We start from the raw sequence: 57671 nt of genomic DNA, 5'->3' as shown, positions 1-57671 counted from the left end.
GAAGATCTTGTGGCGGCAGTGCTCGGAGTTGGCCTGGGCGAACATCATCAGTTCGATGTCGTGGGGATTACGCTTGAGGCCCTGGAAGGCGTTCATCAGGTAATCGATTTCGTCTTCGGCCAGGGCCAGGCCCAGTTCGCTGTTGGCTTTTTCCAGCGCGGCACGGCCGCCGCCGAGGATGTCGATGGCGGTCAGCGGCTTGGGTTCGGCGTGGCTGAACAGACCGGCGGCCTGCTCCAGGTTGGCCACCACGATCTGGGTCATGCGGTCATGCAGGGCATCGGCAATCGCCTGGGCGTCGGCGTCGCTGAACTCACCGGTCACGTAAAAAGCGATACCGCGCTCCAGGCGCTGGACTTTGGCCAGGCCACAGTTACGGGCGATGTCGCTGGCCTTGCTCGACCAGGGCGAGATGGTGCCGAAACGCGGCAAGACCAGGAACAGACGGCCGCTCGGCTCTTGTACCGGAACGCTGGGGCCGTACTTCAGAAGGCGCGCAAGCACCTGCTGTTCGTCGCCGGTCAGGACGCCGGTGACTTCGGCGAAGTGAGCGAATTCAGCATACAAGCCACTGACAGCTGGAACCTTCTGGCTCAGTTGTTCAAGGAGTTTGCTGTGGCGAAAGGCAGAAAGGGCAGGAGCGCCGCGCAGGATCAACATCTTCGGGACAGCCTCGGGAAGGGGGTGTGCTTTGAGGCCGTGCATTCTAACGTAAACCGTTGGCATCGGCACTCGAAACCCAACCCCGGGTGGCGCCCGGACGTCGGCCCGGCCCCGGTGCCCTATAACAAAGGCTCATCAGGGTCATTGCCGCGGGTTATTTTAATCGTCACATTGACCATCGAAGCCCCATTCCTGAGGCCTCCAGCCCAGGCCGTCGCTGGCTAGCAGACAAGCCCTTCGCTGTCGAGATATGGCGGCCGTTATCCTTTGCGTATACTGCGCCAATGTTTTCCCCTATGGCTTTACGTCCGCGCTGCGCCAAGTGGCTCATCGTAACCGGACTCTTCCTGATGCTCGGCGCCTGCGTTGAAAAACCCAGCACCCTTGAGCGTGTAAAGGAGGATGGTGTGCTGCGGGTGATCACCCGTAACAGCCCTGCCACCTACTTTCAGGACCGCAACGGCGAAACCGGCTTCGAATACGAGCTGGTGAAGCGCTTTGCCGACGATCTGGGCGTGGAGCTGAAGATCGAAACCGCCGACAACCTCGACGACCTGTACAACCAGTTGGGCCAGCCCAAAGGCCCGGTGCTGGCTGCCGCCGGCCTGGTGAGCAGCGAGCAGCGCAAGCAGCAGGTGCGGTTTTCCCATCCTTACCTGGAAGTCACCCCGCAGATCATCTATCGCAATGGCCAGTCCCGCCCTACCAGCGCGCAAAACCTGGTGGGCAAGCACATCATGGTGCTCAAGGGCAGCAGCCACGCCGAACAACTGGCACAACTCAAGCTCAAGTACCCCGGCATCGAGTACGAAGAGTCGGACGCCGTCGAGGTCGTCGACCTGCTGCGCATGGTGGACGAAGGCCAGATCGACCTGACCCTGGTGGACTCCAACGAACTGGCGATGAACCAGGTGTACTTCCCCAATGTGCGGGTCGCCTTCGACCTGGGGGACGCCCGCAGCCAGAGCTGGGCGGTAGCCGCCGGCGACGACAACAGCCTGCTCAACGAAATCAACGGCTTCCTCGACAAGGTGGAGAAGAACGGCACCCTGCAACGCCTCAAGGACCGCTATTACGGCCATGTGGACGTGCTCGGCTATGTCGGCGCCTACACCTTCGCCCAACACCTGCAGCAGCGCCTGCCCAAGTACGAGAAGCACTTCAAGAATTCGGCCAAGCAGGAGAAGCTCGACTGGCGCCTGCTGGCGGCGGTGGGCTACCAGGAGTCCATGTGGCAGGCCGAGGTCACCTCCAAGACCGGGGTGCGCGGGCTGATGATGCTGACCCAGAACACCGCCCAGGCCATGGGCGTGTCCAACCGCCTGGACCCCAAGCAGAGCATCAGTGGCGGGGCCAAGTACCTGGCCTATATCAAGGAACAGCTGGACGACAAGATCGAGGAACCGGATCGCACCTGGTTCGCCCTCGCCGCCTACAACGTCGGCACCGGCCACCTGGACGACGCCCGCAAGCTGGCGGAAAGGGAAGGCCTGAACCCGAACAAATGGCTGGATGTGAAGAAGATGCTGCCACGGCTGTCGCAGAAGCAGTGGTACAGCAAGACCCGCTATGGCTACGCCCGGGGCGGCGAGCCGGTGCACTTCGTCGCCAACATCCGGCGCTACTACGACATCCTGACCTGGGTGACCCAGCCGCAGTTGGAAGGCGATCAGGTCGCCGAGGGCAACCTGCACGTGCCCGGGGTCAACAAGACCAAGCCGCCGGAAGACAATCCGCCGCTCTAAGAGCCTTCCTTCGCCGGCAAGCCGGCTCCTACAGAGGTTGCAGGAATCAGCTTGCCGGCGAAGAGCACTCAGGCCTTGGCGGCAGCCGCCAGGATCAGCGCTTTCATCTCGGCTACCGCCCCCTTGAAACCGACGAACAGGGCATGCGCCACCAGGGCATGGCCGATGTTCAGCTCATTGATGCCCTTGATCGCTGCCACCGCTTCAACGTTGTGGTAATGCAGGCCGTGGCCGGCATTGACGATCAGTCCCTGGGCCAGGCCCACGGCAACCCCGTCGACGATGCGCTGCAGCTCGTCGGCCACTTCGCTTGGCGTCTGGGCATCGGCATAACGCCCTGTGTGCAGCTCGATGGCCGGCGCGCCAACGCGTTTGGAGGCCTCGATCTGACGCTCGTCGGCGTCGATGAACAGCGACACTTCGGAACCGATTTTCGACAAGCGCTCCACCGCCGCCTTGATCCGTGCTTCCTGCCCGGCCACGTCAAGACCGCCTTCGGTGGTCAGCTCCTGACGGGTTTCCGGCACCAGGCAGATATGCGCCGGGCGAATGCGCTCGGCAAACGCCATCATCTCTTCGGTGACGCCCATCTCGAAGTTCATGCGGGTCTGCAGCACGTCCTTGAGCAGCAGCACGTCGCGTTCCTGAATGTGCCGGCGGTCTTCGCGCAGGTGCACGGTGATGCCGTCGGCACCCGCCTCTTCCGCATCCAGAGCGGCCTTGACCGGGTCAGGGTAACGAGTGCCGCGGGCCTGACGCAGGGTGGCAACGTGATCGATGTTCACGCCGAGAAGAATGCGATTGCTGGTGGTCACGGAAGCGCTCCTGGATAAATGAAAATTCGGCGCACAGCATACGGGGAGAACAGGGTCCGTTGCCATTTGCGCGAACGCAGAATGAGCGCTGCAAGTGGCCGGTCACCGCCGACGGATGAGCGGCAAGTGCGCCTAGGGCTTGCGAAACAGCTCGCGACTGACCAGGGGCCGCCCGCCCAGGTGCACGGCCAGGGCCTGGCGCATCAGGCGCTTGGCCGCCGACAAGGCACCGGGAGCGCTCCAGTCGGCCTCGGCCATGGCCAACAGCTCGATGCCATTGAACAGGCCCGGTTGCAGCAGGAAGACCTGCTCCAGTCCGGCATCCACCTGCAGGCGATACAGACAATCGGCAACGATGGGCGCGCCATGGATATCGCGGTCCAGGGCAAAGCCATAGCCCAGGTCGTCCAGCAGCCGCCATTCGAACGCCCGCAGCAGGGGCTCCAGGGGCCGACCTTCGGCCAGGGCCAGCAACGTGGCGGCATAGTGGTCGAACACCGCCGGATGCGGATCTTCCGCCGGCAGCAGGCGGATCAGCAACTCATTCAGGTACAGGCCACTGAACAAGGCTTCGCCATTGAGCCAGGCGGCGATGCCGGCACTTTCCATGCGCCCGACGTTCTTCAACTCGCCGCGACCGCGAAACTCGACTTCCAGAGGCACGAAGGGGCGTGCCAGGGTACCGGCCTTGCCCCGGGCATTGCGCAATACGGCGCGCAGGCGGCCTTGAGGGGTGAGGAAATCCACCAGGGCGCTGCTTTCACGGTAGGCGCGGCTGTGCAGGACGTAGGCGAGCTGGCCGACTGGGGCGTTGCTGGACATGGTTGCGGGGGATCTCAGGGGCAGAGAGGGAACCGGGTCCGGAGAAGGAGGTGAAGCTGTTCGCCGGCAAGCCGGCTCCTACAGGGTGTTGCAGGAGCCGGCTTGCCGGCGAAAGGTTCAGAGGTCGCCGTAGCCCAGGGAGCGCAAGGCGCGCTCGTCGTCGGACCAGCCGCCCTTGACCTTGACCCAGAGGTTGAGCATGACCTTGGAGTCGAACAGCAGCTCCATGTCCTTGCGCGCTTCCATGCCGATGCGCTTGATCCGCTCACCCTTGTCGCCAATGATGATTTTCTTCTGCCCATCGCGCTCGACGAGGATCAAGGCATGAATGTGCAGGGTCTTGCCCTGCTGCTTGAACTCTTCGATTTCCACGGTGATCTGGTACGGCAGCTCGGCACCCAGCTGGCGCATGATCTTCTCGCGTACCAGTTCGGCAGCCAGGAAGCGACTGCTGCGATCGGTGATCTGGTCTTCCGGGAAGAAGTGGTCGTTCTCCGGCAGGTGCTTGGCGATCAGGCCTTCCAGGGCTTCGAGGTTATGCCCCTGCTGGGCGGAAACCGGCACGATCTCGGCGTTCGGCAGTTGCTCCTGCAGCCAGGTCAGGTGCGGCATCAGCTCGGCCTTGTCCTCAATGCGATCGGTCTTGTTGATCGCCAGGATCACCGGCCCCTGAACGTACTGCACACGCTCCAGCACCAGTTGGTCCTCATCGGTCCACTTGGTGCGGTCGACCACGAAGATTACCACATCGACGTCTTTCAAGGCCGCCGAAGCGGTCTTGTTCATGTAGCGGTTCAGCGCCTTCTCGTTGCTCTTGTGCATGCCGGGGGTGTCGACGTAGATCGCCTGGATGGCGCCTTCGGTCTTGATCCCGAGCATGTTGTGGCGAGTGGTCTGAGGCTTGCGCGAGGTGATCGCCAGCTTCTGGCCGAGGATGTGGTTGAGCAGCGTCGACTTGCCCACGTTGGGGCGGCCGACGATGGCGACATAGCCACAGCGTGTTGCGGTTGAATCAGTCATGGCCATTCTCCACGCCCAGGGCAATCAGTGCTGCGGCGGCCGCTACCTGTTCGGCAATGCGACGGCTCACACCCTGACCTCGGCTTTTTTCATTCAATAAGGTGACTTCACATTCAACGAAGAATGTCCGGCAGTGCGGTTCGCCCTGGATATCCACCACTTCATAGCGCGGCAGTTCGCAGGCACGGGACTGGAGGAACTCCTGCAGCCGGGTCTTGGGGTCCTTGTTGGTGTCCACCAGGGTCAGGCTCTCGAACTCCGAGGCCAGCCAGGACAGCACGCGATCGCGGGCGGTTTCCATGCCGGCGTCCAGGTAGATCGCACCAATCAGGGCTTCCAGGGCATCGGCCAGGATCGATTCGCGACGGAAACCGCCACTCTTCAATTCGCCGGAGCCCAGGCGCAGGTATTCGCCCAGGTCGAAGCCGCGAGCCAGTACCGCCAGGGTTTCACCCTTCACCAGGCGCGCGCGCAAACGCGACAGCTGGCCTTCGCGGGCCTGCGGGAAACGCTCGAACAACGCCTCGCCGGCGACGAAGTTGAGAATGGCGTCACCGAGAAACTCCAGGCGCTCGTTGTTGCGTCCGGCAAAGCTGCGGTGAGTGAGAGCCAGGAGCATCAGTTCCTGGTCCTTGAAGGAATAGCCGAGCTGACGCTCGAGACGGCTCAAAGAAACGCTCACGGTTTACCCACACTGATTTCGTTGCCGAAACTCGCCATCCTAGGGGCCGCGCACGAAGTGCGGGTGGCAATTAACGCTGTGTTCAAATCCACATCCTGAATATCGTTGACTGCATGCTTCTGGCGATAAGGCTGTTACGGATGACCCGAAGGCACGCCGTTTTATACAAGAGCCAGAAAAGCATTCGGCGCTGTGTTCAACAGCGCCGTGTGTGATTACTTGATCAGGCCAACCCGCGAGAAATTCGGCAGGTGGCTGAGTTTCGGTTCGGGCCAGCTCATCCAGACTGCGAAGGCCTTGCCGACGATATTCTTGTCGGGAACCATGCCCAGCAGGTCTTTGGGAATACTCGGATCGTCCCAGTAGCGACTGTCGTTGGAGTTGTCGCGGTTGTCGCCCATCATGAAGTAGTGCCCGGCGGGAACCACCCAACGACCGTCCGGAGTGGCCCGATAGCGGCTCATTTCCTTGCGGATCAAGTGTTCGGCGGCACCGAGTTTCTCCTTGTACAGCTCAGCACTGCCCAGGGTGCCGGGCTCAGCGCCGACCAACTGCTCTGCCACCGGCTGGCCGTTGACGAACAGATGCTTGTCGCTGGTGTAGCGCACTTCATCCCCCGGCAGGCCCACTACACGCTTGATGTAGTTGACGTTGGGGTCGCTTGGGTAGCGGAACACCATCACATCGCCGCGTTGCGGATCACCGATCTCGATGACTTTCTTGTCGATCACCGGCAAGCGGATCCCGTAGGAAAACTTGTTCACCAGGATGAAGTCGCCCACATCCAGGGTCGGCTTCATCGAGCCCGACGGAATCTGGAACGGTTCCACCAGGAACGAACGCAGCACCAGGACAATGAACAACACCGGAAAGAACGACTTGCCGTATTCAACCAGCAGCGGTTCCTTGTTCAGCTTCTCGACCACCAGCCCATCCGGCTGGCTGACGCTGCCCTGATAGTTGGCGATGGCCGCGCGTCGACGCGGTGCGAGAAACACCAGGTCGAGCAACGCCAAGAAACCGCATACGAAGACAGCGATGACCAGCAACAGCGGGAAATTTAGTGACATAGGACCTAACTATCCAACCTGAGCACGGCAAGGAAGGCTTCCTGTGGAATTTCCACGTTGCCCACTTGCTTCATGCGTTTCTTACCGGCCTTCTGCTTTTCCAACAGCTTGCGCTTACGGCTGACGTCGCCGCCGTAGCATTTGGCCAGTACGTTCTTTCTGAGGGCCTTGACGGTTGTCCGCGCCACAATCTGCCCGCCGATGGCGGCCTGGATTGCCACGTCAAACATCTGTCGAGGAATCAGATCTTTCATCTTCTCGGTCAACGCACGCCCTTTGTAGTGGGCGTTGTCACGGTGCACGATCAATGCCAGGGCATCGACCTTGTCGCCGTTGATCAATACATCCAGCTTGACCAGATTAGCTGACTGGTAGCGATCGAAGTGGTAATCCAGCGATGCATAGCCACGGCTGGTGGACTTCAGGCGATCGAAGAAATCCAGTACCACTTCGTTCATCGGCAGATCGTAGGTCACCTGGACCTGGCTGCCCAGGAACAGCATGTCATGCTGCACACCGCGTTTCTCGATGCACAGGGTTATGACGTTGCCCAGGTGCTCTTGCGGCACAAGGATATTGGCCCGCACGATCGGCTCGCGCATGTCTTCGATCGACGACAGGTCCGGAAGCTTGGACGGGTTGTCGACATAGATGGTTTCGCCGGTCTTGAGCAGCAGCTCGAAGATCACCGTCGGCGCGGTGGTGATCAGGTCCAGGTCGTATTCGCGCTCCAGGCGCTCCTGGATGATCTCCATGTGCAGCATGCCGAGGAACCCGCAACGGAAGCCGAAGCCCAGGGCGTCGGAGCTTTCCGGGGTGTACTGCAGCGACGAGTCGTTGAGGGTGAGCTTCTGCAACGCTTCGCGGAAATCCTCGAAGTCATCGGAGCTGACCGGGAACAGGCCGGCATAGACCTGCGGCTGGATGCGCTTGAAGCCCGGCAGCACTTCCACGTCCGGGGTCGAACTCAAGGTCAGGGTGTCACCCACCGGTGCCCCGTGAATGTCCTTGATACCGGCGATGATGAAGCCCACTTCACCGGCCTTGAGGTCGGCAGTGGCGGTGTGTTTCGGGTTGAATACACCGACGCTGTCCACCAGGTGGATCTTGCCGGTGGATTTCACCAGGATCTTGTCGCCTTTCTTCACCCGGCCGTGACGCACACGCACCAGGGACACGACGCCCAGGTAGTTGTCGAACCAGGAGTCGATGATCAGCGCTTGCAGCGGGTCTTCGATATTGCCGGTCGGCGCCGGAATGGTGGCCACCAGGCGCTCGAGCACCTCGTCCACGCCCAGGCCGGTCTTGGCGCTGCAGGTCACGGCGTCGGTGGCATCGATACCGATGATCTTCTCGATCTCTTCCTTGACCCGCTCCGGATCGGCCTGTGGCAGGTCGATCTTGTTCAGCACCGGCATCACTTCCAGGCCCTGTTCGATGGCGGTGTAGCAGTTGGCTACCGACTGGGCTTCAACGCCCTGGCCGGCATCCACCACCAGCAGCGCGCCTTCACAGGCCGCCAGGGAGCGACTGACTTCATAGGTGAAGTCCACGTGGCCCGGGGTATCGATGAAGTTCAGCTGGTAGGTAATGCCATCGCGGGCTTTGTAATAGAGGGTGACACTGTGGGCCTTGATGGTGATCCCGCGCTCACGTTCAAGATCCATGGAGTCCAGAACCTGGGCTTCCATTTCGCGATCGGCCAGGCCGCCGCACATCTGGATGAAGCGATCGGCCAGAGTCGACTTGCCATGGTCAATGTGGGCGATGATGGAGAAATTGCGGATATGACTCAAATCACTCACGGATGAACACTCAAAAAGGCTGCAGGCATGGCCCGCCGAAAAATAGCCGGGAATTGTACCTGATACTCGGCACGAGCGTCACGCTCGCCTGTCAGCGTTTGTCAAATGCAAAAACGCCCCGATCCAAGGACCGGGGCGTTGCGCTTGAAACCTGGCAGAACCGCGAAATCAACCGGCCCGGCGCAGCAGCCAGAAGCCGGCAATGGCGCAGATGCCTGCCGGCACCAGCACTGCAAACAGCGGCGAGAAGCCAAAAACCAGGCTCGAAGGCCCCAGCAGGTCCTGGGCGATGCGGAATGTGAACCCCACCAGCACACCGGTGAACACGCGCTGACCGAGGGTCACCGAACGCAGCGGGCCGAAGATGAAGGAAATCGCCATCAAGACCAGGGCCGCCGTCACCAGGGGCTGCAGGACCTTGACCCAGAACGCCAGCCAGTAGCGACCGTTGTTCAGCCCCTGGTCCGCCAGGTAATGGATATAGCCCCACAGACCGCTGATCGACAGCGACTCCGGCGCCATCACCACAGTGCTCAGCAGCTGTGGGCTCAGGGCCACGTCCCAACGCTCGTCGGGCACGCTGATGACTTCGGTGTGCCCTTCACGGAAATAGGTGGTGGTGACATCCGTCAACTGCCAGTAGTTCTCGTGGAAGCGCGCCTGGCGGGCGAAGCTCGACGACAGCATGTGGTGATTGTCATCGAAGTGGTAGCGAGTCACGCCATACAGCAAGCCATTGGGTTGCACGGCGTTGATGTGGATGAACTCCTCGCCCTGACGGTGCCACAGGCCGTGCTTGGAGCTCTGGGCATCGCCGGAACCCTGTGCCAGGGCGCGACTGGCCTGGGCCTGAGTCTCGGTGGCCGGCGCTACATACTCGCCCACCAGCACACCCACCAGCATCAGCACCAGCATGGGCTTCATGACCGCCCAGACGATACGACCGACGGAAACACCGGCGGCGCGCATGATGGTCAGTTCGCTGTTGCTGGCCAAAGAGCCCAGGCCGATCAGACAGCCGATCAGAGCCGCCATCGGCAGCATCTCGTAGACCCGGCGCGGAGCGGTGAGGACGACGTAGCTCATCACGTCCATCACGGTGTAGGTATCGCTGACGCTGCCCATCTCATCGATGAAGGCAAACAGCGAGGCCAGCCCGAGGATGATTCCCAGGACCGCGAGAATGGCCATGAACACACTGCTACCGATGTAGCGATCGAGCTTAACCACGAGCCATCTCCTTCATGCTGCGACGACTCGCCATTTTCAACCGCATCGGTTCCCAGTACATCAAGCCCAGGCCAATGGCCAGGAACAGCAGGTGGACCCACCACAGCCCCAGGACAGGCGAGATCTTGCCTTTCTCCAGGGCACCGCGCACCGCGATCAGGATGGTCAGGTACGCCATGTACAGCAGAATGGCCGGGATCAGCTTGAGGAAGCGGCCCTGGCGTGGATTGACCCGGGACAGCGGCACCGCCATCAGGGTCACGATAAATACCAGCAACGGCAGGGACAGGCGCCATTGCAGTTCGGCACGGGCCCGCAGGTCGTCCTTGCCGATCAGGTCGCGGGTCGGCATGGCATCGCGATCGGTGACCTCGTCACTGACATCCGGACGCTGCAGCAGCACGCCATAGGTGTCGTACTTGATCACCCGATAGTTGGCCTCGCCCGGGTTGCCGTCATAGCGGTAGCCGTTTTCCAGGATCAGGTAGCGATTGCCGTCGGGCCGGATGTCCTGATGGCCCTTCTCGGCCACCAGCACCGAGATGCCCTGGTCCTTCTTTTCCTGATTCAGGCGTTTCTCGGAGATGAACACCCCGGAAAGATTGGTCCGGTCTTCCGACAACTGCTCGGTGTAAGTCACTCGGCTGCCGTCGTTGAGCGCCTGAAAGCGTCCGGCCACCAGGGTGTCGAACTCGGTCAGGGCATCCTGTTTGTTCAGCAGCAACTGGAACTGGTTGGCCCCCTGCGGCGCCAGGCTCAGACTCAGCCACGCCACCACCAGCGCCACCAGGGCGGCCGGAATCATGGTCATGCCCAGCAGGCGCTGCTGGCTCATGCCGGTCGCGGACAACACGGTCATCTCGCTTTCGAGATAAAGCCGGCCATAAGCCAGAAGAATGCCGAGGAACAGCCCCAGAGGCAGGATCAGTTGCAGGAAGCCCGGCAGACGAAAACCCATGATCAGGAACAGCGAGCCCGGGTCCAGAGCGCCCGAGGCGGCTTGAGCGAGGAACTTGACGAAGCGCCCGCTCATGATGATGACCAGCAGCACCGCACTTACGGCACTCAGGGTCAGCAGGATTTCGCGGGATAGATAACGAAAGACGATCAAACCAGACACTCCAGGGTTGTCAGGCTAAGGCGGCCGAACAAGCAAACGTATCGAGCCGGCCCCAAAATGCAGGGCCGCCGAAAAAGATGGCGCATTATCCTGTGATTGCGCGCGCCTGTCACGGAGGATGCTCTTGCGGCGCTCTGAAGCGGCGAACTTGGCCGATACGAGGGTTGTCAGCCGCGACCGGCGAGGTTCAAACTGGCGGCTTTGTCGTCGCCAGCAGGCGACGCCTTCTTCTATATAGATAAGCCCCGCGCCGGAGTCTTTCCTGCGCTCTTAGACCATTCATTCAGGGACCCGGACATGGAACTGGTTGTAAAAAGCGTTAGCCCGGAAACGTTGAAGACCGCCACCCTGGTGGTCGCCATCGGCGAAGACCGCAAGCTCGGCAGCGTCGCCCAGCAACTCGACGAACTCAGCGGCGGCGCCATCAGCGCCGTGCTCAAGCGCGGCGACCTGGCCGGCAAGGTCGGTCAGAGCCTGCTGCTGCACGGCGTAGCCAAGCTCAAGGCCGAACGCGTGCTGCTGGTCGGCACCGGCAAGGATGGCGAACTGGGCGACCGCTCGTTCCGCAAGATCATCAGTGGCGTACTGAGCACGCTCAAGGGCCTGGGCGGCAGCGACGCCGCGCTGGCTCTGGACGAAGTCGTGGTCAAGGGCCGCGACAGCTACGGCAAGACCCGCCTGCTGGCGGAAACCCTGGTGGACGGTGGCTATGTCTTCGACCGCTACAAGAGCCAGAAGGCCGAACCTCGCGCTCTGAAGAAAATCACCCTGCTGACCATCAAGGCCGCCGAGGCACAAGTCCAGCGTGGCGTGACCCACGCCCAGGCCATCGCCAAGGGCATGGCCTTCACTCGCGACCTGGGCAACCTGCCGCCGAACGTCTGCCACCCGACCTTCCTCGGCGAACAAGCCAAGGCCCTGGGTAAAGAATTCAAGGGCCTGAAAGTCGAAGTCCTCGACGAGAAGAAGATCAAGGAACTGGGCATGGGCTCGTTCTATGCCGTGGGCCAGGGCAGCGACCAGCCACCACGCCTGATCGTCATGCAGTACAACGGCGGCAAGAAGTCCGAGAAGCCGTTTGCCCTGGTGGGCAAGGGCATCACCTTCGACACCGGCGGCATCAGCCTCAAGCCCGGCGCCGGCATGGATGAGATGAAATACGACATGGGCGGTGCCGCCAGCGTGTTCGGCACCCTGCGTGCGGTGCTGGAGCTCAAGCTGCCGATCAACCTGGTGTGCATCCTCGCCTGCGCCGAGAACATGCCCAGCGGCGGTGCTTCCCGTCCTGGCGACATCGTCACCACCATGAGCGGCCAGACCGTGGAAATCCTCAACACCGACGCCGAAGGCCGTCTGGTGCTGTGTGACGCCCTGACCTACGCCGAACGCTTCAAGCCTCAGGCCGTGATCGACATCGCCACCCTCACCGGTGCCTGCATCGTGGCCCTGGGCGCCCACACTTCGGGCCTGCTGGGCAACAACGACGAACTGATCGAGCAACTGCTCAGCGCCGGCCGGCAAGCCGACGACCGTGCCTGGCAACTGCCGCTGTTCGACGAGTACCAGGAGCAGTTGGACAGCCCGTTCGCCGACATCGCCAACATCGGCGGACCCAAGGCCGGCACCATCACCGCCGCCTGCTTCCTGTCGCGCTTCACCAAGAACCTGAACTGGGCGCACCTGGATATCGCCGGCACCGCCTGGACCAGCGGCGGCAAGGACAAGGGCGCCACCGGCCGTCCCGTGCCCCTGCTGACCCAATACCTGCTGGACCGCGCCAAAGCCTGAAAACCATGACCGCGGAGGGTGCCGCTTGAAGGCGGCGCCCTCTCCGGCTCAGGAACCCCAATGACCAAAGTCGACTTTTATATCCTTCCCAGCGCGGACCCTGCGGCGCGCCTGGATTTTGCCTGCAAGCTCACCGACAAGGCCTGGCGCATGGGCCATCGCATCTACCTGCATTGCAGCGATGCCGCACAACGGGATGAACTCGATGCCCGCCTGTGGCGCTTCAAGGGCGAAACCTTCGTTCCCCACGGCCCGGCGGAAAGCCAACCCGAAGGCTTGATCGTGCTTGGCCTGGGCCAGGACCCCGGCGAACACAACGACCTGCTGGTGAACCTGGACCTGAAAGTACCGGCCTTCGCCCCGCGTTTTGCCCGAATTGCCGAGGTCGTGGTGGAAGACCCGACTATTCGTCAGGCTGCCCGCGAGAGTTTCCGTTTCTATCGCGAACAGGGCTATCCTCTGCAAGATCACCGTTTACAGCGACTCTGAGCACCCGATGGACACTCCCAACCCGCTGCAAAAGCCCGCGCATCTGCTGGACGACCTCGAGTCGATCCGCAAACTGCTCGGTGATGACAACCTGCAACCACCGCTGCTGACCGAAACCGTGAGCAGTGAAGTGCAAATCCCCCTGCTGTTCGACATGGTAGGCAGCCAGCAACCGGCCACAACCGAAACCGCCCCGGCAGCGCCAGCCAAACCGCAACCTGCGCCGGCCCCGGCTCAAGTCGCAGCACCCGCACCCACCCCTGCTCCGCCCCCAGCTCCCGCGTCAACGCCGGCAGCCAAACCCGCAGCCGCAGCCGCCAGCAACAGCGCCGACGCCCTGCTGCATCTGGACACCGAGTTGCGCGCCGCCGCGCAATTGATCATGCAAGACGTGATCGACGACTTCGCCCCGCACATCGAAACCGAGATCAAGCGCCGCCTCGACGCCCGCCTGGAACGCCTGCTCGCAGCAGCCACCAACGGCAAACCATAAGCCACACGCAAAAGCCGGGCATGGCCATCTTGTCGCTTGTCGCTTGTGGCTTGCTGCTGCCCCCCTCCGCTATACTTCCCGGCTTTTCCTGAATAAATGCCAATAGGGTCCCGCCGCGCATGGATAAGACCTACCAGCCGCACGCCATTGAAACTTCCTGGTACCAGACCTGGGAGTCCGAGAACTACTTCGCCCCGCAAGGCGCGGGCGACTCCTACACCATCATGATCCCGCCGCCGAACGTCACCGGCAGCCTGCACATGGGCCACGGCTTCAACAACGCGATCATGGACGCCCTGATCCGCTTCCGCCGCATGCAGGGTCGCAACACCCTCTGGCAGCCGGGCACCGACCACGCCGGTATCGCCACGCAGATGCTGGTGGAGCGCCAGATCGAAGCCCAAGGCCAGAATCGTCACGACCTGGGCCGGGAAAAATTCCTCGAAAAAGTCTGGGAATGGAAGGATCAGTCCGGGGGCAACATCAGCCGCCAGATCCGCCGCCTGGGCTCCTCCGTGGACTGGAGCCGCGAGCGCTTCACCATGGACGACGGCCTGTCGGAAGCGGTCAAGGAAGCCTTCGTGCGCCTGCACGAAGACGGCCTGATCTACCGCGGCAAGCGCCTGGTGAACTGGGATACCAAGCTGCACACGGCGATTTCCGATCTGGAAGTGGAAAACCACGACGAGAAAGGCTTCCTGTGGAACCTCAAGTACCCACTGGCCGACGGCGCCAAGACCGCTGAAGGCAACGACTACCTGATCGTCGCCACCACCCGTCCGGAAACCATGCTCGGCGACTCGGCCGTCGCGGTGAACCCCGAAGACGAGCGTTACAAGGCCCTGATCGGCAAGTTCGTCGAACTGCCGCTGGTCGGCCGCCGCATCCCGATCATCGCCGACGACTACTGCGATCCTGAATTCGGCACCGGCTGCGTGAAGATCACCCCGGCCCACGATTTCAACGACTACGAAGTCGGCAAGCGCCACAACCTGCCGCTGCTCAACATCTTCGACAAGAACGCCGCCGTGTTGCCGGCCTGCCAGGTGTTCAACCTGGACGGCAGCCTCAACGAAACCATCGACGGCAAGATCCCGGCCGAATACGTCGGCCTTGACCGCTTCGAAGCGCGCAAGCAGATCGTCGCCGCCTTCGACGCCGCCGGCCTGCTGGTCAGCGTCGACGACCACGCCCTGAAAGTGCCGAAGGGCGACCGCTCCGGTACCGTCATCGAGCCGTGGCTCACCGACCAGTGGTACGTCTCCACCAAGCCCCTGGCAGAACCTGCCATCGCCGCCGTGGAAGACGGCCGCATCGCCTTCGTGCCCAAGCAGTACGAGAACATGTACTTCTCCTGGATGCGCGACATCCAGGACTGGTGCATCAGCCGCCAGCTGTGGTGGGGCCACCGGATTCCGGCCTGGTACGACGAATCCGGCAAGGTCTATGTCGGCCGCGACGAAGCACAAGTGCGCGCCAAGCACAACCTCGGTCCGGACGTTGCCCTGCAGCAGGACAACGACGTGCTCGACACCTGGTTCAGCTCGGGCCTGTGGACCTTCTCCACCCTGGGCTGGCCGGAGCAGACCGAGTTCCTCAAGACCTTCCACCCGACCGACGTACTGGTCACCGGCTTCGACATCATTTTCTTCTGGGTCGCCCGGATGATCATGCTCACCATGCACCTGGTGAAAAACGAAGACGGCACGCCGCAGGTTCCGTTCAAGACCGTGTACGTGCACGGCCTGGTCCGCGACGGCCAGGGCCAGAAGATGTCCAAGTCCAAGGGCAACGTCCTCGACCCGCTGGACATCATCGACGGCATCGACCTCGAAACCCTGGTGCAGAAGCGCACCACCGGCCTGATGCAGCCAAAACTGCAGAAAGCCATCGAGAAGCAGACCCGCGCCGAATTCGCCGACGGCATCGCCAGCTACGGCACCGACGCCCTGCGCTTCACCTTCTGCTCCCTGGCCACCACCGGCCGCGACATCAAGTTCGACATGGGCCGCGTCGAGGGCTACCGCAACTTCTGCAACAAGATCTGGAACGCCGCGCGCTACGTGCTGGACAAGGGCGAGGACTGCGGCCAGAACGGCGAGGCCTACGAGCTGTCCCTGGCGGACCGCTGGATCATCTCGCAACTGCAGCGCACCGAAGCCGAAGTCACCCGCCAGCTCGACCAGTTCCGTTTCGACCTGGCCGCCCAGGCCCTGTACGAGTTCATCTGGAACCAGTACTGCGACTGGTACCTGGAGCTGTCCAAGCCGGTGCTGTGGGACGAAAACTCGCCGGTCGAACGCCAGCGCGGCACCCGCCGCACCCTGGTGCGGGTACTGGAAGTGGCCCTGCGCCTGGCGCATCCGTTCATGCCATTCATCACCGAAGAGATCTGGCAGCGCCTGGCGCCGCTGGCGGGCGCGGAAGGCAAGACCATCATGCTGCAACCCTGGCCGGTGGCTAACGAAGCCCGCATCGACCAGGCCGCCGAAGACGACATCGAATGGCTCAAGGGCCTGATGCTCGGCACACGCAACATTCGCGCGGAAATGAACATCGGTCCGGGCAAGCCCCTGGCCCTGTTCCTGAAGAACGCCGGTGCCGAAGACCAGCGTCGCCTGACCGAGAACGAAGCCTTGCTGAAGAAGCTGGCCAAGCTCGAATCCATCACCGTACTGGGCGCCGGCGACGAAGCGCCGCTGTCCGCCACCGCCCTGGTGGGCGAGATGGAAGTACTGGTGCCAATGGCCGGCCTGATCGACAAGGGTGCGGAGCTGGCCCGCCTGGACAAGGAAATCCAGCGCCTGCAAGGCGAAGTGCAGCGGGTGGGCGGCAAGCTGTCCAACGCCTCCTTCGTCGACAAGGCGCCAGCGGAAGTGATCGAGAAGGAACGCGCCAAACTGGCCGAGGCCGAACAGGCCCTGGGCAAGCTGGCGGAACAGCACGCACGGATTTCCAGCCTGTAACGGCGATTCGCGCGATGTGAAAGAGGGAGGCCGGCAACGGCCTCCCTTTTTTATGCGCGTTGTCTCATGCGCCAAGGAGGTACGCGTCCATCACTTGTCGCTCACCGCTTGAAACTTACCGCTGCTCCTGTGTGACAATGCCCGCCACTTTGAACCACCCCCGAATCGATCCCCCATGACCGCCCCCAATACCCGCAAGCCTGCGCGCAAAAAGCCCAAACCCGCCTCCCCGGCCAAAACCGCCGCGCCCCGGGAAAAGGCCAGCCTGCATCCGCGCAATCGTCACCAGGGGCGTTACGACTTCCCGCAACTGATCAAGAGCACCCCGGAACTGGGGCAGTTCGTGATCCTCAATCCCTACGGCAAGGAAAGTATCGACTTCGCCGACCCGGCCGCCGTGCGGGTGTTCAACCGCGCCCTGCTCAAGGCCTTCTACGGCATTGCCCACTGGGACATTCCGGCGGACTTCCTGTGCCCGCCAGTTCCCGGTCGCGCCGACTACGTGCACTTCCTCGCCGACCTGCTGGCCAGCCACAACCAGGGTGAGATCCCCCGTGGTGCGGCAGTGCGGGTGCTGGACGTCGGGGTCGGCGCCAATTGCATCTACCCACTGATCGGCTACAGCGACTACCGCTGGCAGTTCCTCGGCTCGGACATCGACAGCACCGCCCTGGCCGCCGCCAAGGCGATTGTCCAGGCCAACGGCCTGAGCAAGGCCATCAACCTGCGCCAGCAAGGCAACCCCAAGCAGATCCTCAACGGCCTGCTGGAAAGCGGCGAGCGTTTCGACCTGACGATGTGCAACCCACCGTTCCACGCCTCGCTGGATGAAGCCACCCGCGGCAGCCAGCGCAAATGGCGAGCCCTGGGCAAGGCCGATCCCAAGCGCAAGCTGCCGGTGCTGAACTTTGGTGGGCAGGCCCGGGAACTCTGGTGCGAAGGCGGCGAGATCCGCTTCGTCAGCCAGTTGATCAGCGAAAGCACAGCCGTCGGCCAGCAAGTGCTGTGGTTCAGCACACTGGTGTCAAAGGCCTCGAACCTGCCGGCGATTGAAAGCGCGCTGAAAAAGGCCGGAGCCCTGGAAAGCCAGGTGGTGGAGATGTCCCAGGGACAGAAACAGAGCCGCTTCGTCGCCTGGACCTTCAAGGACAAGGCACAGCAACAGGCCTGGAGCCAGGAACGTTGGGTCAGGAAGAGCTAAAGAGGCGGGGATTCAATGACGATTCACCTTGCGTGAATCGGTGTCACACAAACCGTGCCCGGAGAACTTCTGAGCACGGTTTCACTGCAAGTATTACTTGTTAACAGCGTCGGTCAGGCCTTTAGCCACAACCAGCTTGATAACTTTCTTGGCAGCGATTTCGATGGCAGCGCCAGTCGATGGGTTACGGCCAGTACGGGCAGGACGCTCGGTCACTTTCAGCTTGCCGATACCTGGCAGAGTGATTTCGCCGCCATTTTCCAATTGATCAGCAACGATCTGGGCCAGTTGGTCCAGAGCGTTACGCGCGGTGGTTTTCGGCGCGTCGATAGCTTCAGCGATATCAGCGATCAGTTGGTCTTTAGTAATAGCCATTGTGGTGTTCCTTCCCTATCAAATTCATTTGGATTGCAGAGTGCAGTGTCAGCCATCGAGCCAGATCTTGTGAATCTGGCACCCCGGTTACAACCACGACAGATCGGGGTTATAGATACCGAAATCAGGGTTTGGTTCGACCCGACAAATGCTGAATGCACGCTTAACGCTGAGACATCGCGTAAGACCGGGCAAAACTAGCACACAGACGGGGAAATATCCGCCTCTACCTAGCCATTTGGTCAGCTTTATTGCTCTAAATCGGTAAAAAAATGCATAAGCGTTACCGACGAGCCGTTCATCGCCTGGCAAACCGCGCCCGAACCCTCGGCTGCGGTACACTGGGCACTTTTTCGGGGAGCCCGCCCTCCCCCTTCAATCAGCCGAGAAGCCCATGCCGATCCGTCATTGCATCGTCCACCTGATCGACAAAAAACCCGACGGCAGCCCCGCAGTTCTGCATGCCCGAGACTCCGAACTGGCAGAGTCCGCGGCCATCGAGAACATGCTCGCCGACCTCAACGAAAGCTATAACGCCAAACAGGGCAAAGCCTGGGGCCTGTTCCATCCCGAGTCCGGCGCTTTCCCCTTCAGCGGCTGGCTGAAGGAATACCTGGACGGCGGCCAGGACTTCACCGCCTTCAGCCGGGTGGCGGTGGAACACCTGCAGAAGCTGATGGAGGAATCCAACCTGTCAGTGGGCGGTCACGTGCTGTTTGCCCACTATCAACAGGGCATGACCGACTACCTGGCCATCGCCCTGCTGCACCATAGCGAAGGCGTGGCGGTGACCGACCAGCTGGACGTGACGCCGTCGCGCCACCTGGACCTGGGCCAGTTGCACCTGGCGGCACGGATCAACATCTCCGAGTGGCAGAACAACAAGCAGTCCAAGCAGTACATCTCCTTTATCAAGGGCAAGAACGGCAAGAAGGTTTCGGAGTACTTCCGCGACTTCATCGGCTGCCAGGAAGGCGTCGACGGCCCGGGCGAAACCCGCACCCTGCTCAAGGCCTTCAGCGACTTCGTCGAGAGCGAGGATCTGCCGGAAGAGTCGGCCCGGGAAAAGACCAAGACCCTGGTGGAGTACGCCAGCAGCCAGGCCAAGCTCGGCGAACCCATGGGCCTGGAAGAACTCTCGGAACTGATCGACGAAGACCGCCCCAAGGCCTTCTACGATCACATCCGCAACAAGGATTACGGGCTGTCGCCGGAGATTCCTGCGGATAAACGCACCCTCAATCAGTTCCGCCGCTTCACCGGCCGCGCTGAAGGCTTGTCCATCAGCTTCGAGGCCCACCTGCTGGGTTCGAAGATCGAGTACGACGAAGAAGCCGGGACCCTGATCATCAAGGGCCTGCCGACCCAGCTGACCGACCAGCTCAAGCGCCGCAACTGATGCTCCAGGGGGTATTGAAGAAGTTCTTGCTGATCCTGCTGGTGGTGGTGATCTACCAGCACTGGGGCAAGATCGAGCGCCTGTTCAACCCTTCGGCGGTGGTCAGCGAAGAGATCCGCAGCCAGGCCCGGGTAGTGCTCTACGCCACCCAATGGTGCGGCTACTGCAAGGCCACCCGGCGCTTTCTCGATCAGAAGGGCATTCCCTACCGCGAGTTCGACATCGAGAAAGATGCCGAGGCGCGCAAGGCCTATAGCGCCCTGGGCGGTGCCGGGATTCCGATCCTGGACGTGAATGGCAGCCTGATCCGCACCTACGATCCCGAGGCCATCATGGCGGCGCTGCAACCGTAGCGACCGGGCGCCGCAGCGCTGGCCGGCGAAGGGGTCAGCAGATCGTGCAGCGATCTTGTGGACACCTTCGCCGGCAAGCCTGCGGCTACCCGATCACTGCGCCTGGATGCGGAAGCCCAGGCGTGGGAAGTGCACGTGCACCAGGCCGGCACGCGGATCCTCGCGACGCAGGATCAACTCTTCAGTACCGGCAAACAGCAACTCGCCCGCCACCGGATCGACGCCATAGTCGGTCGCCGCAATCACCACCTGTTGCCCCGCCGCAAAACCATTGGGGTCGACGAACTGCTCATCTGGCAGCGCCGCCGGAGTAGCGTTGCGCGACACCTCAAGGGCCTCTTCGGCACTCATCTCGGTGAAGGAGCCATGACCAAAGCCCAGCACCCGCGCCAACCAGGCGGATACCGCCGGATACTCGTCCACCAGCGGTGCGGTCACCGGCGTGCCCTTGAGGAACCACAGCGAGTGAGCCAGGGCGATATCGGCAATCGACGGCTCGCCAAACAGGAAGTCCCCCGGCTCGCGCTGCAGTTGCTGCTCCAGGCGCGCCATGATGGTCGGCCACTGATGCTTGGCCACGTCCAGAGGCAGGCGGCTGGCGCTGCCGCCACTAAACAGCCCGGCGCGGTCGGCCATGAAGGCCTTGACCGCTTCAGGCGGTAGCTTGCCAAAGCGCACGGCGGCCGACTCGGGCTGGAACACCAGGGTCACCGCATGCTGGAACACCACCGAGTCGATCCAGGCGGCGAAGGTCGCGCTGATCATTTCCTGGCCTTCGGGAAACAGCGCCGGCGAGCTCTTTTCCAGCTCCAGGCGGCGCGCGATCAGGGCCGTGTCGCAATAGATGTCCGCGCCGATCTGTAACACCGGGGTCTTGCGATAGCCGCCGGTCAGGGCCGTCAGGTCGGGTTTTGGCATGACCGGGGAGATCTTCACGGAGCGCCAGGACAGGCCCTTGAACCCCAGGAGCAAGCGGGCTTTTTCCGCGAAGGGAGAAGTCGGGTAATGGTGCAGGATCAACTCTGACATGCTGGGGTCCGCCACAAGAAGGAGAGCGCTGAAGCTTAGCGCGCAATCCGTGGACGGCCTACAGATCCAACTGATGAGAACCTATCAGTCAGATTGATGCCATTGCACTGGCAGAAGCCACCAGGCACTCCTTGGCGCTCTTCCTGAGTTTCTTGATCAGCCGCTCCTGGCGCAGGGCCTCGCTCTTGTCTCGGCAGGCTTCGGTGTAGACCAGGGCCACCGCCGGGCTGGAAAGAAAGAAGCGCGCGCCCTTGCCGCTCTGATGCTTGGCAAAGCGCTTCACCGGGTCATCGCTGATGCCGCAGTAAAGGGCGCCATTGGCCGCGCGCACCAGGTACACAAACCAGGGTTTGCTGGCAGGCGCGGGCGGTTCGGCGGCAATCTCGGGGGTTGGATCTGGGCGGCTCACAAGAATAATCGAGGCCTGTGGATAACAAGCCGCGATCTTAGCAGAGGATGGCTTTCAGCGACCGCTCTGGAAGGCCTTGAGGCCTTTGCGGGCCTGGGCGCGAACGGCGTTCTTCACCAGGGGCGTCCAGCCCAGCAACAGGCCCTTGGCCCCTAGGGCCTGACGCGCCCAGCGCCACAGGTCGAAATGATCGTGGTGCTCGCAAATCTTGCCGTCGCGAAACACGAAGCGCGCCTGAATGTCATTGACCACGGTGTTGCCGGTCTGGCTGAACAGGTAGGTGGCCACCCAGTGCGCGCTGCCGGTGTTCGCCTCGGCACGCACCTGGTCGAAGGTCAGGGAAAAGTCCTTGGCCCGGCTGGTGAGCATGCGCCACATGTCGCCGGCGTCACGTCCACGCAATTCACCGAAAGCCGGATCACTGAACAGCACATCCTCGGTATAACAGGCGCTCATGGCCTCGGCATCGAGGCGCTGGAAGGCCTGGTAGAACTCGGTGATCAGGGCGCGGTGGGCATCACTCATGGGCGGACTCCGGAAGGGCAAAGGGATGCCAGCACAATAATCCGCACGCCTTGAGATGACTATCGGCATTTGCGCGGCAAATACCGACAGTGAGGCTCGTTAGATTTTCTCGCTCTGCACCTGCACATACAGCGCACGACCCGCGCCCAGCCCGGCGATGATCGCCCCGCTGCCCAGCACCGCAAAGATCCAGCCCACGGCGTTCCAGCCACCGGTCCAGTCGTGCACCAGCCCCACCGCAAACGGCCCCATGGACGCCAGGGTGTAGCCGATGCCCTGGGCCATGCTCGACAGGTTGGCAGCCACATGGGAGTCCCGCGAACGCAGGACGATCAGGGTCAGGGCCAGGCTGAAAGTGCCGCCCTGCCCCAGGCCCAGGAGAATGGCCCAGCCCCACAGATCGTCGATGGGTGCGTACAGACAACCGAGCAGGCCGCCGATGGTTATCAGCATGACCATCACGATGGCCAGGCGTTGATCCTTGCCACGGGTCGCCAGCCAGGGCGTCGCCAGCGAACTGACCAGTTGCACCATCACCGAGCCCGACAGCACCAGCCCCGCCTGGGTCGGGGTCAGCCCACGGCCAATCAGGATCGACGGCAGCCAGCCAAACACTATGTAGGCCAGGGAGGACTGCAGGCCCATATACAGAGTCACCTGCCAGGCCAGCGGATCACGCAGCAACCCGCGCACACGGAAGGCGACATGGTGAGCACCGTGTTTCTGCCCCACTTGAGGCAACCAGAACAGCGCCGCCGCCAGCGCCGGCACGACCCAGAAGCCCAGCCCCATGGCCCAGCTGTTGCCGAAATGCTGGCTCAAGGGCACCGTGGCCCCGGCCGCCAGCGCCGCGCCCAGGCACAGGGCCATGGTGTAGACCCCGGTCATGGTGCCCGCATGCCGGGCAAAGTCGCGTTTGACGATGCCCGGCAGCAGCACGCCGATCACGCCGATGCTGGCGCCGGCCAGGATGCTCCCGGCAAAGACCCCGAACTCCCCCAGGGAGCTGCGCAGCACAATGCCCAGGGCCAGGGTCAGGAGAATCCCCAGCACCACCCGCTCGGCACCAAAACGCCGGGCCAGCAGCGGCGCCAAAGGCGCGAACAAACCCAGGCACAACACCGGCAGCGTGGTCAGCAACCCCGCCTTGGCCGCCGACAGGCCCAGGCTCTGGGATACGTCACTGAGCAACGGCGCCATGCTCGACAGCGCCGGACGCAGGTTCAGCGCCACCAGGATCAGCCCCAGCAGCAACAGCCAGGGCCGACGTACCGCGGGCGGGGCATGCTGAAGCTCCTCGTCATCGGCCTCGGCGTCGATCAGCAGCTCTTCGAGCTCGGCAGGACGCCGAGGAGCAGGCGGGGTATTCGGGGGTACCTGGTGATTGGACATGAAGGTCTCGGATTCAGGATTCGTTGATCAACTGGCGGGACAGCTTCTTGGCCCGCTCGGGGTCGCCCTGTTCGATGGCATCCAGCAGGTGCTGATGGAGATCGAAGACGTCCTGGCGACGCGGAGCCTGGGTCAAGGTCTGGCGCAACTGCGCGCCGACCACACTGGAGAAGTAGCGGTACAGCTGGCTGAGGGTCGGGTTGTGGGCGGCATCCACCAGGCGCTGGTGAAACACCAGGTCGCAGGCGATGTAACTTTCCAGGTCGCCATGAAAATGCCCGCTGCTGGCCTGCAAGGCTTGCTTCAAGTCCTGCAGGTCCTCGTCGGTGCGACGCAGGGCCGCCAGGCCGACCGCCTCCACTTCGAGGATCTGCCGGGTTTCCCGGGCCTGTTCCAGAGAGCACTGCGACAGCGCCTGGAGCATGTCCAGTGGATCGGCCACCGCCCGCAGGTAACTGCCATCGCCCTGGCGGATCTCGATCAGTCCGGAGAACGCCAGCACCCGCATGGCTTCGCGCACCGTATTGCGGCTGATGCCCAGTTCTTGGGCCAGTTCCGGTTCGGTGGGCAAGCGCTGGCCGACCCGCCAGACACCGTTGTTGATGCGTTTGCGCAGTTGCTCCAGGGCCTGGTCGACCAGGGATTTTTTGATCAGGGGGGATGTTTCGCTCATGGGACTCGCTCAATCATCCAATCATCGGATGAATTGTCGGACATGGTATTCAGGCTTTTCCGAGAGTTCAACGCATTAGGCTGGAGGAGGCACTTTCGCCATGGTAAACAGGCCTTGACAAAAAACCCTATAAGGGTAATTTCAATCAGGCCTCAAGGGTGTCTCATGGAAAAGAAAACACCTCACCACGACCTCTCGCTGATCAAGGCGCACGTCGTTCGACAAGGGGCTCAAGCCTTCACTCGAAGCGCATTGCGCCGCGGCAGGGAACTCGGATTGTCCTTGGCCGCCATGCAACGAGTGATAGCCGGACTCCAGGGCAACATGTTCTACAAATCGATGACCACCTATTGCGATCACCGGGTGTGGCAAGACGTGTATTACACCAGCCTCGATGACCGGACGCTCTACATCAAGATCACCCACCGCCCCGGCTTGGGGCCTCCAGTGATCTCCTTCAAGGAGGCACAGACATGAAACGACAACAGTGCTACAGCTGCGGCGCCCCGACCGGCATGCTGGCGTTCGAGCAGCGCAGCGAGGTCGTCGACTACCGGCACCTGTTGCGTCACCTGCATGGCCTGGCGGGCTGGGAATGCCAGGAGTGCGGTGAAATCGAATTCGATGCCCAGAGTGCACAACGCTACGCCGCCGCAGGCGACCAGTTGCTTGAGGATTACCGGCAGGAGGTTGCCACAGACCTGAAGCGCATCCGCCGCAAGCTGCACCTCTCGCAAAAGGAGGCAGTCAAACTGCTGTCCGGCGGTGGACACAATGCCTTTTCCCGTTACGAGCGCGGCGAAGTCGGCGTGCCCCAGCCGCTGTACGTGCTGATGCGCCTGCTGGATCGCCACCCACGTTTGATGAAGGACGTACTGGAGCTTGGCGAACCACGGCTGGCGCCCTCAGCCTTGGGCGACCCACCCGAACCACAGCTCGGTGCTGCCGGCAGTTGAACGCCGAGCAAAAATAAACCCGGAGCCAGTCCGGGTTTATCGTCAGCGCCAACCGTGCATCAGGGTCAATGCAGGATCTGGCTCAGGAACAGCTTGGTGCGATCGTTCTGCGGGTTATCGAAGAAGTCGTTCGGTGCCGCCTGCTCGACGATTTCGCCCTTGTCCATGAAGATCACCCGGTTGGCCACGGTGCGGGCAAAGCCCATTTCGTGGGTCACGCAGAGCATGGTCATGCCGTCTTCCGCCAGGCCGATCATGGTATCCAGCACTTCCTTGACCATTTCCGGGTCCAGTGCCGAGGTGGGTTCGTCGAACAGCATGATCTTGGGCTTCATGCACAGCGCCCGGGCAATCGCCACCCGTTGCTGCTGCCCACCGGACAGCTGGCCCGGGTACTTGTTGGCCTGCTCCGGAATGCGCACCCGCTCCAGGTAATGCATGGCGATTTCCTCGGCCTTGCGCTTGGGCATCTTGCGCACCCACATCGGCGCCAGGGTGCAGTTCTGCAGGATGGTCAGGTGCGGAAACAGATTGAAGTGCTGGAACACCATGCCCACTTCCCGACGAATGGCCTCGATCTGCTTGAGGTCGTTGGTCAGTTCCACGCCGTCCACCACGATGCGTCCCTGCTGGTGCTCTTCCAGGCGGTTGAGGCAGCGGATGGTGGTGGATTTGCCCGAACCCGACGGCCCGCACAACACGATGCGCTCACCCTGGCGGACGTTGAGGTTGATGTCCTTCAACACGTGGAACTGGCCGTACCACTTGTTCACACCCTGCATCTGAATAATGCCTTCAGGGCCCACAGGCTTTTTGTTCGCTTCACTCATGGAGGTACTCCTAACGCTTGTGGCCTGTGTCCAACTTACGCTCCAGATGCATGGAGTAGCGGGACATACCGAAACAGAAAATCCAGAACACCAGGGCCGCGAAGACATAGCCTTCGGTGGCCATGCCCAGCCATTTGGGATCGGCGGCGGCTTGCTTGACGCTGTTGAGCAGGTCGAACAGGCCGATGATGATCACCAGGCTGGTGTCCTTGAACAGGGCGATGAAGGTGTTGACGATGCCGGGAATCACCAGCTTCAGGGCCTGGGGCAGAATCACCAGGCCCATGGCCCGCCAGTAACCCAGGCCCATGGCCGCAGCAGCTTCGTACTGGCCCTTGGGAATGGCTTGCAAGCCACCGCGCACCACCTCGGCCACATAGGCCGACTGGAACAGGATCACCCCGATCAAGGCCCGCAGCAGCTTGTCGAAGTTCATGCCCTCGGGCAGGAACAGCGGCAGCATCACCGAGGACATGAACAGCACGGTGATCAGCGGCACGCCGCGCCAGAACTCGATGAAGGTCACGCAGACCACGCGAATCGCCGGCAGGTTGGAACGTCGTCCCAATGCCAGCAGGATCCCCAGCGGCAGGGCTCCGGCAATCCCCACCGTGGCGATCACCAGGGTCAGCATCAGGCCGCCCCACTGGCTGGTGGCGACATTGCTCAAGCCCAGGTAACCGCCGTGCAACAGGGTGTAGGCAACCACCGGGTACCACACCAGGAAACACAAGCCGTAGATCGCCTTGCGGGCAAAGCGCGAGATGAACAACGGCGCCACACCAATCACCGCCAGCCACACGGTCAGGTCGACCCGCCAGCGCAGCTCCACCGGGTAATAGCCATACATGAACTGGCCGAAACGCTGCTGGATGAACACCCAGCAGGCGCCGTCCTTGGTGCAGTCGGCACGGGTGGTGCCGACCCAGTTGGCGTCGAGGATCGCCCAGTGCAGCAGTGGCGGCACCACCAGGTAGATCAGGTAGAAGGCAAACAGGGTCAACAGGGTGTTGAGCCAGCTGGAGAACATGTTGGCGCGCATCCACGCCAGCACGCCGATACTGCGGCTGGGCGGCGGCATGTCGGGTTTGAAAGTATGAGTCGTCATGGGCGCTTCCTCACCGCTCGATCAGCGCAATGCGCTTGTTGTACCAGTTCATCAGCAGGGAAATGCTGATGCTGATCGCCAGGTACACGCTCATGGTGATGGCAATCACCTCGATGGCCTGGCCGGTCTGGTTGAGCACCGTGCCGGCGAACAGCGACACCATTTCCGGGTAGCCGATACCGGCGGCCAGGGACGAGTTCTTCGCCAGGTTCAGGTATTGGCTGGTCAGCGGCGGAATGATCACCCGCAGGGCCTGGGGAATGATCACCTTGCGCAGGGTCGGACCGTTGCGCAGCCCCAGGGAGCGGGCCGCCTCGGTCTGGCCGTGACTCACCGACTTGATCCCGGAACGCACGATCTCGGCGATGAATGCTGCGGTGTAGACGGTCAGGGCCAGGGTCAGGGCCAGCAGCTCGGGGATCAGCACCCAACCGCCAACGAAGTTGAAGCCTTGCAGCTTCGGCAACTCCCAATGCACCGGCGAGCCGAAGACCAGCGTGCACAGCGCCGGAATCACCAGCAGCAGCGCCAGGCCCGTCCAGAACTTGTGGAACGGCACCCCGGTGTCTTCAAAACGTTTGTTGGCCCAGCGGCACATAAGCACGATGGCGACTATGGCCAGCACCACACTCGCCACGAACGCCCAGAACCCCGGAGCCATTTGCGCCGCCGGCATGTTCAGGCCCCGGCTGCTGACAAAGAAGGTGTCGCCGAAGTTGTGGCTGTTGCGCGGCCCCGGCATGGTCAGGAACACCGCGAAGTACCAGAACAGGATCTGCAGCAGCGGCGGAATGTTGCGAAACACCTCCACATACACCGTCGCCAGCTTGTTGATGATCCAGTTCTGCGACAGCCGCGCCACCCCGATGATGAACCCCAGCAGGGTCGCCAGGATCACTCCGATAAAGGTCACCAGCAGCGTATTGAGCAGGCCGATGACGAAGACCCGGGCATAACTGTCCGCTTCGGTGTAGGCAATCAGGTGTTGAGCGATGCCGAAACCGGCGCTGCGCTCAAGAAAGTCGAAACCCGAGGTGATACCCCGGTGCTGAAGGTTGGTTTGCGTGTTGTCGAACAGAAACCAGCCCAGCGAAACCACCGCCACGAGGGTGATGATCTGAAACAGCCAGGCGCGCACACGCGGATCGCTGAGGCTAAGCCTCTGCTTGGGTGCGCCGATTGAATTTTGCATGAAGTGCCCCAGGAATAATGGAACAGAACATCACCCGGCGGTTGGCCCGCCGGGTGATAGAACCATCAGCGCACAGGTGGTGCGTATTGGATGCCGCCGTTGTTCCACAGCGCGTTCAGGCCGCGGTCGATGGCCAGTGGCGTGCTCTTGCCGAGGTTTTTCTCGAACACTTCACCGTAGTTACCTACTTGCTTGACGATCTGTACTACCCAATCCTTCGGCAGTTTCAGGTCTTTGCCGTATTCACCGTCCGCGCCCAGCAGACGTGCTACATCAGGGTTCTTGGTCGACTTGGCTTCAGCTTCGACGTTTTTCGAAGTGATGCCCGCCTCTTCGGCGTTGAGCATGGCGAACAGGGTCCACTTGACGATGCTGAACCACTCTTCGTCGCCCTTACGCACCACCGGGCCCAGCGGCTCCTTGGAGATGGTTTCCGGCAGCACGACATAATCGGTCGGAGTGGCCAGCTTGCTGCGCTGTGCGTAGAGCTGGGACTTGTCGGATGTCAGCACGTCGCAACGCCCGGATTCCAGGGACTTGGCGCTTTCATCGGAGGTATCGAAGGTGATCGGGGTGTATTTCAGACCATTGCCACGGAAGTAATCCGACACGTTCAGCTCGGTAGTAGTACCGGCTTGAATACAGATGGTCGCGCCGTCCAGCTCCTTGGCACTTTTCACACCCAGCTTGTTGTTCACCAGAAAGCCGATGCCGTCGTAATAGGTGACACCGGCGAACATCAGGCCCATGCCCGCATCGCGGGAGCTGGTCCAGGTGGTGTTGCGCGACAGCACGTCGATTTCGCCGGATTGCAGCGCGGTGAAGCGCTCCTTGGCGTTCAACTGGCTGAACTTGACCTTGGTCGCATCACCGAATACCGCAGCGGCCACGGCGCGGCAGACGTCGGCGTCGATACCGAGGATCTTGCCGGTCGCATCCGGTACCGAGAAACCCGGCAAACCGTCACTGACACCGCACTGCACGAATCCTTTCTTCTGTACTGCATCGAGGGTCGCACCCGCCTGTGCGAAACCGCTTGTAGCCAGCACCGTAGCCGCCGTGACAGCGGCCAGGGTGGATTTCAACATCTTCATTCAAACCTCCAATCTTGCTCTTGTTGTGTCGGAGCTTGAGTCCTGCCGCGCCCTTATGAGGCGCTGACCCGTGTAGGCTTTTTTATAGGGTCAAGCGGCGTAAGACCTTCGCTATGAGTCTAGTAGGAGAAATCCACGTAATGGGGGGCCTACATCTCACCAATCGGCCGAACGGGCTGTAGCCCTTCGCAGTTCGCAAAGCCCGTAGCGGCCATTGGCGAACCTGTATCAGAGGAGGTTGGCGATGCCATCGCCCGCGGTAGCCTGTTAGTGTTACCGCCGGCAGAGAGTGCTATCACTTCCACTCCTCCTTTTGAGCCATAGCAAAGCCCGTACCACAGTTTCGGCTAAAGCGTTTCAGCCAGTGGTCAATAGCAAAACGTTCAACCGTGCGACATCTTCTTCACCGATCAACCGGGCGCGCCCCTTAACCTCGCACTCAATCAGCGCGCACGCACAAAAATGGAGCAAGCATGACCGAGCCCTTGATTCTTCAGCCCAGCAAGCCCGCAGATGCCTGTGTGATCTGGCTTCACGGCCTGGGAGCGGACCGTTACGACTTCCTGCCGGTGGCCGAGATGCTGCAGGAAAAACTCTTGAGCACCCGCTTCGTCCTGCCCCAGGCACCGACCCGAGCCGTGACCATCAATGGCGGATATGCCATGCCCAGCTGGTACGACATTTTGGCCATGAACCCGGCTCGCGCGATCAGTCGCGAACAGCTCGACGAATCATCTGATGAAGTCATCAGACTGATCGAAGAGCAACGCGCCAGCGGAATAGACGCCTCGCGAATTTTCCTGGCAGGTTTCTCCCAGGGTGGCGCCGTCGTGCTGCACACCGCCTTCCTCAAATGGCAGGGTCCGTTGGGTGGCGTGCTTGCCCTCTCCACTTACGCACCGACCTTTGACGACGAACTGCAACTTTGCGCCAGTCAACAGCGGATTCCGCTGCTGTCGCTGCACGGCCAGTACGACGAAGTGGTGCAAAACGCCATGGGCCGCACCGCCTACGAGTATCTGAAGCAGCATGGTGTCACCGTGACATGGCAGGAATACCCAATGGGGCACGAGGTGTTACCAGAAGAAATCAGCGACATCGGCACCTGGCTGAGCGAGCGTTTGCGCTAGAAAAACCGCCTCAAGCCGGAGGCCAGAGCAACAGACTACGCCGCGCCCGTTTCTTGCATTACACTGGCCGGCGTACATTCCTTAATCAATTGATGAGATGACCGTGCTCAAAGCACTCAAGAAAATCTTCGGTAAAAGCGAGGCTGAGCCGCTCGCGCCAAGCCCCAGTGCCCCTACCCCCAGTTCCAGCAGCCGCAGTGACGGCCGTCAGCCGGAACCGAGCGCACCCGCTACCGCAGCCAAAAGAGAACCGGTGAACACACCGGCCGCCCCTTGCTCTCCCAAAGCGCCGCGCCAAGAGAAGCCCAAGGCCGAACACCCCAAACCCGAGCAGCCGCGCCGTCCGCGGGCACCCAAGCCGCCCGCCAGCACCTGGAAACTCGAAGACTTCGTGGTCGAACCCCAGGAAGGCAAGACCCGTTTCCACGACTTCAAGCTGGCACCGGAACTGATGCACGCCATCCAGGACCTGGGCTTTCCTTATTGCACGCCGATCCAGGCCCAGGTACTGGGCTATACCCTGGCGGGCAAGGACGCCATCGGCCGGGCCCAGACCGGCACCGGCAAGACCGCCGCGTTCCTGATCTCGATCATCACCCAGTTGCTGCAGACTCCGCCGCCCAAGGAGCGCTACATGGGCGAGCCGCGGGCGCTGATCATTGCCCCGACCCGGGAACTGGTGGTGCAGATCGCCAAGGACGCCGCGGCGCTGACCAAGTACACCGGCCTCAACGTCATGACCTTCGTCGGCGGCATGGACTTCGACAAACAGCTCAAGCACCTGGAAGCCCGCCACTGCGACATCCTGGTGGCCACCCCGGGCCGTCTGCTGGACTTCAACCAGCGCGGCGACGTGCACCTGGACATGGTCGAAGTGATGGTGCTGGACGAAGCCGACCGCATGCTCGACATGGGCTTCATCCCGCAGGTGCGGCAGATCATTCGCCAGACCCCGCCCAAGAGCGAACGCCAGACCCTGCTGTTCTCCGCCACCTTCACCGACGACGTGATGAACCTGGCCAAGCAATGGACCACGGACCCGGCGATTGTCGAGATCGAGGCCGAGAACGTCGCCAGCGAAAACGTCGAACAGCACATTTATGCCGTGGCCGGGGCCGACAAGTACAAGCTGCTGTACAACCTGGTCACCGACAACGGCTGGGAACGGGTCATGGTCTTCGCCAACCGCAAGGATGAAGTGCGGCGCATCGAGGAACGCCTGGTACGCGACGGCGTGAACGCCGCCCAGCTGTCCGGCGACGTGCCGCAGCACAAGCGGATCAAGACCCTGGAAGGCTTCCGCGAAGGCAAGATCCGAGTACTGGTGGCCACCGACGTGGCCGGCCGCGGCATCCATATCGACGGCATCAGCCACGTGATCAACTTCACCCTGCCGGAAGTACCGGACGACTACGTGCACCGCATCGGCCGTACCGGTCGCGCCGGGGCCGAGGGCGTGTCCATCAGCTTCGCCGGCGAGGACGACTCCTACCAGTTGCCATCGATCGAAGCCCTGCTGGGACGCAAGATCAGCTGCGAGATGCCGCCTGCCGAGCTGTTGCGCCCAGTCACGCGCAAACGCCCGCAAGCCTGATAACCGACGCACCGAAAAACGCAGCCCATCACCGGCTGCGTTTTTTTTTGCCTGGATATTGCCCGATAAAACTAAAAGTCCATAATGGACAAATTAGTTTAACTTGATGGGAGCCCTTGCATGTCCAGCACGCCCTACCTGATGGCCCGGCCCGAAGCCCGCCAGTTGCTCGCGCAAATCGACGTCCCGCAGATCCTGCGCAAACTGTTCCGCGACCTGGCCGCCGGGCTCGCCGTGCAGCCGGCGCAACAACTGGTGGAATTTCCCCAGGGCGCCGGCGACTTCATCAACTACCTGGGCGTGCTGGCTGAAGATCGTGTGTATGGGGTCAAGACTTCACCCTATATCGTCCGCGCCGAAGGTCCGCTGGTTACCGCCTGGACCCTGCTGATGTCCATGGACAGCGGCCAGCCGCTGCTGCTGTGCGACGCCGCCGAACTGACCACCGCACGCACCGCCGCCACCACGGCGGTCGCCGTCGAGGCACTGGCCACGCCCGAGGCCCGACACCTGACAATCATCGGCAGCGGCGCGGTGGCCCAGGCGCACCTGCACTATGTGAAAGACCTGCGCCAATGGCAGAGCATCCGCCTCTATTCCCCAAGCCTGGCGAGTAAGCCCGCCGAGGAGCTTGCACAGCTCCAAGCCCTCGACCCACGCCTGCAACTGGTTCCCGGGCTGGAAGCAGCCGTCGAAGACGCCGACGTGATCATGCTCTGCACTTCGTCTGCCGGGCCGGTGATCGACCCGCGCCGCCTCGGCAAGCCGGCGCTGATCACCTCCATCAGCACCAACGCGCCACGGGCCCATGAAGTACCGCCCGCCACCCTGCCGGAGCTGCAGGTCTACTGCGACTACCGGCGCACCACCCCAGGCTCGGCCGGAGAAATGCTGATCGCCGGCGAACAGCACGGCTGGGACAGCGCGACGATCCTCGGCGACCTGCCGGAGCTGCTGAGCAACCAGGCGCAACGCCCCAGCGCCGAGCGCCATGTGTTCTTCCGCTCCATTGGCCTGGGCCTGGAGGACATCGCCCTGGCCAACGCCCTGTACCGCCTGCAGCGCCAGCCATAAGCACCTGTCACCTGCATTTTTTCCGGAGTTATCAATGACCCAGGCAGACTTCATCATCATCGGCGGCGGTATCGCCGGGGCCTCCACCGGTTACTGGCTGTCGCGCCACGGCCGGGTCATCGTGCTGGAACGCGAGTCGCACCCGGCCTACCACTCCACCGGCCGCTCCGCCGCGCTCTACACCGCCGCCTATGGCACGGCCCAGGTGCGCGCCCTGACCCTGGCCAGCCGGGACTTCTTCGACCAGCCCCCCGAAGGCTTCTGCGAACACCCGCTGCTGACACCGCGGGGTGAAATGACCGTGGACTTCACCGGCGATCCCACCGAGTTGAACAGCCAATACCTGAGCGCCAAGGCCACGGTGCCGGAGATGCAACTGCTCAATGCAGACCAAGCCTGCGCTCGTCTGCCGATCCTGCGCCGCGAAAAGGTCCACGGCGCCCTCTACGACCCCAGTGCCAGCGATATCGACACCGACGCCCTGCACCAGGGCTACCTGCGGGGCATTCGCCGCCATCAGGGCCAGGTCTATACCGACCATGAAGTGCTGGGGTTGCGCCGCGATGAACAAGGGCTGTGGCAGGTCCAGACCAGCGGCCAGACCTTCAGCGCCCCGCTGCTGATCAACGCCGCCGGGGCCTGGGCCGACCAGATAGGCGCCCTGGCTGGCGCGCGCGCCCTGGGCCTGCAACCCAAGCGCCGCGCCGCGTTCATTTTTGCCGGCCCGGAAGGGGTCGATATTCACCAGTGGCCGATGCTGGTGAGCCTCGACGAATCCTTCTACATGAAGCCCGATGCCGGCATGTTCCTCGGCTCGCCGGCCAACGCCGACCCGGTCGAGCCCCATGATGTGCAGCCCGAGGAGTTGGACATTGCCCTGGGCATCTACCAGATCGAAGAAGCCACCACCCTGAGCATCCGCCGCCCGACTCGGACCTGGGCCGGCCTGCGCAGCTTTGTCAGCGACGGTGATCTGCTGGCCGGTTTCGATCCACAGGTGCCCGGGCTGTTCTGGGTCGCCGGGCAAGGCGGCTACGGCATCCAGACCTCCCCGGCCATGGGCCAGGCCAGCGCCGCCCTGGTACGAGGCCAGCCACTGCCGGAACAGCTGACCCGCTTCGGCCTCACGCCCGCCATGCTGTCCCCTGCCCGCCTTGGCTGAAACCACCCTTGGGATGACGTGCCCCAGCGATTGCGGCACACTCCCTGCGCCCGCTGACGGCGGGCGCCGATGCCGCCCGGAGTAAGACCCATGACCTCACCCGCGAAGGACCCCGCCCTGGACAATTTCCGGGCGATAGCCGATGCCATTGCCACACTGTTTTTCCCTCACGCCGAGGTGGTGCTCCACGACCTGCGCACGCAGAAGATCGACTACATCGCCAACAACCTGTCCAAGCGCGAAGTGGGCGACGATGCGGCTCTGGAAGACCTGCTCAGTGGCGACAGCAGTGAGCGCAACATCGGCCCCTATGAAAAGCTCAACTGGGACGGGCAGAAGATCCGCAGCCTGAGCAGCGTGCTGCGCGACAGCCACGGCCAGCCAATGGCAGTGCTGTGCATCAACCTGAATATTTCCCTGTTCGAAAACGCCAAGGCGGCGCTGGACCTGTTTCTCTCGCCGAGCAAGCTGATTCCCCAGCCCGACTCGCTGTTTCGTGATGACTGGCAAGAGCGCATCAACACCTTCCTGCACAACTGGCTGCGCGAACGCCAGCTGGGCCTGAACCTGCTGACCCGCGACCACAAGCGCGAACTGGTACTGGCGCTGCACGCCGAGGGTGCCTTCAAGGGCAAGAGCGCCTCCAACTACGTGGCCAACGTGCTGAACATGGGCCGGGCCACGGTGTACAAGCACCTGAAGGAATTGAAGGAACAGTAAAGGTTCACGAGCGAGCTCGCTCCTACAGGGGACGAGGCCATTTCCGTAGGAGCGAGCTCGCTCGCGAAGGCGTCCTCAAGAACGCCAAACAGCCTCAATCCCCATAAATATCCGACTTGAAGTACTTGGCCTGGATCCTCTGATATTCGCCCTTGGCGCGAATCTCATCGATGGCCTTGTTCAACTCGCCCACCAGTTCACTGTTGCCCTTGCGCACCGCGATCCCCGCGCCCTCGCCAACATACTTCGGATCTTTCAACTCAGGCCCGACAAAGGCGTAGTCGGCGCCCCGTGGCATCGACAGGAAATCATCCAGGGGAATGGTGTCGGCGAAGATCGCGTCCAGGCGCCCGGCCGCCAGGTCCATGTAGATCTCTTCGTTGTTGCTGTAGCGCACCACCTTGATGCCCTTGGGCTCGAAGACTTCCGTCGCGAAGCGATCAGTGGTGGTAGAACGCTGCACACCCACGGTCTTGCCCTTGAGGCTGGCGTACTGGTCATCCACCACCGCGCCCTTCTTCATCACCAGGCGCGACGAGGTGAAGTAGTACTTGTGGGTGAAATCCACCGATTTGCGGCGTTCCGCGGTAATGGTCATGGAAGACAGCGCAGCGTCGATCTTCTTCACTTTCAACGAAGGGATCAGGCCGTCGAACTCGCCCTCGATCCACTCGCACTTGACCTGCATCTGCGCGCACAAGGCATTGCCGATGTCGTAATCGAAACCGCCGATCTTGCCGTCGGCGGTCTTGAAGGCGAACGGCGGATACGCCGCCTCGATGCCCAGGCGCAGGGTTTTCTCGGCAGCCATCAGGCTGCTGCACGCCAACAGGCTCAAGGCCAGGCCACTGATGAGGGGGAATTTTTTCATGTTCGTTCTCTCGCGGGTTGTTGTTGGTTTGGCAAGACAGAAGGAAGAGGTGAAACGGAAGGACACTGTATTTGTACTTGTAAATCCATACTGGACTTTTACGTACATATCGTCAACGGCGCGCGCAGCGACTTGTCCCCAGCGGTCGGCGGGAACAGTCGCAGTCGATTGAAGGTTGGATTGCGGCGGGCTCAGGCCCCGCCGACAAGCATCAGGGGGATTACTCGCTCCAGCGCTCGGCCGCGGCGTGGTCACTGTCGCGGCCCTCGACCCAACGCGGGCCGTCGACGGTGTTTTCCTTTTTCCAGAATGGCGCACGGGTCTTCAGGTAGTCCATGACAAAGGCACAGGCATCAAAGGCTGCCTGACGATGGGCACTGGCCGCGCCGACGAAGACAATGGGCTCGCCCGGCTCCAGGGCGCCAATGCGGTGCAGCACCTCCAGTTGTAACAGCGGCCAGCGCTGTTGGGCTTCGGCCGCGATCTTGCCCAAGGCCTTTTCGGTCATGCCCGGATAGTGCTCAAGGAACATGCCATGGACATCCTGGCCGTCATTGAAGTCGCGCACGTAACCGACAAAGCTGACCACCGCGCCGACGCCGGTATCGGCGGCGTGCATGGCGTTGACTTCGGCGCCGGGATCGAAGGCCGCTGATTGCACACGGATCGCCATCTCAGCCTCCGGTCACGGTGGGGAAGAATGCTACTTCATCGCCGTCCGCCAGGGGCTCGTCCAACTGGCACAGCTCTTCGTTGCGAGCGCACATCAGGTTCTGTTCGGCCAATACGCTGGCGCCCTCGCGGGACAGCAGCGCCTGGCGCACATCGTCGACACAGGCAAAGTCACCCTCGACAAGCAGGCCATCGAGCCCCAGGACCTCACGGTAACGGGCAAAGAACTTCACCGAGATCTTCATGCGTCAGCCACCCGGTATTCGCCGCTCTTGCCACCGGTTTTCTCCAGCACCCGCACGCCTTCGATGGTCATGCCGCGGTCCACGGCCTTGCACATGTCATAGATCGTCAGCGCGGCGACACTGGCCGCGGTCAACGCCTCCATCTCCACCCCGGTCTGCCCGGACAGCTTGCAGCGGGCCACGATGCGCACGCTGTCCTCGCCTTCGGCGCTGAGTTCGACCTTGACGCTGGTGAGCATCAGCGGATGGCACAGAGGAATCAGGTCGCTGGTCTTCTTCGCCGCCTGGATCCCGGCGATGCGGGCCACGGCAAATACGTCGCCCTTGGGGTGACCGCCACTGACGATCATCTGCAGGGTTTGCGGGAGCATGCGCACCCGCGCTTCGGCCGCCGCCTCGCGAAAGGTCACGGCCTTGTCGGTGACGTCGACCATATTGGCGCGCCCTTGGGAATCGAGATGAGTCAGCACGGCGTTACTCCTGATCAGGTGGGCCGATTGTAAACCTGCGGGTCAATTTTTCGCACGGGGCATCTGCCCGCGCCAACCAGCAATCAGCCCGACGAATATCCCGCATCAGAACAACGAATTGGAGCCAGGCGGCGGATAAACGTACAACAGCGCCAACGTCCAAAAAAGGAAGTCGCGCCATGGCCTTGTTCGTTTCGATCCTGCTCAGCCTGCTCGCCGGTTTCGCCGTGCCCCTCCAAGCCGGGACCAACGCCCGCCTGGGTACCCTGCTGGGGCACCCGCTGTGGGCCACCGGTGTGTCGCTGCTGGTCAGCCTGTTGGTGCTGGGGGTCCTGCTGCTGTTCATCAAAGTGCCCAAGCCCAATCTCATGGCCGCGCTGCAAGGTCCATGGTGGATCTGGATGGGCGGCCTGGCCGGGGTGCTCTACATCACCGTCGCGCTATTGATGGCGCCGCGTCTGGGGGCGTTGAACTTCATCATGGTGGTGATCATCGGCCAGTTGCTGATCTCGCTGATCATCGACCACTTCGGGCTGGTGGGGCTGCCACGCAAGGACATCAGCCTGCAGAAGCTGATCGGCGTGCTGGTAGTGATCGGCGGCTTCGTCATTACTACCCGTGGCTGAGACGCCGCCTCAGCCACGGGCCACGCTGGCCAGCCTGACCTGCTCACGCAACCAGCGATGCGCCAGGTCATCGCTGAAACGCGAATGCCAGATCTGCACGAACTTGAAGGGCGCAATGCTCAACGGCGGGGTCAAGCGCAGCAGTCCCTGCTGCAGCGGGATCTCGTCCAGGGTGCGGCCGGCCACGGTGAGGATCAGGTCGGTGCCGCGGATCAGGTTCGGCGCCGCCCCCCAATGCGGCACGCTGACCGCAATCTGCCGCTGCAGGCCTTCGTCTGCCAGGCACTGATCGACCTCCCCGTTGAAGCAACCGTCCATCGACACCTGCAAATGAGGGCGCGCCAGATAGGTGCTCAAGTCCAGGCGTTGCTCCGCGCCCAAGGTGCTGCCATCCACCAGGCAAGAGAACGTCTCTTCAAACAGCACCTCCTTGGCGATCTCCACGCCGAGGCTGGGAAACACCCCCAGGGCCAGGTCGATCTGGCCCTGGGCAATCTGCTCGGACATCTCGTGACGGCTGCCCTGGGTCACCACCAAGCGCATCAATGGCGCCTCGCCCCGCAGGCGCACCAGCAACCGGGGAAGGACGATGGCCGCCGCGTAATCCGACATCGCCAAATGAAAGATCCGCTGGGAAGTGGCTGGGTCGAAGTCCAGGGATTTGCCGAGCAAAGTCTCGATCTGGCTGAGAATCTCCTTGAGGGGCGCCTGCAGGCTGCGGGCCAGCGGGCTGAGCAGCACCTCGTTGCCCTGGCGGATCAGCAGCGGATCATCCAGTAGCAGCCGCAGCTTGCCCAGGGAATGACTGATGGCCGGCTGGCTCAGGTGCAGGCGCTCGCCGGTGCGGGTCACGTGTTTTTCCGTCAGCAAGGCATCGAGGATTACCAGCAGATTCAGGTCGATATTGCGCAAGGAAACGCGGGTCATCCGGTGTTTTCCAACTGGGGAATGCTCGGCGGCGGGAGTGCAGGATAACCCGTTGCCAGGGCCCGGATGCAAAACGGGCGACCCGAAGGCCGCCCGTGCTGGAAGGTAATTGCAGTTACAGGTGGCTCTCCGCGTACTCCGCCAGGATCGAGCGCGGCACCCCTTGCAGGGTGATGTGCACGCCGTTGGGGAAGTCCTTGAAGCGTTCGGTGAGGTAGGTCAGGCCCGAGCTCGTGGCCGACAGGTAAGGGGTATCGATCTGTGCCAGGTTGCCCAGGCACACCACTTTGGAACCGGCGCCGGCACGGGTGATGATGGTCTTCATCTGGTGCGGGGTGAGGTTCTGGCATTCGTCGATCAGGATCAGGCTCTGCTGGAAGCTGCGACCGCGGATGTAGTTCAGGGATTTGAACTGCAACGGCACCTTGCTGAGGATGTAGTCGACGCTGCCGTGGGTGTTCTCGTCGTCCATGTGCAGGGCTTCGAGGTTGTCGGTAATGGCACCCAGCCAGGGTTCCATCTTCTCCGCCTCGGTGCCCGGCAGGAAGCCGATCTCCTGGTCCAGCCCCTGCACGCTGCGGGTGGCGATGATGCGCCGGTAGCGCTTGCTGACCATGGTCTGCTCGATGGCCGCGGCCAGGGCCAGGATGGTCTTGCCGGAGCCGGCGGCGCCGGACAGGTTGACCAGGTGGATGTCCGGGTCGAGCAGCGCGTACAGCGCTAGGCCCTGGTAGATGTCACGCGGTTTCAGGCCCCAGGCTTCCTGGTGCAACAGGGGTTCCTGATGCAGGTCGAGGATCAGCAGCACATCGGCGCGGATTTCCTTGATCCAGCCGACAAAGCCCTGTTCATCGATGATGAATTCGTTGATATGCACCGCCGGCAGGTTGTCGATCAACTGCACCTGGTGCCAGGTGCGGCCGTGATCCTGACGGGTTTCCACCTTGCTCACGCGGTCCCAGAACGAGCCGCTCATGTTGTGGAAGCCATTGGGCAGCAGGGACACGTCGTCCACCAGCTGGTCGGTGCTGTAGTCCTCGGCGGCGATCCCGCAGGCCCGTGCCTTGAGGCGCATGTTGATGTCTTTGGTCACCAGCACCACGGGCAGGTCCTTGTTGCGCGCGTGCAGGTCGATCAGCTGGTTGATGATGATGTTGTCGTTGAGGTTCTCCGGCAACAGGCTATTGGGCTCGTTGCGCTTGCTCATCAGGATCGACAGCAAGCCCTTGGGCCCGCTCTTGCCACGCTGGATCGGCACCCCCAGCTCGACGTCCTCGGGCGAGGCCTCGCCCAGGGTCTTGTCGATCAGGCGGATCGCCTGGCGGCATTCGGCGGCCACGCTGTGATGCCCGCTCTTGAGCTTGTCCAGCTCTTCGAGGACGGTCATGGGAATGGCGACGTGGTGTTCTTCGAAATTCAGTAAGGCGTTGGGATCGTGAATCAATACATTGGTATCGAGTACATAAAGGATTGGCTGGTTGGAAGAAGAGCTACGTCCGTGGTCATCCATACTCGGTCACCTTATGTGGGAGCCAGTCGACGCAATACCATGGGGTATCGCGCCTCGAATGACCACCGAATTCACCCGCGAGGGTTCAGGTGGCCTGCACACACAAGGAGTCTTGGGAGACGCCACCTGTGTCGCAGGTTTCGGCGGTCTGAGTTCGTAATACTCCAAAAACCGTGACAGGAAAACGCACTTTGACGCTTTTTTGATGTTTATTTTTCAGAGTGACGAAAAGCCCTTGGCGCACTGCCCGCTCACCGTTAAAGTCGAAAGTCCGCCCGCCTCGAAATCCCGCAAAAATCCGCCCCCTTTACAGCCCACACCCCGTGTTTCCGGGCCTTTGGCGCTTTCAGCGAAATGCATCCTGGCAGTCTTCCCAACCGATGCCGCTCTGCGCGGTCTGCGCCAGCAACCAGGGCAGGCTGGTCTTGACCCCGTCCTGTTTGGCATTGAAGGCAATCACCCCGCGCCGCCACAGCAGCATCAGGGTCAGCACCCGTTGGCCACTGTCCTCGGCCTTGAGCTTGCCGGGGCCGTCCTGGGCGTCGATGTCCCACAGCGCCACCTGCATGCCCTGGGCATTGAAGAAACCCTCGGCGTCGGCGCGACGCTGGCCAAGGGGCGGGCGGAACAGCGGCACGTAGTTTTCCGGCAGCTTGCTCTTCACCAGATCAGCGCTGCGCTGGATCGAATACTGCCAGTCCTGCCAGTGGCTGTGGGAGCGGAACTCCCAGCCCTGGACCCCAACGCACTGGCGGGAATACAGCGACTGCAGGCTGGCCACCGAGGCCTTGTCGAGACGGTTCTGGATGTCGTTGCCAAGCACGAAGAAGGTGCCGCTGAGATTGGCCTTGCGCAGGTAATGGGTGAGCCAGGGGGTATTGTCCGGTGCCAGGTTGGCGGCGCTGTCGAAAGTCAGCAGGAACAGCCGGTCATTGAGTTCGTCGCCATTGCGCTCGTAGTCGCCGAAACGCAGCACCTCGCTGCTGGTCTGCGGTGACAGCGCCGCCTTGCGCAGCAACTCATCCAGGTACTGCTCATGGAAGCTGCGGCTGGGTTCGCCCCAGCGGGCGTAGTAGGAATCCTCGCCGAGCTGGAACTTGCCGGCCTGCTTGCGCAACTGCTGCATGTTTTCCACCAGGAAACAGAACGAAGCGTCCTGATCGCAGCTCTGCTGGGCGAAGTTGTAGTTCTCCAGCAGGCGTGCCCAGAGATGCTCGCGCAGCTCAAAGATCGCCGCCATGTTGATCATGCGCAGGCCCAGACGCTGTTTGAGCGAGGCCTCGTCCCAGGCCTCGCTGACCAGCAGGGCACGGGCGAAGGTGAGGATCTCGGCCCGCGAGGCGACGTCGAACAGGGTCGGATTGTCGAGTTTTTCCGGCCAGGTGCTGCGATCCAGGGTCGCCGGATCATTGGGCGCCGCCAGCACGCTGACACTCAGTAGCCAGGCCGAGAACAGTAACGCGATACGCAAAAGGGATGCCTCCAGAACAAAACCCGCGCGGCACTATAGCCGATCCGCCGGGCAACAAAGGCATCCCTAGCCACAACCGGCATCAGCCACGCGTCAGCTATCGCCTTGATAGGTGGAGTCCCGGCGCCCGAGCCCCTAGAATCCCCCGACGCTTAAAGGAGACGCCCCATGCTGATGGTGATTTCACCCGCCAAGACCCTCGATTATGAAACGCCGCCGGTCATCCAGCGCTTTACCCAGCCGCAATACCTCGACCACTCCCAGGAACTGATCCAGCAACTGCGGGAACTGAGCCCGGCGCAAATCAGCGAACTGATGCACGTGTCGGACAAGATCGGCGGCCTGAATGCCGCGCGCTTCGGCAGCTGGACACCGGCCTTCACCCCGGACAACGCCAAGCAGGCGCTGCTGGCGTTCAAGGGCGACGTCTACACCGGACTCAACGCCGAAACCTTGAGCGAAGCGGACTTCGACTACGCCCAGCAGCACCTGCGCATGCTCTCCGGCCTCTACGGCCTGCTGCGCCCCCTGGACCTGATGCAACCCTACCGCCTGGAAATGGGCACCAAGCTGGCCAATGCCCGGGGCAAGGACCTGTACGCCTTCTGGGGCACCCGCATCAGTGAATGGCTGAACGAGGCCCTGGCCGAGCAAGGCGACGACCTGCTGCTGAACCTGGCTTCCAACGAGTACTTCTCGGCGGTCAAGCGCACGGCCCTGAACGCGCGGATCATCAACACCGAGTTCAAGGACCTGAAGAACGGCCAGTACAAGATCATCAGCTTCTACGCCAAGAAGGCCCGGGGCCTGATGAGCCGTTTCGTCATCCAGGAACGCATCAACGACCCCGCCCAGCTCAAGCAATTCGACGTCCAGGGCTACCGCTTCAGCGCGGAGCAATCCAAGGCCGACAACCTGGTATTCCTGCGCGACCACGCAACGGAATAAAGCGTTCCCCTGCCGCGCTCGTTGCCACCCGGCGAGCGCGCCAGAATGTGATCACCCGCACATTCCCCGCCTTCAATCAGCCATTTTTTTGGCGCCATAGAACTTTCCGCGTTTTCCATAACTTTTCTTTCACTCGACAAGAGTGATTTTTTTCAGTAGTGGCACCACTTTTTTTATTCGGTAGTGGCACAAAACTATCTCCTCAGTTCAACTCCCCACAACTAAAGGCCCAAACCTTAAGTGCTATCAATTTGAAAGCAGTGCCATCTTTCTCAATATTTCGAGAAATTTCGCAAAACAGGATGAGCGGGCCGGAACTATGCCCGCAGACACCGCTCATACCACCGGTAACGATTCTCAACGAGTTTGTAAGAGATGACTTACACCGGCTCAAGACAAACTAATCAAGTTGCAAAATTGGTTTGACCAATGAGTCACAAACATTAACTAAAGGGTAAACAACAGGAGATAAGGCACCACAACTATCCCCTAACGAGCCAAGGAACAGCTGGCCTTCAAGGACCGTGAAAATCAACTGAAAAGCCCGCAATACGCGGCTTTCAGCCATCCAAAGGATAGCGGATGGTTTTTCTCGCGAACCCTGCAGCAGGAGCCGCCGGCAACAATCAAGGGCAAACCAGAACAACAAGGATCGGTTGCGCACACTTGAGTGCACTTATTCAGACACTCGGAAATTAGTCTGCCTGCACGCGGCACTACAACGTACTTCGTTGTACTTCCGAGTGCGCAAAAACAGCTGGCAAACATTAACTCCGGCCATCTAATGGCGTGAATAACACAGAGGTAAATGCGATGCGCATCAGCATATTCGGTTTGGGTTACGTCGGCGCAGTCTGTGCCGGTTGCCTGTCCGCACGGGGCCATGAAGTGGTTGGCGTAGATATTTCGAAAGAGAAGATCGACCTGATCAACGCCGGTAAATCGCCGATTGTTGAACCGGGTCTGGGTGAACTTCTGGCGCAAGGCATCCAGACCGCTCGTCTGCGCGGCACCACCAATTTCGCCGAAGCCATCCGTGATACCGACCTATCGATGATCTGCGTCGGCACCCCGAGCAAGAAGAACGGCGACCTGGAACTGGACTACATCGAATCGGTGTGCCGCGAGATCGGTTTCGTCCTGCGCGACAAGACCACCCGCCACACCATCGTGGTGCGCAGCACGGTGCTGCCGGGCACGGTGAAGAACGTGGTGATCCCGATTCTCGAAGACTGCTCGGGCAAGCAGGCCGGGGTGGATTTCGGCGTCGCGGTGAACCCCGAGTTCCTGCGCGAAAGCACCGCGATCAAGGACTACGACTTCCCACCCATGACCGTGATCGGCCAGTTCGACCAGGCCTCCGGCGATGTGCTGCAAGCGCTGTACGAAGAGCTCGACGCGCCGATCATCCGCAAGGACATCGAAGTCGCCGAGATGATCAAGTACACCTGCAACGTCTGGCACGCGACCAAGGTCACCTTCGCCAACGAGATCGGCAACATCGCCAAGGCCGTGGGCGTCGACGGCCGTGAAGTGATGGACGTGGTCTGCCAGGACAAGACCCTCAACCTGTCCCAGTACTACATGCGCCCGGGCTTCGCCTTCGGCGGCTCCTGCCTGCCCAAGGACGTGCGCGCCCTGACCTACCGCGCCGGCGCCCTGGACGTCGAGGCGCCGCTGCTCAACTCGCTGATGCGCAGCAACGAATCCCAGGTACAGAACGCCTTCGACATCGTCGAAAGCCACGACAAGCGCAAGGTCGCCCTGCTCGGCCTGAGCTTCAAGGCCGGCACCGACGACCTGCGCGAGAGCCCGCTGGTGGAACTGGCGGAAATGCTCATCGGCAAGGGCTTCGACCTGAGCATCTACGACAGCAACGTCGAATACGCCCGGGTCCACGGCGCCAACCGCGACTACATCGAGTCGAAGATCCCCCACGTCTCATCCCTGCTCAACTCGGACTTCGACGCCGTGATCGACAACTCCGACCTGATCATCCTCGGCAACCGCGACGAGAAGTTCCGCGCCCTGGCCGAAGACGTGCCCCACGGCAAGCAGGTCATCGACCTGGTGGGCTTCATGTCCAAGGCCACCAGCGCCAATGGCCGTACCGAAGGCATCTGCTGGTAAGGCAGCGGCAAGCTTCGAGACTCCAGCCGCAAGTGAGAGCACCGCGCTTGAAGCTTGCGGCTTGGAGCTTGCAACTGATTTTAGGACTTCGATTATGCACAGGCTAAAGCACGGCCTGCTTCAGGCCGCCGGTTGGCTGTTTTACTTGAGTTTGCTGATGGGCATGGCCTTGCTGCTGCCCGCGTCGACTTTCGACTCGCAATCCAAGGACTTCATTTTCCTGATTGGCGCCGTGGGCATCTGGCGCTACTCCATGGGCGCCACGCACTTCGTGCGCGGCATGCTGTTTCTCTACGTGGTCTACCCGCACCTGCGGCGCAAGGTGCGCAAGCTCGGCAGCGCGGCCGATCCGTCCCACGTGTTCCTGATGGTCACCAGCTTTCGCATCGACGCGCTGACCACCGCCCAGGTCTACGGCTCGGTGATCCGCGAAGCCATCGACTGCGGCTTCCCCACCACCGTGGTCTGCTCGATCGTGGAGATGTCCGACGAGTTGCTGGTGAAAAGCCTGTGGGCGCGGATGAACCCGCCGCAGCGGGTCAAGCTGGACTTCGTGCGCATTCCCGGCACCGGCAAGCGTGACGGCCTGGCCTTCGGTTTCCGCGCCATCTCCCGGCACCTGCCGGACAACCGCGCGGTGGTGGCGGTGATCGACGGCGACACCGTGCTCGGCGAAGGCGTGGTGCGCAAGACCGTGCCCTGGTTCCAGCTGTTCGACAACGTCGGCGGCCTGACCACCAACGAATTCTGCGAAGTGCGCGGCGGCTACGTGATGAGCCAATGGCACAAGCTGCGCTTCGCCCAGCGCCACATCAACATGTGCTCCATGGCCCTGTCCAAGCGGGTGCTGACCATGACCGGACGCATGTCGGTATTTCGCGCCACCGTGGTCACCGACCCCGACTTCATCGCCGACGTCGAAAGCGACTCCCTGCAGCACTGGCGCCTGGGCCGCTTCAAGTTCCTCACCGGCGACGACAAGTCCAGCTGGTACAGCCTGATGCGCCTGGGCTACGACACCTTCTACGTGCCCGACGCGGCGATCAACACCGTGGAACACCCGCCGGAGAAGAGCTTCATCAAGGCCAGCCGCAAGCTGATGTTCCGCTGGTACGGCAACAACCTGCGGCAGAACGCCCGGGCCCTGGGGCTGGGGATCAAACGCCTGGGGCTGTTCACCAGCGTGGTGCTGTTCGACCAGCGGGTGTCGATGTGGACCTCGCTGCTGGGCCTGACCGTGGCCATCATCGCCAGCGTCAAGTACGGCACCGCCTTCATCCTCGCCTACCTGCTGTGGATCGGTATCACCCGCCTGATCCTGACCCTGCTGCTGTCCTGTTCGGGGCACCGCATCGGCCCGGCCTACCCGCTGATTCTCTATTACAACCAGATCGTCGGCGCGCTGGTGAAGATCTACGTGTTCTTCCGCCTCGACCAGCAATCCTGGACCCGCCAGGACACCAAGCTGACCCGCGATCTGGCCAGTTTTCAACGTTGGTTCAACACCTGGTCGTCTCGAACCATGACCTTCTCCGCCGGCAGCGTGTTCGTCGCCGCCCTGCTGCTGATGGTCTGAACCGCCTGCCCGAATTGATTAGGAAATCGACTCTATGAACACCGCCGTGAACGTCAACGTAGTGCATGAATCCGAAGCCCAGCGCCAGCACGCCCGGGTCAAGATCCCGGCCAAGCTGCGCTTCTTCGGGACCGAAGCCAAACCGCTGGAAGTGCGGATCCACGATCTCTCCGCCGGCGGCCTGAGCTTCAACGCCGGGCAGCAGATGCTGAGCATCGGCTCGGTGCATAAGGGCCGCCTGCAGTTCGTCATCGACAACCTCGGCCTGGCCATGGACGTGGAGCTGCAGATCCGCTCCTTCGACCGCCAGAGCGGCCGCGTCGGCTGCCAGTTCCAGAACCTGGAACCCCAGGACATCTCCACCCTGCGCCACCTGATCACCTCGCACCTGGCCGGCGACATCGTCAGCATGGGCGACGTGCTCGCCACCCTGCAGCGCGACAACTTCACCAAGGCGCGCAAGACCAAGGACAGCGGCAGTGGCATGACCCCACTGGGCCGGCTGCGGGCGGTAACCTTCAGCGCCGGGATCTTCATCGTTGGCCTGGCCGCCTTCGGCTTCGTGCTCAAGTCGGTGTACGGCATGACCTTCGTCAGCCACGCCCAGGCCGGGCTGGTCAACGTGCCGGGGATGAACGTCACCATGCCCCGCGATGGCACCGTGCAAAGCCTGGTGCAGGTCGATGGCGCCGTGGCCAAGGGCGCGCCCCTGGCCAGCTTCAGCACCAGCATGCTCGACGTGCTCAAGGGCCACCTGGACGAAAACCAGCTGCAACCGGCCAAGGTCGAGGAACTGTTCGGCAAGCAGATGACCGGCACCCTGACCTCCCCCTGCGACTGCACCGTGGCCCAGCAACGGGTGGCCGACGGTCAGTACGCGAGCAAGGGCGACGTGATCTTCCAACTGGTGCCCCGCAACAGCCAGGCCAACGTCGAGGCGCGCTTCTCCTATCGCCAGTTTGGCGACGTGCGCCCGGGCACCCAGGTCAACTTCCAGATCGCCGGCGAGGATGAAGTACGCACCGGCACCATCGTCAGCAGCACCAGCCTCAACAGCGATGACCTGTCCTCCGACATCCGCGTGCAGATCAAGCCCGACGCGCCCCTGAGCAGCGCCTTCGCCGGGCGCCCGGTGGAAGTCAGCAGCGACCGCGGTCCCTCGCTGAACTGGCTGATCGACAAAGCCATGGCCGCCGGTCTCTGAGCGGAGGACATGCCTGTGACTAGCCTTTTCATTGGCGAGTGCTGCGCACTCGATCGCGAGCAAGCTGGCTCCTACCAGAACACCGACGCCCCCCGTAGGAGCGAGCTTGCTCGTGAAAGCGCTCAAGGCCGCCGCCACCTGGCCCTGTGCTCACTGGCGCTGGCCGTGACCCTGGCCGGTTGCGCCGGCCTGCCGGACCAGCGCCTGGCCAACCAAGCCCTGAAACGCGGCGACACCGCCCTGGCCCAGCAGAACTACCGCCAGCTGGCGGACCTGGGCTACAGCGAGGCGCAAGTGGGCCTGGCCGACATCCAGGTGGAAAGCCGCGACCCGGCGCAGATCAAGCAGGCCGAGGCCACCTACCGCGCCGCCGCCGACACTTCGCCCCGGGCCCAGGCGCGCCTGGGCCGGCTGCTGGTGGCCAAGCCCGGTGCCACCGAAGCCGAGCAGCACGAAGCCGAGGGCCTGTTGAAAAAAGCCTTTGCCCAGGGCGAAGGCAACACCCTGATCCCCCTGGCGATGCTGTACCTGCAATACCCCCACAGCTTCCCCAACATCAACGCCCTGCAGCAGATCAGCCAATGGCGCAGCGCCGGTTACCCGGAAGCCGGCCTGGCGCAAGTCCTGCTGTATCGCACCCAGGGCAGCTACGACCAGCACCTGGACCAGGTGGAAAGCATCTGCAAGGCCGCCCTCAACAGCACCGACATCTGCTACGTCGAGCTGGCCACCGTCTACCAGAAGCGCGGCCAGCCAGAACAACAGGCCGAACTGATCAAGCAACTGCAGGCCGGCTACAGCCGCGGCGCCGTCAGCGCCCAGCGGGTCGACAGCGTGGCCCGGGTGCTGGGCGATGCCAGCCTCGGCAAGCCGGACGAAAAGACCGCCCAGGCCCTGCTGGAACAAGTGGCCCCGGGCTACCCGGCGTCCTGGGTCAGCCTGGCACAACTGCTCTACGACTTCCCCGAACTGGGGGACGTCGAGCAGATGCTGGAATACCTGGAAAACGGCCGCGCCGCCGACCAGCCCCGGGCCGAACTGCTGCTGGGCAAGCTCTACTACGAAGGCAAGTGGGTGCCGGCCGACGCCAAGCTGGCCGAGGAACACTTCAAGAAGGCCCAGGGCCGGGAAGTCGCCGCCGATTACTACCTGGGGCAGATCTACCGCCGTGGCTACCTGGGCCAGGTGTACCCGCAAAAAGCCCTGGACCACCTGTTGACCGCCGCGCGCAACGGCCAGAACAGCGCCGATTTCGCCATTGCCCAACTGTTTTCCCAGGGCCGCGGCACCCAGCCCAACCCGGTCAACGCCTACGTCTTCAGCCAGCTGGCCAAGGTCCAGGACACCCCCCAGGCCAACGAACTGGCCCAGCAGGTTGAAGAGCAATTGCCCCCCGGCCAGCGCGCCGAAGCCCAGCGCCTGCTGCAACAGGAACAAGCGGTGCGTGGCGCCCTGACCCAGAACACGCTGCAACTGCACGCCCTGCAGGAAGAAGACGGCGAGGAATCCCTATGACACTCAAGCTTCCACTCACCACTGCTGCCCCTGGACGTTTCAGCCTGTCGAAACTGGGCATGGCCCTGGGTTTTGCCATGCTCGGGTCCACTCCGGCCCTGGCCGCCCTCAGCGACACCCAGAACTTCGGCCTGGAAGTGAAGATCACCGGCCAGTCCGAGGACGACCGCGACCTGGGCACCCAGCGCGGTGGCGACGTCAACGGCGTCGGCCTCGACCTGCGGCCCTGGGTCTATGGCGAAAGCGGCAACTGGAGCGCCTACGCCATGGGCCAGGCGGTGACGTCCAGCGACGTGATCGAAACCGACACCCTGCAACAGTCCAGCGACGACGCCAGCCAGCAGTCCGGCAACGACGACCGCAAGACCAAGAAGAGCTACCTGGCGATGCGCGAGTTCTGGATCGGCTACAGCGGCTTCACCGCCTACCCCGGCGAGCAGTTGAAGTTCGGTCGCCAGCGCCTGCGCAACGACGACGGGCAATGGCGCGACACCAACATCGAGGCACTGAACTGGACCTTCGACACCACCCTGCTGCGGGCCAACGTCGGCGCTGCCGAGCGCTTCAGCGAATACCGCACCGACCTCAAGAAGCTGGCGCCCGAGGACAAGGACCGCCTGCACCTGTACGCCGACGCCGCCTACCAGTGGACGCCCGGCCAGTGGGTCGGCATCCGCGCCCACCACACCCACGACGACGGCAAGCTCGACTACGCCCAGCCCGGCGTGGCCAGCGACCCGCTGGACAAGAAGCACAACGGCGACCTGACCTGGCTCGGCCTGGAAGCCAACAGCGACGCCTACAACTTTCGCAACACCAACACCGTCAACTACTGGGCCAGCCTCACCGGCATGCGCGGCGACCGCGACACCGTCAACCCGCTGAACGCCGACGGCGGCCGCCCGGCCCAGGCCAAGCGCGGTGACAACCTCAATGGCTGGGCCACCGACCTGGGGGTGCGCCTGCGCCTGGACCCGAACTGGCAAGTGGGCGCCGCCTACGCCCGGGCCAGCGCCGAATACGAGCAGAACGGCCTGCAGAGCAACCGCTCCAACTACACCGGCACCCGCTCCCGGGTGCACCGCTTCGGCGAAGCCTTCCGTGGCGAAATGAACAACACCCAGACCGCCACCCTGTTCGGCTCCTGGCAACTGCGCGAGGACTACGACGCCAGCCTGGTCTACCACAAGTTCTGGCGCGTGGACGGCAACAAGCCGGTGGGCAGCAACGGCATCAATGCTGTGGACAACCAGTACGACGACGCCAGCGGCGCCCTGCTCAGTAGCACCTCGCGGCCCTTGCAGGACGGCAAGAAAGACCTCGGCCAGGAGCTGGACCTGGTGGTCACCAAGTACTTCAAGCAAGGCCTGCTGCCCGCGGCCCTGAGCCAGTCGATCGACGAGCCTTCGGCCCTGGTGCGGTTTCGCGGTGGCGTGTTCAAGCCCGGCGACGCCTACGGCAAAGAGGTCGACTCCTACATGCACCGCGCCTTCATCGACGTGATCTGGCGCTTCTGATGCGCACCGCCAAAGGAGTGCCCGACATGCATGCCAACCACCACAGCCCGCGTGGCCAAGGCTCCCTGAGCCTGCTGGCCGGCGCCCTGCTACTGGCCAGCAGCGCCGCCTTCGCCAATGTCGAGACGGCCAAGGCGCCGATCATCGCCAAGGGCCTGCAACAGGCCAAGACCTACACCGTCAGCAGCGCGCCCACCGAGCCCCTGGCCCTGGCCAAGCCGACCCTGCCGGACCTGTCCGGCTACACCGCCGAAGCCGTCGCGGCGAAAATCGTGCGCAGCCAGCCGGGCAAGATCAGCGTGCGCCGGATGATGCAGGAAGACGCCCTGAAGGACTTTATCGGCGGCGACAACAAGATGGCCGAATGGGTGGTGCGCCAGCACGGCATCCCCCAGGCGATCTTCATCGATGACGGCTACGTCAACCTCAAGGAACTGGCGCGCAAGCTGCCCAAGCAGTACCTCAGCGAGACGGCGCCCGGGGTCTACCTGGCCCGCGTGCCGATCGTCGTCGGTCGCCACGGCATCCTCGAAATCGACAAACAGACCCGGGAGCTGCGCCTGTCCCAGGAAGGCGGCTCGTTCCTGGTCAACGACGGCCAGCTGTTCGTGCGTGACACCCAGGTCACTGGCTGGCGCGAACAGGACAACGGCCCGGCGACCTTCCGTTCGCCCAAGGAATTCCGCCCGTTCCTGCTGGCCTGGGGCGGCACCGAGACTTACATCGTCAACAGCCAGATGGCCAGCTTCGGCTACGCCAACTCCAAGTCCTACGGGGTGAGCATTTCCCAGTACACGCCGAACATGGCCAAGGTGCTCAAGCGTCCCGAGCCCACCGGCTGGATCATCGGCTCGACCTTCTCCGACATGTGGTACGGCTTCTACTGCTACGAAACCCGGGATTTTGTGCTCAAGGGCAACACCTACAAGGACAACATCGTCTACGGCATCGACCCCCACGACCGTTCCCACCGCCTGATCATTGCCGACAACACCGTCCACGGCACCAAGAAGAAGCACGGCATCATCATTTCCCGGGAGGTGAACGACAGCTTCATCTTCAACAACCGCAGTTACGACAACCACCTCTCGGGGCTGGTGATCGACCGCAACAGCGTCAACAACCTGATCGCCTACAACGAGATCTACCGCAACCACAGCGACGGCATCACCCTCTACGAGAGTGCCGACAACCTGATCTACGCCAACAAGGTGATCAGCAACCGCCGCCACGGCATCCGCATTCGCAACAGCGTGAACATCCGCCTGTACGAAAACATCGCCATGGCCAACGGCCTGACCGGGGTCTACGGCCACATCAAGGACCTGTCCGACACCGACCGCGACATCAAGCTCGATCCGTTCGATGCCCAGGTTTCGCTGATCGTGGTCGGCGGCGAGCTGGCGGCCAACGGCAGTGGGCCGATGTCCATCGACTCGCCCCTGAGCGTGGAGCTGTACCGGGTGTCGATGCTGGCGCCGACCAAAAGCAGCGGCATCAGCTTCTCCGGGGTCCTGGGCGAGCGCCAGGATGAAATTCTCGACCTGCTGGTGCGCCAGCAGAAGGCCGTGCTGATCGACCCCGTCGAACGCCAGACCGAAATGCGCGATTGAGGATGACTTGCATGCACCCACACCTGATCAAACTCCTGGGCCTGTCGGCCCTGACCGCGGGGCTTCTCGCCGCCAGCGCCGGCGCCCGTGCCGATGCGGCCAACGCGCCGAGCGCCGCGCCCAGCTTCAAGGCCGAGCCCTGCTGCAACCTGTGCCCGGCCGCCCACGATGCGAAGAACTACGTGACCCGCTACCAGCAGAACTTCACCACCCTGGTGCAAGCCCAGGGCGACTGGCTGTTCCGCACCCAGGAAGACCTGCGCACCGAATTCGACACCACGCCCGAAGGCTACCGCCGCCTCAAGCAGCTGCACCAAGCCTTCAAGAGCAAGGGCGTGGAACTGGTGCTGGTCTACCAGCCGACCCGCGGCCTGGTGAACCGCAACAAGCTCAACCCGGCGGAGAAAGCCCGCTTCGACTACGACAAGGCGCTGAACAACTACAAGGCCATGCTCGGGCGCTTCGCACAGATGGGCTACGTGGTGCCGGACCTGTCGCCGCTGACCAACGAACAACTGCCCGAAACCCTGCCGGCCCACGATTTCTACTTCCGCGGCGACCAGCACTGGACCCCTTATGGCGCCCAGCGCACGGCGCAGATCGTCGCCGACAAGGTCAAGCAGCTGCCGGCCTTCGCCGACATTCCTCGACGTGAATTCGAGACACACAAGTCCGGACGCATGGGCAAGACCGGCACCCTGCACAACATGGCCGGCCAGCTGTGCGGCACCAGCTACGCCATCCAGTACATGGACCAATTCACCACCGAGCCCAAGGGCGAAGCCGGCGACGGCGACCTGTTCGGTGACTCCGGCAACCCGCAGATCACCCTGGTGGGCACCAGCCACAGCGGCAAGAACTACAACTTCGCCGGCTTCCTCGAAGAGGCCATCGGTGCCGACATTCTCAACGTCGCCTTCCCCGGCGGCGGCCTGGAAGGCTCGATGCTGCAGTACCTGGGCAGCGACGAATTCCAGAAGAGCCCGCCGAAGATCCTGATCTGGGAATTCTCGCCGCTGTACCGCCTGGACCAGGAAACCATCTACCGGCAGATGATGGCCCTGCTGGACAACGGCTGCGAAGGCAAGGATGCGCAGATGAGCGCCAGCACCACCCTCAAGCCAGGCAAGAACGAGCTGCTGGTCAACAGCAAGAACCTGGACCTGCGCAACAGCGGCCATCAGGTCGACATCCGTTTCGCCGACCCTTCGGTGAAAACCCTGCAAGCCACCCTCTGGTACATGAACGGCCGCCACGAGGACATCAAGATCGAGAAACCGGAAACATCCGACACCGATGGGCGCTTCGCCTTCGAACTGCGCATCGATGAAGACTGGGCCTCGCAGAACCTGCTGGCGGTTGAAGTCCAGGGCCCGGAAGCGGGCAGCGCCGGGCAGAAGGTCGAGGCAAGAGTTTGCAAACGCAACGTGTTCCCGAGCGCCGAGCAACGCACCGCGCAGATCGGGCAATGAGGTTACCTATGCCAAGCACACACCTGAAACACTGGTTGCTCCCCAGCCTGCTGGGGCTGGCCATGGTCACCGGCAGCGCCCAGGCCGCCGCGCCGCTGCGCCCGCCCCAGGGTTATTACGCCCCGGTGGACAAGTTCAAGAGCGGTGATCACAGCGAAGGCTGCGACGCCATGCCGGCGCCCTACACCGGCGCCCTGCAGTTTCGCAGCAAGTACGAAGGCTCGGACAAGGCCCGGGCCACCCTCAATGTGCAGTCCGAACAGGCCTTTCGCGACACCACCGCGGACATCACCAAGATCGAGCGCGGCACCAGCAAGCGGGTCATGCAGTTCATGCGCGACGGCCGCCCGGAGCAGCTGGACTGCACCCTGGCCTGGCTCAGCGCCTGGGCCCAGGCCGACGCGCTGATGTCCAAGGACTTCAACCACACCGGCAAGTCGATGCGCAAATGGGCCCTGGGCAGCATGGCCTCGGCCTACCTGCGACTGAAGTTCTCCGACTCCCACCCCCTGGCCACCCACCAGGAGCAGGCGCAGAAGATCGAGGCCTGGTTCAGCAAGCTGGCCGACCAGGTGATCAGCGACTGGGACAACCTGCCCCTGGACAAGACCAACAACCACTCCTACTGGGCCGCCTGGTCGGTGATGGCCACCGCCGTGGCCACCAACCGCCGCGACCTGTTCGATTGGGCGGTCAAGGAATACAAGGTCGGCGCCAACCAGGTCGACGCCGACGGCTACCTGCCCAACGAGCTCAAGCGCCAGCAACGGGCCCTGGCCTACCACAACTACGCCCTGCCGCCACTGGCGATGATCGCCAGCTTCGCCCAGGTCAACGGCGTCGACCTGCGCCAGGAAAACAACAGCGCGCTCAAGCGCCTGGGCGAACGGGTGCTGGCCGGGGTCAATGACCCGGACACCTTCGAGCAGAAGAACGGCAAGGCCCAGGACATGACCGACCTCAAGGTCGACTCCAAATTCGCCTGGCTGGAACCCTACTGCAGCCTCTACACCTGCGCCCCGGAAGTACTGGCGCGCAAGCACAAGATGCAGCCGTTCAAGACCTTCCGCCTGGGTGGCGACCTGACCAAGGTCTACGACCCGGCCCATGAAAAAGGCTCCTGATCCGCATCGTTGCAACACCCCACTGTAGGAGCTGGCTTGCCAGCGAAGGGGCCCTCCAGGACGGCTTCACATCCGAGGCCGCCTTCGCCGGCAAGCCGGCTCCTACAGAAGACGCACTACAGGCAATACCGCCTCCCCGTTTTTCACGGGGGGGTTTGGGGGGGGCTCCGGCCTCTGACTATTGGTTAAACATGGAGAGATCGGGATGGTTTTCTCATCCAATGTGTTCCTGTTCCTGTTCCTGCCGATCTTTCTCGGCTTGTACTACTTGAGCGGGCAACGCTATCGCAACCTGCTGCTGCTGATCGCCAGCTACGTGTTCTATGCCTGGTGGCGGGTGGACTTCCTGGCGCTGTTCGCCGGCGTCACCCTGTGGAACTACTGGATCGGCCTGAAAGTCGGCGCCGCCGGTGTTCGCACCAAACCTGCCCAGCGCTGGCTGCTGCTGGGGGTGGCGGTGGACCTGGGTATCCTCGGCTACTTCAAGTACGCCAACTTCGGCGTCGACAGCCTCAACGCCATCATGACTTCCATGGGGCTTGAGCCGTTCATCCTGACCCACGTGCTGCTGCCGATCGGCATCTCGTTCTACATCTTCGAGTCCATCAGCTACATCATCGACGTCTACCGTGGCGACACTCCGGCGACCCGCAACCTGATCGACTTCGCGGCGTTCGTGGCGATCTTCCCGCACCTGATCGCCGGTCCCGTGCTGCGCTTTCGCGACCTGGCAGACCAGTTCAACAATCGCACCCACACCCTGGACAAGTTCTCCGAAGGCTGCACCCGCTTCATGCAGGGTTTCATCAAGAAGGTGTTCATCGCCGACACCCTGGCGGTGGTCGCCGACCATTGCTTCGCCCTGCAAAACCCCACCACCGGCGATGCCTGGCTCGGCGCCCTGGCCTACACCGCGCAGCTGTACTTCGACTTCTCCGGCTACAGCGACATGGCCATCGGCCTGGGCTTGATGATGGGTTTTCGCTTCATGGAGAACTTCAAGCAGCCCTATATCAGCCAGTCGATCACCGAGTTCTGGCGGCGCTGGCACATCAGCCTCTCCACCTGGCTGCGGGACTACCTGTACATCACCCTGGGCGGCAACCGCAAAGGCACCCTGATCACCTACCGCAACCTGTTCCTGACCATGCTCCTGGGCGGCCTGTGGCACGGCGCCAACTTCACCTACATCGTCTGGGGCGCCTGGCACGGCATGTGGCTGGCCATCGAAAAGGCCCTGGGCATCAACACCACCCCACGCAGCCTGAACCCGCTGCGCTGGGCCCTGACCTTCCTGCTGGTGGTGATGGGCTGGGTGATCTTCCGTGCCGAAAACCTGCACGTGGCCGGGCGCATGTACGGCGCCATGTTCAGCTTTGGCGACTGGTCGCTGTCGGAACTCAACCGCGCCAGCCTCACCGGCCTGCAAGTGGCGACCCTGGTCCTGGCCTACGCCACCCTGGCGTTCTTCGGCCTGCGTGACCTGTACCGCAACCCGGCGCCGGTCAAGGCCAAGCCCGACACCCCGGCCGATGGTCCGGCCACGGCCCAACCCGGTCTGATCAAGGCGGTCCCTGGCGACACCCCCGGCACCCTCCATCAGCCGGGCTACATCATCGGCACCGAGGCCCAGGTGCAACCGGCCTACTGGACCGCCGACTGGTCGCGCTACGCCATGCGCGCCCTGGTGCTGCTGCTGTTCGTGGCCTCGATTCTCAAACTCTCGGCGCAAAGCTTCTCGCCGTTCCTTTACTTCCAGTTCTGAGGGATCTGCCCATGACCCGCTCATTACGCGTGTTGTACATCGCCCTGTTCCTGCTGACCCTGCTGGTGCTGGGGCTGTGGTCGGTGCGCAGCTTCTTCGGCTTCAGTACCAACAGTGACGCCAGCGTGCTCAACGGGCGCTGGGCCAAGGCCGTGGAAACCCACTACGACGACCAGTTCCCGATCAAGCGCCTGGGCACCAACCTGTGGGCCGCCCTGGACTTCAAGCTGTTCAACGAAGGTCGCCCCGGGGTGGTACTGGGCCGCGACCAGTGGCTGTACAGCGATGAAGAGTTCAACCCGGTGGTCAACGAGGAACTCAACCTGCAGGGCAACTACGCCCTGGTGGAAGGCGTGCGCCAGACCTTGAAGGCGCACGGGGTGAAACTGGTGATGGCCATCGTCCCGGCCAAGGCCCGCCTGTACCCGGAACACCTGGACCAGGTACGTCCGGCGCGGATCCACGCCAACCTCTACCAGGACTTCCATGCCCGGGTCGCCGCCGACAAGATCCTCGCCCCCGACCTGCTTGGGCCTTTGCAACAGGCCAAGCAACAGGGCCAGCAAGTATTCCTGCGCACCGACACCCACTGGACCCCGGCCGGCGCCGAAGTCGTCGCCCGCCAACTGGCCCAGGCCATCGCCGCCAAGACCCCGCTCAGCGGCCCGCCACAACGCTTCGTCACCCAAACCCAAGAGACCGTGAAGCACCAGGGCGACCTGCGGCGCTTCCTGCCCCTGGACCCGCTGTTCGAACACCTGATGCCCGCCGAAGAGCCCCTGCAAAAGCGCGTGACCCACGCCAGCGAGGAAGCGCCGGCCGCCGACGACACGCTATTCGCCGACCACGAAGTGCCGGTGACCCTGGTGGGCACCAGCTACAGCGCCAACCCCAACTGGAACTTCGTCGGCGCCCTGAAACAGGCCCTGCACAGCGACGTGCTGAGCTACGCCGAAGACGGCCACGGGCCGATCCTGCCGATGCTCAGCTACCTGAAAAGCGACGACTTCAAGAACCACCCGCCCCAGGTGCTGATCTGGGAATTCCCTGAACGTTATCTGCCTGTGAACAACGAAATCGGCGACGCCGAC

At 62.6% G+C, this 57671-nt stretch carries 53 protein-coding genes (2 of these 53 cut by a window edge); 27 read left to right on the top strand and 26 right to left on the bottom strand.

Translation table 11 applies throughout. From position 1 onward, the window contains the following. Positions 1-660, bottom strand: partial view of a phosphoribosylformylglycinamidine synthase gene (gene purL, locus DNK59_RS05080; protein WP_110722472.1) — the beginning only. Its footprint begins 3237 nt before the window's first position; the window shows 660 of its 3897 coding nt (coding positions 1-660); the start codon lies at positions 658-660; its stop codon lies beyond the left edge, outside the window. A 287-nt stretch (positions 661-947) separates the two neighbouring features. Here purL and mltF point away from each other — a divergent pair, with 287 nt between their 5' ends. Further along, positions 948-2408 (top strand): membrane-bound lytic murein transglycosylase MltF, encoded by a 1461-nt coding sequence (gene mltF, locus DNK59_RS05075; RefSeq protein ID WP_092319860.1) that lies wholly within the window; start codon positions 948-950, stop codon positions 2406-2408. Between the two features lie 68 nt (positions 2409-2476). On the opposite strand, the gene pdxJ is transcribed toward mltF, so the two are convergent. The 8 genes from pdxJ to lptF all read right to left on the bottom strand — a co-directional run bounded on the left by pdxJ (position 2477) and on the right by lptF (position 10963). Beyond that, on the bottom strand, positions 2477-3223 hold the full coding sequence (gene pdxJ, locus DNK59_RS05070; RefSeq protein WP_060842554.1) for a pyridoxine 5'-phosphate synthase: 747 nt from the start codon (positions 3221-3223) through the stop codon (positions 2477-2479). Positions 3224-3355: 132 nt separating this feature from the next. Beyond that, positions 3356-4045 carry a DNA repair protein RecO gene (gene recO, locus DNK59_RS05065; protein ID WP_110722471.1) on the bottom strand — a complete coding sequence of 230 codons (690 nt, stop codon included), beginning with the start codon at positions 4043-4045 and terminating at the stop codon, positions 3356-3358. Positions 4046-4162: 117 nt separating this feature from the next. Then, positions 4163-5065 carry a GTPase Era gene (gene era / locus DNK59_RS05060; RefSeq protein WP_019094760.1) on the bottom strand — a complete coding sequence of 301 codons (903 nt, stop codon included), beginning with the start codon at positions 5063-5065 and terminating at the stop codon, positions 4163-4165. Then, complete coding sequence (rnc, locus tag DNK59_RS05055; protein ID WP_011059421.1) at positions 5058-5747, bottom strand: ribonuclease III; 690 nt, start codon at positions 5745-5747, stop codon at positions 5058-5060. The genes era and rnc overlap by 8 nt, the downstream gene beginning before the upstream one ends. A 215-nt stretch (positions 5748-5962) precedes the next feature. Beyond that, on the bottom strand, positions 5963-6817 hold the full coding sequence (gene lepB, locus DNK59_RS05050; RefSeq protein WP_060837668.1) for a signal peptidase I: 855 nt from the start codon (positions 6815-6817) through the stop codon (positions 5963-5965). Between the two features lie 5 nt (positions 6818-6822). After that, a complete protein-coding gene (lepA, locus tag DNK59_RS05045) occupies positions 6823-8622 on the bottom strand; it encodes a translation elongation factor 4 (RefSeq protein WP_092319856.1) in 1800 nt (599 codons plus the stop codon). Positions 8623-8790: 168 nt separating this feature from the next. Continuing rightward, complete coding sequence (gene lptG / locus DNK59_RS05040; RefSeq protein WP_092319854.1) at positions 8791-9852, bottom strand: LPS export ABC transporter permease LptG; 1062 nt, start codon at positions 9850-9852, stop codon at positions 8791-8793. After that, a complete protein-coding gene (gene lptF, locus DNK59_RS05035; RefSeq protein WP_110722470.1) occupies positions 9845-10963 on the bottom strand; it encodes an LPS export ABC transporter permease LptF in 1119 nt (372 codons plus the stop codon). The genes lptG and lptF overlap by 8 nt, the downstream gene beginning before the upstream one ends. Positions 10964-11269: 306 nt before the next feature. Between lptF and DNK59_RS05030 the strand changes: the two genes are divergently transcribed. The 5 genes from DNK59_RS05030 (at position 11270) to rlmF (ending at position 17909) form a co-directional block, all read left to right on the top strand. Further along, on the top strand, positions 11270-12760 hold the full coding sequence (locus tag DNK59_RS05030; protein WP_110722469.1) for a leucyl aminopeptidase: 1491 nt from the start codon (positions 11270-11272) through the stop codon (positions 12758-12760). Between the two features lie 60 nt (positions 12761-12820). After that, positions 12821-13249 carry a DNA polymerase III subunit chi gene (locus DNK59_RS05025; protein WP_092319848.1) on the top strand — a complete coding sequence of 143 codons (429 nt, stop codon included), beginning with the start codon at positions 12821-12823 and terminating at the stop codon, positions 13247-13249. Positions 13250-13256: 7 nt separating this feature from the next. Continuing rightward, entirely contained in the window at positions 13257-13742 is a 486-nt protein-coding gene (locus DNK59_RS05020) for a DNA polymerase III subunit chi (RefSeq protein WP_110722468.1), read from the top strand. Positions 13743-13861: 119 nt separating this feature from the next. Continuing rightward, positions 13862-16708: a valine--tRNA ligase gene (locus DNK59_RS05015; protein WP_110722467.1), complete on the top strand. Its 2847-nt coding sequence runs from the start codon at positions 13862-13864 to the stop codon at positions 16706-16708. A 175-nt stretch (positions 16709-16883) separates the two neighbouring features. Beyond that, positions 16884-17909: a 23S rRNA (adenine(1618)-N(6))-methyltransferase RlmF gene (rlmF, locus tag DNK59_RS05010; RefSeq protein ID WP_110722466.1), complete on the top strand. Its 1026-nt coding sequence runs from the start codon at positions 16884-16886 to the stop codon at positions 17907-17909. Between the two features lie 93 nt (positions 17910-18002). On the opposite strand, the gene DNK59_RS05005 is transcribed toward rlmF, so the two are convergent. Further along, positions 18003-18284 (bottom strand): HU family DNA-binding protein, encoded by a 282-nt coding sequence (locus DNK59_RS05005; protein ID WP_003440137.1) that lies wholly within the window; start codon positions 18282-18284, stop codon positions 18003-18005. Positions 18285-18678: 394 nt separating this feature from the next. On the opposite strand from DNK59_RS05005, the gene yejK reads away from it, so the two are divergent. Together yejK and DNK59_RS04995 are read left to right on the top strand one after the other, a co-directional pair. Then, positions 18679-19683 (top strand): nucleoid-associated protein YejK, encoded by a 1005-nt coding sequence (gene yejK, locus DNK59_RS05000; RefSeq protein ID WP_092319840.1) that lies wholly within the window; start codon positions 18679-18681, stop codon positions 19681-19683. Beyond that, complete coding sequence (locus DNK59_RS04995) at positions 19683-20036, top strand: glutaredoxin family protein (RefSeq protein WP_110722465.1); 354 nt, start codon at positions 19683-19685, stop codon at positions 20034-20036. The genes yejK and DNK59_RS04995 overlap by 1 nt, the downstream gene beginning before the upstream one ends. 93 nt (positions 20037-20129) lie before the next feature. Here the strand turns inward: DNK59_RS04995 and DNK59_RS04990 are convergent, their stop codons facing one another. The 5 genes from DNK59_RS04990 to DNK59_RS04970 all read right to left on the bottom strand — a co-directional run bounded on the left by DNK59_RS04990 (position 20130) and on the right by DNK59_RS04970 (position 24064). Then, the gene (locus DNK59_RS04990) at positions 20130-21065 is read right to left on the bottom strand and encodes a glutathione S-transferase family protein (protein WP_110722464.1); all 936 of its coding nucleotides are present in this window, start codon (positions 21063-21065) and stop codon (positions 20130-20132) included. A gap of 88 nt (positions 21066-21153) precedes the next feature. After that, positions 21154-21474 (bottom strand): GIY-YIG nuclease family protein, encoded by a 321-nt coding sequence (locus DNK59_RS04985; RefSeq protein WP_110722463.1) that lies wholly within the window; start codon positions 21472-21474, stop codon positions 21154-21156. A gap of 54 nt (positions 21475-21528) precedes the next feature. Continuing rightward, entirely contained in the window at positions 21529-21999 is a 471-nt protein-coding gene (locus tag DNK59_RS04980) for a nuclear transport factor 2 family protein (RefSeq protein WP_110722462.1), read from the bottom strand. A gap of 99 nt (positions 22000-22098) precedes the next feature. Further along, the gene (locus DNK59_RS04975) at positions 22099-23391 is read right to left on the bottom strand and encodes an MFS transporter (RefSeq protein ID WP_110722461.1); all 1293 of its coding nucleotides are present in this window, start codon (positions 23389-23391) and stop codon (positions 22099-22101) included. A 13-nt stretch (positions 23392-23404) separates the two neighbouring features. After that, positions 23405-24064 (bottom strand): FadR/GntR family transcriptional regulator, encoded by a 660-nt coding sequence (locus DNK59_RS04970; RefSeq protein ID WP_110722460.1) that lies wholly within the window; start codon positions 24062-24064, stop codon positions 23405-23407. Positions 24065-24229: 165 nt separating this feature from the next. Between DNK59_RS04970 and DNK59_RS04965 the strand changes: the two genes are divergently transcribed. Further along, a complete protein-coding gene (locus tag DNK59_RS04965) occupies positions 24230-24541 on the top strand; it encodes a type II toxin-antitoxin system MqsR family toxin (RefSeq protein WP_110722499.1) in 312 nt (103 codons plus the stop codon). Beyond that, positions 24538-25020, top strand: a complete 483-nt coding sequence (locus DNK59_RS04960) for a type II toxin-antitoxin system MqsA family antitoxin (protein WP_110722459.1) — start codon at positions 24538-24540, stop codon at positions 25018-25020. The genes DNK59_RS04965 and DNK59_RS04960 overlap by 4 nt, the downstream gene beginning before the upstream one ends. A 65-nt stretch (positions 25021-25085) precedes the next feature. On the opposite strand, the gene DNK59_RS04955 is transcribed toward DNK59_RS04960, so the two are convergent. The 4 genes from DNK59_RS04955 to DNK59_RS04940 all read right to left on the bottom strand — a co-directional run bounded on the left by DNK59_RS04955 (position 25086) and on the right by DNK59_RS04940 (position 29244). Further along, positions 25086-25850 (bottom strand): amino acid ABC transporter ATP-binding protein, encoded by a 765-nt coding sequence (locus tag DNK59_RS04955; RefSeq protein ID WP_016965197.1) that lies wholly within the window; start codon positions 25848-25850, stop codon positions 25086-25088. Between the two features lie 10 nt (positions 25851-25860). Continuing rightward, positions 25861-26958 (bottom strand): amino acid ABC transporter permease, encoded by a 1098-nt coding sequence (locus DNK59_RS04950; RefSeq protein ID WP_060837651.1) that lies wholly within the window; start codon positions 26956-26958, stop codon positions 25861-25863. A gap of 10 nt (positions 26959-26968) precedes the next feature. Next, positions 26969-28150 carry an amino acid ABC transporter permease gene (locus tag DNK59_RS04945; RefSeq protein WP_110722458.1) on the bottom strand — a complete coding sequence of 394 codons (1182 nt, stop codon included), beginning with the start codon at positions 28148-28150 and terminating at the stop codon, positions 26969-26971. Positions 28151-28215: 65 nt separating this feature from the next. Beyond that, a complete protein-coding gene (locus tag DNK59_RS04940) occupies positions 28216-29244 on the bottom strand; it encodes an amino acid ABC transporter substrate-binding protein (protein WP_016965200.1) in 1029 nt (342 codons plus the stop codon). 473 nt (positions 29245-29717) lie between these two features. On the opposite strand from DNK59_RS04940, the gene DNK59_RS04935 reads away from it, so the two are divergent. From DNK59_RS04935 to DNK59_RS04915, 5 genes are all read left to right on the top strand, one after another. After that, a complete protein-coding gene (locus DNK59_RS04935) occupies positions 29718-30374 on the top strand; it encodes an alpha/beta hydrolase (protein ID WP_110722457.1) in 657 nt (218 codons plus the stop codon). Between the two features lie 97 nt (positions 30375-30471). Then, complete coding sequence (gene rhlB / locus DNK59_RS04930; RefSeq protein WP_092319820.1) at positions 30472-31968, top strand: ATP-dependent RNA helicase RhlB; 1497 nt, start codon at positions 30472-30474, stop codon at positions 31966-31968. A 120-nt stretch (positions 31969-32088) separates the two neighbouring features. Beyond that, a complete protein-coding gene (locus tag DNK59_RS04925; protein ID WP_110722456.1) occupies positions 32089-33042 on the top strand; it encodes an ornithine cyclodeaminase family protein in 954 nt (317 codons plus the stop codon). A 34-nt stretch (positions 33043-33076) separates the two neighbouring features. Then, positions 33077-34204 (top strand): FAD-binding oxidoreductase, encoded by a 1128-nt coding sequence (locus tag DNK59_RS04920; protein ID WP_110722455.1) that lies wholly within the window; start codon positions 33077-33079, stop codon positions 34202-34204. 90 nt (positions 34205-34294) lie between these two features. Next, entirely contained in the window at positions 34295-34924 is a 630-nt protein-coding gene (locus DNK59_RS04915) for a transcriptional regulator (RefSeq protein ID WP_110722454.1), read from the top strand. 94 nt (positions 34925-35018) lie between these two features. Here the strand turns inward: DNK59_RS04915 and DNK59_RS04910 are convergent, their stop codons facing one another. The 4 genes from DNK59_RS04910 to moaC form a co-directional block, all read right to left on the bottom strand. Continuing rightward, positions 35019-35795, bottom strand: a complete 777-nt coding sequence (locus DNK59_RS04910; protein ID WP_110722453.1) for an ABC transporter substrate-binding protein — start codon at positions 35793-35795, stop codon at positions 35019-35021. A gap of 220 nt (positions 35796-36015) precedes the next feature. After that, the gene (moaE, locus tag DNK59_RS04905) at positions 36016-36468 is read right to left on the bottom strand and encodes a molybdopterin synthase catalytic subunit MoaE (protein ID WP_110722452.1); all 453 of its coding nucleotides are present in this window, start codon (positions 36466-36468) and stop codon (positions 36016-36018) included. Between the two features lies 1 nt (position 36469). Beyond that, entirely contained in the window at positions 36470-36712 is a 243-nt protein-coding gene (locus tag DNK59_RS04900; RefSeq protein ID WP_110722451.1) for a MoaD/ThiS family protein, read from the bottom strand. Further along, positions 36709-37182 (bottom strand): cyclic pyranopterin monophosphate synthase MoaC, encoded by a 474-nt coding sequence (gene moaC, locus DNK59_RS04895; RefSeq protein ID WP_110722450.1) that lies wholly within the window; start codon positions 37180-37182, stop codon positions 36709-36711. Before moaC ends, DNK59_RS04900 begins: the two co-directional genes overlap by 4 nt. Before the next feature lie 179 nt (positions 37183-37361). Between moaC and DNK59_RS04890 the strand changes: the two genes are divergently transcribed. After that, positions 37362-37808 carry a DMT family transporter gene (locus tag DNK59_RS04890; protein WP_110722449.1) on the top strand — a complete coding sequence of 149 codons (447 nt, stop codon included), beginning with the start codon at positions 37362-37364 and terminating at the stop codon, positions 37806-37808. Between the two features lie 9 nt (positions 37809-37817). On the opposite strand, the gene DNK59_RS04885 is transcribed toward DNK59_RS04890, so the two are convergent. The 3 genes from DNK59_RS04885 to DNK59_RS04875 form a co-directional block, all read right to left on the bottom strand. Next, positions 37818-38735 (bottom strand): LysR substrate-binding domain-containing protein, encoded by a 918-nt coding sequence (locus DNK59_RS04885; RefSeq protein ID WP_110722448.1) that lies wholly within the window; start codon positions 38733-38735, stop codon positions 37818-37820. Between the two features lie 115 nt (positions 38736-38850). Then, a complete protein-coding gene (locus tag DNK59_RS04880) occupies positions 38851-40245 on the bottom strand; it encodes a PhoH family protein (protein WP_060837639.1) in 1395 nt (464 codons plus the stop codon). Between the two features lie 346 nt (positions 40246-40591). After that, a complete protein-coding gene (locus DNK59_RS04875; RefSeq protein ID WP_110722447.1) occupies positions 40592-41716 on the bottom strand; it encodes a polysaccharide deacetylase family protein in 1125 nt (374 codons plus the stop codon). Between the two features lie 168 nt (positions 41717-41884). Here DNK59_RS04875 and yaaA point away from each other — a divergent pair, with 168 nt between their 5' ends. The 11 genes from yaaA to DNK59_RS04815 form a co-directional block, all read left to right on the top strand. Next, positions 41885-42664, top strand: coding sequence for a peroxide stress protein YaaA (yaaA, locus tag DNK59_RS04870; RefSeq protein WP_110722446.1), 780 nt, complete (start codon positions 41885-41887; stop codon positions 42662-42664). Positions 42665-43477: 813 nt separating this feature from the next. Beyond that, positions 43478-44794: a nucleotide sugar dehydrogenase gene (locus DNK59_RS04865; RefSeq protein ID WP_092319798.1), complete on the top strand. Its 1317-nt coding sequence runs from the start codon at positions 43478-43480 to the stop codon at positions 44792-44794. A 94-nt stretch (positions 44795-44888) separates the two neighbouring features. Next, entirely contained in the window at positions 44889-46370 is a 1482-nt protein-coding gene (alg8, locus tag DNK59_RS04860) for a mannuronan synthase (RefSeq protein ID WP_092319796.1), read from the top strand. Positions 46371-46404: 34 nt separating this feature from the next. Then, entirely contained in the window at positions 46405-47574 is a 1170-nt protein-coding gene (locus tag DNK59_RS04855; RefSeq protein ID WP_092319794.1) for an alginate biosynthesis protein Alg44, read from the top strand. 9 nt (positions 47575-47583) lie between these two features. Continuing rightward, the gene (algK, locus tag DNK59_RS04850; RefSeq protein ID WP_110722445.1) at positions 47584-49089 is read left to right on the top strand and encodes an alginate biosynthesis TPR repeat lipoprotein AlgK; all 1506 of its coding nucleotides are present in this window, start codon (positions 47584-47586) and stop codon (positions 49087-49089) included. Continuing rightward, positions 49086-50606: an alginate export family protein gene (locus tag DNK59_RS04845; RefSeq protein ID WP_110722444.1), complete on the top strand. Its 1521-nt coding sequence runs from the start codon at positions 49086-49088 to the stop codon at positions 50604-50606. The genes algK and DNK59_RS04845 overlap by 4 nt, the downstream gene beginning before the upstream one ends. Further along, positions 50606-52219 (top strand): mannuronan 5-epimerase AlgG, encoded by a 1614-nt coding sequence (algG, locus tag DNK59_RS04840; protein ID WP_371920250.1) that lies wholly within the window; start codon positions 50606-50608, stop codon positions 52217-52219. The genes DNK59_RS04845 and algG overlap by 1 nt, the downstream gene beginning before the upstream one ends. Positions 52220-52230: 11 nt before the next feature. Continuing rightward, positions 52231-53691, top strand: a complete 1461-nt coding sequence (locus DNK59_RS04835) for an alginate O-acetyltransferase (RefSeq protein WP_110722442.1) — start codon at positions 52231-52233, stop codon at positions 53689-53691. An 8-nt stretch (positions 53692-53699) separates the two neighbouring features. Then, positions 53700-54815: a mannuronate-specific alginate lyase gene (locus DNK59_RS04830; protein ID WP_110722441.1), complete on the top strand. Its 1116-nt coding sequence runs from the start codon at positions 53700-53702 to the stop codon at positions 54813-54815. A gap of 205 nt (positions 54816-55020) precedes the next feature. Further along, complete coding sequence (locus DNK59_RS04820) at positions 55021-56580, top strand: MBOAT family protein (RefSeq protein WP_110722440.1); 1560 nt, start codon at positions 55021-55023, stop codon at positions 56578-56580. 11 nt (positions 56581-56591) lie between these two features. Further along, positions 56592-57671, top strand: the 5' portion of a protein-coding gene (locus tag DNK59_RS04815) for an alginate O-acetyltransferase (protein ID WP_110722439.1). 96 nt of this gene lie beyond the right edge of the window; only the first 1080 of its 1176 coding nucleotides appear in the window; the start codon lies at positions 56592-56594; the stop codon falls past the right edge of the window.

The sequence above is a fragment of the Pseudomonas sp. TKO26 genome, assembly GCF_003225665.1.
Taxonomy (GTDB): domain Bacteria; phylum Pseudomonadota; class Gammaproteobacteria; order Pseudomonadales; family Pseudomonadaceae; genus Aquipseudomonas; species Aquipseudomonas saponiphila.
This window is presented reverse-complemented; position numbering and strand designations above follow the sequence as displayed.

What these genes read in the sequence shown, in the direction of transcription:
- mltF (WP_092319860.1), top strand. Translation starts at nt 948, where the DNA reads ATGTTTTCCCCTATGGCTTTACGTCCGCGCTGCGCCAAGTGGCTCATC.
- recO (WP_110722471.1), bottom strand. Translation starts at nt 4,045, where the DNA reads ATGTCCAGCAACGCCCCAGTCGGCCAGCTCGCCTACGTCCTGCACAGC.
- era (WP_019094760.1), bottom strand. Translation starts at nt 5,065, where the DNA reads ATGACTGATTCAACCGCAACACGCTGTGGCTATGTCGCCATCGTCGGC.
- lepB (WP_060837668.1), bottom strand. Translation starts at nt 6,817, where the DNA reads ATGTCACTAAATTTCCCGCTGTTGCTGGTCATCGCTGTCTTCGTATGC.
- DNK59_RS05030 (WP_110722469.1), top strand. Translation starts at nt 11,270, where the DNA reads ATGGAACTGGTTGTAAAAAGCGTTAGCCCGGAAACGTTGAAGACCGCC.
- DNK59_RS05025 (WP_092319848.1), top strand. Translation starts at nt 12,821, where the DNA reads ATGACCAAAGTCGACTTTTATATCCTTCCCAGCGCGGACCCTGCGGCG.
- DNK59_RS05020 (WP_110722468.1), top strand. Translation starts at nt 13,257, where the DNA reads ATGGACACTCCCAACCCGCTGCAAAAGCCCGCGCATCTGCTGGACGAC.
- DNK59_RS05015 (WP_110722467.1), top strand. Translation starts at nt 13,862, where the DNA reads ATGGATAAGACCTACCAGCCGCACGCCATTGAAACTTCCTGGTACCAG.
- rlmF (WP_110722466.1), top strand. Translation starts at nt 16,884, where the DNA reads ATGACCGCCCCCAATACCCGCAAGCCTGCGCGCAAAAAGCCCAAACCC.
- DNK59_RS05005 (WP_003440137.1), bottom strand. Translation starts at nt 18,284, where the DNA reads ATGGCTATTACTAAAGACCAACTGATCGCTGATATCGCTGAAGCTATC.
- yejK (WP_092319840.1), top strand. Translation starts at nt 18,679, where the DNA reads ATGCCGATCCGTCATTGCATCGTCCACCTGATCGACAAAAAACCCGAC.
- DNK59_RS04995 (WP_110722465.1), top strand. Translation starts at nt 19,683, where the DNA reads ATGCTCCAGGGGGTATTGAAGAAGTTCTTGCTGATCCTGCTGGTGGTG.
- DNK59_RS04990 (WP_110722464.1), bottom strand. Translation starts at nt 21,065, where the DNA reads ATGTCAGAGTTGATCCTGCACCATTACCCGACTTCTCCCTTCGCGGAA.
- DNK59_RS04980 (WP_110722462.1), bottom strand. Translation starts at nt 21,999, where the DNA reads ATGAGTGATGCCCACCGCGCCCTGATCACCGAGTTCTACCAGGCCTTC.
- DNK59_RS04975 (WP_110722461.1), bottom strand. Translation starts at nt 23,391, where the DNA reads ATGTCCAATCACCAGGTACCCCCGAATACCCCGCCTGCTCCTCGGCGT.
- DNK59_RS04970 (WP_110722460.1), bottom strand. Translation starts at nt 24,064, where the DNA reads ATGAGCGAAACATCCCCCCTGATCAAAAAATCCCTGGTCGACCAGGCC.
- DNK59_RS04965 (WP_110722499.1), top strand. Translation starts at nt 24,230, where the DNA reads ATGGAAAAGAAAACACCTCACCACGACCTCTCGCTGATCAAGGCGCAC.
- DNK59_RS04960 (WP_110722459.1), top strand. Translation starts at nt 24,538, where the DNA reads ATGAAACGACAACAGTGCTACAGCTGCGGCGCCCCGACCGGCATGCTG.
- DNK59_RS04955 (WP_016965197.1), bottom strand. Translation starts at nt 25,850, where the DNA reads ATGAGTGAAGCGAACAAAAAGCCTGTGGGCCCTGAAGGCATTATTCAG.
- DNK59_RS04950 (WP_060837651.1), bottom strand. Translation starts at nt 26,958, where the DNA reads ATGACGACTCATACTTTCAAACCCGACATGCCGCCGCCCAGCCGCAGT.
- DNK59_RS04945 (WP_110722458.1), bottom strand. Translation starts at nt 28,150, where the DNA reads ATGCAAAATTCAATCGGCGCACCCAAGCAGAGGCTTAGCCTCAGCGAT.
- DNK59_RS04940 (WP_016965200.1), bottom strand. Translation starts at nt 29,244, where the DNA reads ATGAAGATGTTGAAATCCACCCTGGCCGCTGTCACGGCGGCTACGGTG.
- DNK59_RS04935 (WP_110722457.1), top strand. Translation starts at nt 29,718, where the DNA reads ATGACCGAGCCCTTGATTCTTCAGCCCAGCAAGCCCGCAGATGCCTGT.
- rhlB (WP_092319820.1), top strand. Translation starts at nt 30,472, where the DNA reads ATGACCGTGCTCAAAGCACTCAAGAAAATCTTCGGTAAAAGCGAGGCT.
- DNK59_RS04925 (WP_110722456.1), top strand. Translation starts at nt 32,089, where the DNA reads ATGTCCAGCACGCCCTACCTGATGGCCCGGCCCGAAGCCCGCCAGTTG.
- DNK59_RS04920 (WP_110722455.1), top strand. Translation starts at nt 33,077, where the DNA reads ATGACCCAGGCAGACTTCATCATCATCGGCGGCGGTATCGCCGGGGCC.
- DNK59_RS04915 (WP_110722454.1), top strand. Translation starts at nt 34,295, where the DNA reads ATGACCTCACCCGCGAAGGACCCCGCCCTGGACAATTTCCGGGCGATA.
- DNK59_RS04910 (WP_110722453.1), bottom strand. Translation starts at nt 35,795, where the DNA reads ATGAAAAAATTCCCCCTCATCAGTGGCCTGGCCTTGAGCCTGTTGGCG.
- moaE (WP_110722452.1), bottom strand. Translation starts at nt 36,468, where the DNA reads ATGGCGATCCGTGTGCAATCAGCGGCCTTCGATCCCGGCGCCGAAGTC.
- DNK59_RS04900 (WP_110722451.1), bottom strand. Translation starts at nt 36,712, where the DNA reads ATGAAGATCTCGGTGAAGTTCTTTGCCCGTTACCGTGAGGTCCTGGGG.
- DNK59_RS04890 (WP_110722449.1), top strand. Translation starts at nt 37,362, where the DNA reads ATGGCCTTGTTCGTTTCGATCCTGCTCAGCCTGCTCGCCGGTTTCGCC.
- DNK59_RS04885 (WP_110722448.1), bottom strand. Translation starts at nt 38,735, where the DNA reads ATGACCCGCGTTTCCTTGCGCAATATCGACCTGAATCTGCTGGTAATC.
- DNK59_RS04880 (WP_060837639.1), bottom strand. Translation starts at nt 40,245, where the DNA reads ATGGATGACCACGGACGTAGCTCTTCTTCCAACCAGCCAATCCTTTAT.
- yaaA (WP_110722446.1), top strand. Translation starts at nt 41,885, where the DNA reads ATGCTGATGGTGATTTCACCCGCCAAGACCCTCGATTATGAAACGCCG.
- DNK59_RS04865 (WP_092319798.1), top strand. Translation starts at nt 43,478, where the DNA reads ATGCGCATCAGCATATTCGGTTTGGGTTACGTCGGCGCAGTCTGTGCC.
- alg8 (WP_092319796.1), top strand. Translation starts at nt 44,889, where the DNA reads ATGCACAGGCTAAAGCACGGCCTGCTTCAGGCCGCCGGTTGGCTGTTT.
- DNK59_RS04855 (WP_092319794.1), top strand. Translation starts at nt 46,405, where the DNA reads ATGAACACCGCCGTGAACGTCAACGTAGTGCATGAATCCGAAGCCCAG.
- algK (WP_110722445.1), top strand. Translation starts at nt 47,584, where the DNA reads ATGCCTGTGACTAGCCTTTTCATTGGCGAGTGCTGCGCACTCGATCGC.
- DNK59_RS04845 (WP_110722444.1), top strand. Translation starts at nt 49,086, where the DNA reads ATGACACTCAAGCTTCCACTCACCACTGCTGCCCCTGGACGTTTCAGC.
- algG (WP_371920250.1), top strand. Translation starts at nt 50,606, where the DNA reads ATGCGCACCGCCAAAGGAGTGCCCGACATGCATGCCAACCACCACAGC.
- DNK59_RS04835 (WP_110722442.1), top strand. Translation starts at nt 52,231, where the DNA reads ATGCACCCACACCTGATCAAACTCCTGGGCCTGTCGGCCCTGACCGCG.
- DNK59_RS04830 (WP_110722441.1), top strand. Translation starts at nt 53,700, where the DNA reads ATGCCAAGCACACACCTGAAACACTGGTTGCTCCCCAGCCTGCTGGGG.
- DNK59_RS04820 (WP_110722440.1), top strand. Translation starts at nt 55,021, where the DNA reads ATGGTTTTCTCATCCAATGTGTTCCTGTTCCTGTTCCTGCCGATCTTT.